Origin of the sequence: Novosphingobium sp. PP1Y, from assembly GCF_000253255.1 — a bacterium.
Lineage (GTDB): Bacteria > Pseudomonadota > Alphaproteobacteria > Sphingomonadales > Sphingomonadaceae > Novosphingobium.
This window is the reverse complement of sequence record NC_015580.1, coordinates 155,001-211,020: the sequence shown is the minus strand read 5'-3', so window position 1 is coordinate 211,020 and position 56,020 is coordinate 155,001. Positions and strand designations below refer to the sequence as shown.

Sequence of the window (56,020 nt, the reverse complement as noted above, 5' to 3'; positions counted from 1 at the left end):
GGTGTGATCGTTGATCAGCCCTTCGCCCAGCCACAGCACGCGGTCGTAGCCGAGGTCGCGCTGGAGCCGGGTTTCGAGGTCGTTGCGGGTCAGCGATGGATTGCGGTTGGGATTGAGCAGGCACTGCTCGGTCGTGGCGACGAGGCCGGTGCCGTCCCCGTCGAGCGCGCCGCCCTCGAGAATCCAGTCCGCCGTCTCGACGGGCAGGCCAGCATCGCGCGCCAGTTCCGCGCCGATTTCCTGATCGCCGTCCATCAGGTACTTGCCGCCCCAGCCGTTGAAGCCGAAGCGCATGGCCTTGCGCTCGCCCGCCTCGTCCATGACTACCAGCGGACCGGTGTCACGCAGCCAGACGTCGCCGTAGCGCCGCATCTCCAGCTTGACGCTTGCAGAGCACAGCGCCGCCGCGCGGGCTGCATTGGCCTCGTCCCGCACGATCAGGCGTACTTCCTGCCCGGAATCGGCCACGGCACTCGCGAAGCGGGCCATCTGCTCCTGCGCGGCGCCCAGGAAGCCCGGCCACTCGACCGGGTCATGGGGAAAGCCGATCCAGATCCAGTCCTGGGGATGCCACTCCGGCGGCAATTGGAACGTCAAGTCAGCAGCCTCCTTCGGGGGCACAGGATTTGTCACGGATGGCGCGGAACTCGTCGCCCTCGCGCCAAGTGGCGCCACCAGTCGCCATCGGCGAGGTCGCGGCCAAGCGCGTAGTAGAGGTCGATGTCCTGGACAATCCCGTTACAGTTTCAGCTGTCCAAATATTCGCCGCTGGATGCGCGGCCTTCGAATTCGTCGGAGGCAAGGGTCTTCACCATTGCCTTCATCGTATCTACCGAAATCTCCGGACTGGCTGCCGGGGCCGTCTCTTCGGGGGGCGGCAGCGCGGTGCCCTTGGGCATGTCCGGCCCCGCATAGGGCGTGCTGCAGGCGCTTAGCGCCAGCGCGGCGAGCATAAAGACTCTCTGCTTCAAGATTGCGACCTCTGGGTGCTTTGGGGGGATGGCGAACAAGTGCCAGAACGGCATGGCTTTCACAAGCAGGCGCCTGAGCCATAAACCGATCGGCCATGTCGCGCCCGGCACACTTGCCCTCGGCGCGGGCAGCAGGCAGGGATGGGACATGACAGTCGACTGGACCGGAGCGATCGATCGCGCCCGCGCGCATGCCCCCTACTTGGCCGGGGCCCTCGACCGCTTGCCGGAACTGACCGAAATCTTTGCCTCCGGAGACGGCGCGGGGGCTCTGGCCTGGGCCAAGGCGGCCGGCGATGGTATCGCCGATGTCGGTGTCGCGCTGCGCCGCGAGAAGCAGGCCCTCGCCCTCGCCCTCGCCATCGGCGATCTTGCCGGAGCATTTCCACTGCTGCAGGTGACGGGCGAATTGTCCGCCTTTGCCGACCGGGCGCTGGATGCAGCCATCGCCGAGGGCATCCGCCGCCGCGCGCCCGACGCGCAGCCGGCCGGGTTCCTCGCGCTGGCGCTGGGCAAGCACGGTGCGGGCGAGCTCAATTACAGCTCGGACATCGACCCGATCCTCCTGTTCGATCCCGAACTGCTGCCCCGGCGCGAGCGCGACGAACCGGGCGAGGCGGCCCAGCGCGTCGCCCGCGCAGTGGTCGAGACGCTCGCGAAGGTGACTCAGGACGGTTATGTCTTCCGCGTCGACCTGCGCCTGCGTCCGGCCTCGGAAGTCAGCCCGCTGGCCATCTCCATCGATGCAGCGCTGACCCATTACGAATCCTCGGCGCTGGCATGGGAGCGCGCCGCCTTCATCCGCGCCCGCGCCTGTGCCGGCGACATCGCTGCCGGGGAGGCCTTCCTTGCCGCGATCCGGCCGTTCGTGTGGCGCAAGAGCCTCGACTTCGGGGCCATCGCCGAGATCGGGCGCCTTACGACGCAGATTCGCGCCAATGCCCGCGGCGGGCCAGTGGTCGGGCCCGGTTTCGACCTCAAGAAGGGCCGGGGCGGCATTCGCGAGGTGGAGTTCTACGCCCAGACCCACCAGATGATCCACGGGGGCCGCAATCCGCAACTGCGCCTGCGAGGCACCCGCGAAACGCTGGTCGCGCTGGCCAATGCCGGACTGATTCCGGCCGAAGAAGCGCGAATCCTCGGCGAATGCTACGACCGGCTGCGCACCGTCGAACACCGCCTGCAGATGGTGCTCGACCAGCAAACCCACAGCCTGCCGGTCAAGCCGGAAGCCCTAGACGAAGTGGCCCGGCTCGACGGAATACCGGACGGGCAGGCGCTCATCGCGGAACTGACGCAGATCACCGAGACGGTGGGCGAACGCTATGACGCGCTGATAATGGACAATACGCCCGAAGGCCCTTCGACCAGCGTCTCAGTACCCGAGCAGCGCAGCCTGGTCGAAAGGCTGGAAGAGATGGGCTTCGCCGACCCGGCAGCGCTCGTCGAGCGGATTGCCGGATGGCAGTCGGGCCGGATGCGCGCCTTGCGCAGCGATGCCGCGCGCAATGCCTTCGAGGCGATCCAGGAAGACCTGCTCGCCGCGCTGGCCGCCGCTCCCGAACCCGAACGCGCCCTGCTGCGCTGGGAACAGCTGCTCAACAACCTGCCGACCGCGATCAACCTGTTCCGCCTGCTGGAAGCCCGGCCCGCGCTGCTGCAGCGCCTTGCCCGCATCCTCTCGCTGGCCCCGCCGCTGGCCAATGCCCTGACGCGCCGGGCCGACCTGCTCGATCCACTGATCGATTCCAGCGCCTTCGAACTGCCGGGCGATGTCGAGACGCTGATCGCGCAGTTTTCCCGGTTCGAGCCGGACGACGACTATGAACGGATCCTCGACACCGTGCGACGCAAGGTGGGCGAGAAGCGATTTGCGCTGGGGGTCCAGCTGATCGAAGGGGTAAACGACCCGATCGCGATCGGCCACGGCCTTGCCCGGATCGCGGAAGCGGCCATCCATGTCCTCACCCGCGCCGCGATAGAGGAATTCGAGCAGACTCACGGCAAGGTTGCCGGCAGCGAACTGCTCGTCCTCGGCCTGGGCCGCATGGGCGGCGGCGTCCTGACCTACGCCTCCGACCTCGACCTCGTATTCCTGTTCAGTGGCGATTTTTCGCTGGAATCGGACGGGGAGCGGCCGCTTGGCGCGACACGGTACTACAATCGCCTGTGCCAGCGGGTGATCGCCGCGCTTTCCGTGCCCACCGCCGAAGGCGCGCTTTACGAGGTCGACACGCGGCTGCGCCCCTCCGGCGCGCAAGGCCCGCCGGCAGCCAGCCTCGACAGCTTTGCACGCTATCAGGAAGAGCAGGCCTGGACCTGGGAGCACATGGCCCTGTGCCGCGCGCGGGCATTGTTCGGTTCCGCCGCAGGGCGCAGCGAAATCGACGCACTTGTCCATGACGTGCTGACACGCCCGCGCGACCCCGAAAAGCTGCGCAGCGACGTGCTGGAAATGCGCGAAACGATGGCCCAGCACAAACCCGGCAAGGGCCCGCTTGACGTCAAGCTGTCACGGGGGGGGCTCGTCGACCTCGAATTCCTCGTCCATTTCACCCAGCTGCGCGAAGGCAAGGGGCTGGTTTCCGACTTGCGCGAGGCCATCGTGCAACTGGCGGACGCAGGCCTGCTGCCGACGGACCTGATCGCGGCGCACGATGTGCTCACCCGCTTCCTGGTCGCCGCCCGCCTGCTGGCACCGGATTCGCAGATGCCGGTAGAGGCGGCATGCATGGCGCTCGTGCGCGCTTGCGGCTATGGGGCGTGGGACGAACTCGAAACGGCGCTGGGCCAGGCGCGGACGCAAGTCGCACAGGCCTGGCAGGCCGCTTTTGGCGAAACACTGGAGACTGACAGATGAGCACCCGCCCCGGCGTCGGCGACGCCTTTCCCGACATCGCCATGGAAACCCCGGATGGCGGCAGCGTGAAAGCCTCGGATTTCGCCGGCCAGAAGCTCGTCGTGTTCTTCTATCCCAAGGACAACACCCCCGGCTGCACGACCGAGAACATCGAGTTCTCGGCGGCCAAGCCCGAATTCGACAAGGCAGGCGTCGCGCTGCTGGGCGTGAGCAAGGACTCGGCCAAGAAGCACCAGAACTTCATCGCCAAGCACGACCTCACCGCCCCCCTGGCAACCGATGCCGAAGAAAACGGCCTGTCCGACGCGCTCGGCATCTGGACCGAGAAGCAGAACTACGGCCGCACCTACATGGGCATGGTCCGCACGACCTACCTCGTCGGCCCGGACGGCAAGATCGCCAGGGTCTGGGACAAGGTGAAGGTCAAGGGCCACGTCGAGGCCGTACTGGAGGCCGCGAAGGCGCTTTAGGCATGTCTGAATCGATTGCACGCACGATCCGTTCAGCGCTGCTCGAACGCGATCCGCGCACCAAGGTCATGGCCGCGCGCAAGGTCGCGCGCGACTGGCGCCTTGGCCGCCTCGCCATTGCCTTCGACGTGTCCATGCCCGATGTGCCGGGACGCCCGGATGCGCCCGAACTGCTGCCGCCCAACCGCATGCCCAAGCGCGGCAAGGGCGGATCGCAGCGCGGGCGAATCGCCTTGTGGCACTCGCTCGCCCACATCGAATTCGTCGCCATCGACCTTGCGCTCGACATCGTCGGGCGCTTCGGCGGCGAGATGGGCGAACCGTTCGTCAGCGACTTCCTGTCCGTCGCCGCCGACGAGGCGATGCACTTTGCGCTCATCGAACGGCACCTGCACACGCTGGGCAGCCACTATGGCGACCTGCCCGCTCACAACGGCCTGTGGGACGCCGCCTACGAGACGCGTCATGACGTCGCCGCAAGGCTGGCGGTCGTGCCGATGGTGCTCGAAGCGCGCGGTCTGGACGTCACGCCGGCAACGCTGGAGCGCGTTCGCAATGCCGGTGACGAGACCGGCGCAAAGATCCTGAGTCGCATACTTGACGACGAGATTCGCCATGTCGGTTTCGGCGCAAAACACTTCGTCGAACGCGCTGAAACGTTAAACGAACCGGTTAACGGATTGTGGAAATCCTTGGTTTCCCGCCACTTTCGAGGGCTGCCAAAGCCTCCGTTCAACGACTCGGCGCGTCTCGCAGCCGGTTTATCGCGCGATCTTTATGCAGGGGTTGCCTGAGCGCGAACGGTAAGCATAACTGCAACTCGCGAGACGGCGGGGGGTTCCGACCATCTCCATTTTAACTTTGACCGGGCCGATTTCGTGGCCTGCGTCAGACAAGAAAAGCGTCGCGTCCAAATATGGATGCCGGCGGACAAAAAGGTATTGCGAGTGGTCGTAACGAAGTCTTTCGCCAAGTTCCGCGCAGTGACCGGTGTCCTGGTTGCAGGCGGTTTTCTCGTCGCGGCGCATCCCGCGATGGCAAACAGCAGTGCAGCTGCAGCCGACATCTCCGCCCCGCTCCGCGCGTCGCAGTCGGCAAGCCAGTCGGTCAGCGGCGGCGAGGACGAACAGTTCCGCCAGCTTTTCAGCTCCTGGCAAAATTACGAGGAAACCGGCCTCGCCGTTTCCAAGGCCAAGCCGTCGGTTGCCAGCGGTGCCAGCATCGCCGCCGTGTCGATCCCTTCGCGCGATCCGCTCGAGCATGACACCATGACCAGCAGCTTCGGCATGCGCGAGCACCCGATCCTCGGTGGCCGCCGCGCTCACAAGGGCGTCGACCTTGCTGCTCCGACCGGCACGCCGATCCACGCCACGGCCGACGGCGTCGTCAGCCGCGCCTCGACTTTCGGCGGTTACGGCCTGTTCGTCTCGATCGAACACGGCGGTGAACTGCAGACCCGCTATGGCCACATGTCGCGCCTGAACGTTGCCGACGGCCAGGTCGTCCACAAGGGCGACGTGATCGGTTACGTCGGTACCACCGGCAATTCGACCGGCCCCCACCTGCACTACGAAGTCCGCGTCGACGGCGTTGCCGTCAACCCGATCCCGTACATGCAGGGCGACCGCATGGCTGCTGCCGCAGCCGAGAGCGACGCCAAGGGCGGTTGATCGGCAAAGGCTTCGCGCTGACCCGCCGCAGCGAAGCAGGCAGGAAGCGCTTACGGGTTTGGAGAGGAGGAGAAGGCGGCCGTCAGGCCGCCTTTTCTGATTCTGGAGTGCCGTTCAGGGCCAGGGGCAAGTCAGGCGAGACGTGCGAAGACCGCCGCGCCGCCGCTTCGCCGAATCGCTCCCTCCCGGGCACGTGCAGCAACCGACAAGGCCTCGTCGCTGCCGACCAGCGCCGACAGACTGTCGCGCGCCTGCGCCATCGCGCCCTGCTCCAAGCCATAGAACACCAGCTTGGCCTCGCGCCGCGAAGTCACCAGCCCGGCTTGCCTGAGAACGGACAACTGCTGCGAGAGAGTCGGCTGCCCGATCCCGGTCATCGCCTCGATCTCGCCGACATTGCGCTCGCCTTCCGCTACTGCAGCAAGGATGGCGTAGCGCAAGGGATGGGCAATTGCCTTGAGCAGATCGATGGGCGGCTCGCCGGCCATCACTTCCGCTCCTGCAGGAACCAGCCCATCGGATCGTCGGCCGCAAGGACCGAATCGAGCGTGGGCTCAGGCTGCGCAAGGAGTGGCTGGCCCGGCATCCACCCCTCGGGCGGAAGCGCCTGTTCGCGATCCGCGGCCTGGAGAGCGGCGACGATGCGCAGGATCTCCTCCACCGATCGGCCGATTTCCACCGGATAGCAGATCATGGCGCGCACCACTTGCGCCGGATCGATGACGAAGACCGTGCGCACGGCGCCGGCATCGTGCGCGTCCTGCGCCACCATGCCATAGGCCCGGCCGATCACCAAAGTCGGATCCTCGACGATCGGGAAGCGCACTTCCACGCCGTGACGATCGCGAATTGCCCGCACCCAGGCGAAGTGGGCATAAAGACTGTCGACCGACAGCGCCATGAGCGCGCAGTCCATCGCTGCAAAACGATCCGCCGCCCGCGCAAAAGCCACGAATTCCGATGTGCATACCGGGGTGAAATCCGCCGGATGGGAGAAGAACACCAGCCATCGCCCTGCGAAGTCCTTCATCGCAACGGGCCCCGCGGTGGTCCGCGCGGTGAAGTTGGGTACCGTGTCGCCGATACGCAGCGGACAACAGTGCGGACGGGTCTCTTCTTCCATGGGCTGCTCACTATCGTGATTGTCTGCTTGACGCAACTGAATTACATACTTACATAAATTGAAAATCGGAGAATCGCAATGCCTGAAGCCATCCTGTCCAAAGCCACTGCGCAGATCGAAGCCGCGGGAGCCGACCCGGTCCTGCGCCCCGCCATTACCGCCTTCTTCGACGAAGCCACGTTTACGGTGAGCTACGTGGTCGCCGACCCCGCCACTCGGGAAGCTGCGATCATCGACTCCGTGCTGGACTACGAGGCGGCTGCCGGTCGCACCTCGACCGCTTCTGCGGACCGCATCATCGCCCATGTCACTTCTGAAAATCTTAAAGTGACATGGCTTATCGAGACCCACGCCCACGCCGACCACCTTTCCGCCGCGCCCTACCTGCAGGAGAAGCTGGGCGGGAAGCTGGCGATCGGTCGCGAAATCCAGCGGGTGCAGGACGTCTTCGGAAAGCTGTTCAACGCCGGCACCGAATTCGCCCGCGACGGCTCGCAGTTCGATCATCTCTTCGCCGACGGCGAAACCTTCATGATCGGCTCGATCCCCGCGATCGCGCTGCACGTCCCGGGCCACACCCCTGCGGACATGGCCTATGTCGTAGGCGATGCCGCGTTCGTGGGCGATACCCTGTTCATGCCCGACTACGGCACCGCCCGTGCCGACTTTCCCGGCGGCGATGCGCGCCAGCTCTACCGCTCGATCCGCCGCCTGCTCAGTCTCCCGCGCGAAACGCGGCTGTTCATGTGCCACGACTACAAGGCGCCGGGCCGCGACACCTTCGCCTGGGAAACCACCGTCGAAGAACAGCGCGGCAGCAACGTCCACGTGCACGACGGCGTTAGCGAGGACGAATTCGTCAAGATGCGCACCAGCCGCGACAGCACCCTGGCGGTGCCGAATCTGATCCTGCCCTCGGTGCAGGTGAACATCCGCGGCGGCCACTTCCCGCAGCCGGAAAGCAATGGGGTCAGCTACATCAAGATCCCCATCAACGCGATCTGAGGGCCCGGGACATGCTTTCCGAACTCTTCCCACACGCCCAGCCGCTCCACGGCTTCATCGGCGGCATCCTGATCGGACTGGCCGGAGCGGTCATGCTGCTCGTTGCCGGGCGCATCGCCGGTGTCAGCGGCCTTGCCGCGCGCACGCTCGGCCTCGCTTCGGGGGCGCCGCGCATGCTGGCAGCCCTGTTCATCGCCGGCCTGCCGATCGGCGCGCTGATCGTGGCCACCGCTCTGGGCGGCATCGAGGCACGCTTCCCGCCATCCTACGCGGCTCTGGCCGTGGCGGGCCTGATCACCGGATTCGGCACGCGGCTTGGCAGCGGCTGCACCAGCGGTCACGGCGTGTGCGGCCTGTCGCGCCTGTCGCCGCGCTCGATCGTGGCGACCGCAAGCTTCATTGCATCGGGCATGGTGACTGTCGCCTTGGTCAATGCCCTCGGTGGAGGCTGGTAACATGCGTCACCTCATCGGGCTTCTCTCCGGCATGCTCTTCGGCGCCGGCCTTGCCATCTCCGGCATGATGGACCCATCGCGGGTGCGCGGCTTCCTCGACGTGGCCGGAAACTGGGACCCCACTCTCGCCTTCGTCATGGGCGGCGCGGTACTGGTCATGGCCTTGGCGTGGCTGGTCCAGCGGCGCATGCCCGCGCCTGTTGCCTGCGAGGAATTCTCGCTGCCCGGCACGCGCCTGATCGACGCCAGGCTGATCGGCGGCGCTGCCCTGTTCGGCGTGGGCTGGGGCCTGGGCGGCCTGTGCCCGGGGCCTGCTGTCGCGTCGCTTGTCACCAACCCCGTCCCCGCCGCCGTCTTCGTGCTGGCGATGGTGGCAGGAATGGTCGGCTTCCGCCTAACCGAAGGCGGATCGAAATAGCCCGCCCCCCGGACCTTACGGAGTAATAGCCATGGAAATTCGGCAAATCGCCCCCGGCCTTTCGGTCTGCGGCCAGATCGCACCCGGCGATCTCGAGGCGCTCGCCGCGCTGGGCTTTCGCGCCATCGTGTGCAATCGCCCCGACGGCGAGGAAGCCGACCAGCCGAGTTTCGCCACGCTGGCCGATGCGGCGGGCGCATACGGCATCGCCATGCGCTACCTGCCCGTCGGCGGCGGCGTGACGGCCGAAGACCAAGCCGCCGATTTTGCTGCCGCCCTTCGCGAGCTTCCTGCCCCCGTGCTTGCATACTGCCGCACAGGCAACCGCTCCGAACAGGTCGCCAGGGCCGCCTTTGCACGGGCCCCGGCAGCAAAGGCACCGCACTACAAGGTGCTGATCGTCGGTGGGGGCTCTGCAGGGATCGCCACCGCAGCCTCGATTCTCAAGCGCCGCCGCGGGCTCTCCCTTGCGATCGTCGAACCGCGCGAGGATCACTTCTACCAGCCGGGCTGGACCATGGTGGGCGGCGGGGTCTTCCAGCAGCGCGATACCGTGCGCAAGACCGCCGCCGTACTGCCGCGCGGGGCGGACTGGATCCGCGATGCCGTATCCGGTTTCGATCCCGATGCCAACGCGGTCCAGCTCGCAGGTGGCATGCGCGTCACGTACGACATCCTCATCGTCGCCATGGGCAATCGCCTCGCCTGGGAAAAGATCGCCGGGCTCGAAGAGACGCTCGGCCGGAACGGTGTGACCTCGAACTACCGCTTCGACCTTGCTCCCTATACCTGGCAGCTCGTCCAGCGGATGCAGCGCGGGCGCGCGCTGTTCACCCAGCCGCCGATGCCGATCAAGTGCGCGGGCGCCCCCCAGAAGGCCATGTACCTGTCGTGCAGCGAATGGGAGAAGCAGGGCCTGCTCGGGAACATCGAGGTCGAATTCCACAATGCCGGCGGCGTTCTGTTCGGCGTGCCCGAATACGTGCCCGCGCTGATGGAGACGGTCCAGCGCTACGGCATCGGCCTGAACTTCGAATCGAACCTCGTCGCCGTCGACGGGCCGAACCGCACCGCGACCTTCCGCACCCCTGACGGCGAAGTCACCCGCGGTTTCGACATGCTCCACGTCGTTCCGCCGCAAGAGGGCAACAGTGTGGTCGCGGCCAGTCCGCTGGCCGACGCGAACGGCTATGCCGAAGTCGATGCAGCGACCTTGCGCCATGTCCGCTTCGCCAATGTCTTCGCGCTGGGTGACGGCTGCAATACCGGCAATGCCAAGACCGCAGCCGCGGCGCGCAAACAGGCCCCGGTGGTTGCGGTAAACGCCCTTGCCGCGCTCGGCGGCCGCGATCCGGTCGCAGCCTACGACGGCTACGGCTCCTGCCCACTCACGGTCGATCGCGGCCACATCGTCCTGGCCGAGTTCACTTACGGCGGGAAAGTCTCACCGACCCTGCCGACCTGGCTGATAGACGGCACGCGGCCCTCGCGCCTCGCCTGGCATCTCAAGGCCGACGCACTGCCGCCGATCTACTGGCACGGCATGCTCAAGGGCCGCGAGTGGCTCGTCCCGCCGGTGCCGCTGCAGTAGCCGAAAGGATCGCAGGCCATGGTCGACCCCGTCCAGATCGATACGCTCCACCTCGCGCTCGGCGCTCTTTCGGGCGTTCTCGTCGGCTTCACGCTCGGCCTCGTCGGCGGTGGCGGATCGATCCTCGCGGTGCCGCTGATGGTCTATCTCGTCGGTGTGCAAAGCCCGCATGTGGCAATCGGCACCAGCGCCTTCGCCGTTGCCGTCAACGCCGCCACCGGCCTTGTCCAGCACGCCCGCGCGCACAACGTGAAGTGGCGCTGCGGTGCGGTCTATGCCGCCTCGGGTATCCTCGGCGCCTTCCTCGGCTCGACGCTGGGCAAGGCGATCGACGGGCAGAAACTGCTGTTCCTCTTCGCGCTCGTCATGATCGCGGTCGGCGTGCTGATGATCCGCGGCCGCCGCAACCAGGGGGAACCCGGGGCGCAGTGCAATCGCGAGAATGCCCCCAAGGTCGTCACGTTCGGTCTGGGCACCGGCGTCTTTTCCGGATTCTTCGGGATCGGCGGAGGCTTCCTTATCGTCCCCGGCCTCGTTGCGTCGACTTCGATGCCGATGATCAATGCGGTAGGCACCAGCCTCGTCGCCGTGACGGCCTTCGGCCTCACCACCGCGCTCAACTACGCCGCATCGGGCCTCGTCGACTGGCTGCTGGCAGCCGTGTTCATCGCCGGCGGCATAATCGGCGGCGTCGGGGGGACCATGGCGGCCAGGCGCCTGTCCGGCGCGGGCGCGCTAACCATGGTGTTTGCCGGGCTGATCTTCGTCGTTGCCGCCTACATGCTCTGGAAAAGCGGAACTTCGCTATGAGACGCATTGCCGACAAGGAGCAGAAATGCCTTCAAATCGAGGCTCTTGTAGGTCAAGGTCGCGGCGTCGTCGAAAGTTGTCGCGAGGTGGGCATGTCGGAAAAGACCTTCCAGCGCTGGCGCAAGGCGCGCTTGCAGCGCCCCATCCAGACCGGCCGCACAGGCCGCACTACCTGATCGCATCATCCTGCCGGGCGTAATTCCACGCGCGCCCCGCGACCGTCACGACACTGCAGCCGGACAGCACGGACCGGCACCGAAAGGACAGGAGGGAAAGATCCATGTGGGATCACGCCGACGCCTTGCTGCTGGCACGCATCCAGTTCGCCTTCACGGTGAGCTTCCATTTCATATTCCCGGCCTTCTCCATCGGCCTTGCCAGCTACCTTGCGGTGCTGGAGGGCCTGTGGCTGAAAACGGGCAAGGCGCTGTACCTCGACCTCTTCCGCTACTGGCTCAAGATCTTCGCGGTCGCCTTTGCGATGGGCGTCGTCTCCGGCATCGTCATGTCCTACCAGTTCGGCACCAACTGGGCGGTGTTCTCGGACAAGGCCGGGCCGGTGATCGGGCCGCTGATGGCCTATGAAGTGCTGACCGCCTTCTTCCTCGAAGCCGGGTTCCTCGGCGTCATGCTGTTCGGAATGGAGCGGGTGGGGCGCAAGCTGCACTTCTTCGCCACCTGCATGGTGGCCGGCGGCACTTTCGTATCGGCCTTCTGGATCCTGTCGGTGAACTCGTGGATGCAGACCCCGACCGGTTTCGAGATCGGTGCGAACGGCCAGTTCCTGCCGGGGCCGAGCTGGATCGACGTGATATTCAACCCCAGCTTCCCCTATCGCCTGCTGCACACCGTGACCGCCGCCTACCTCACCACCGCCTTCGCGGTTGGCGGCGTGGGCGCATGGCACCTGCTGCGCGAGCGGACCAATGCCCACGCGCGCAAGATGTTCTCGATGGCGATGTGGATGGCCGCGCTCGTCGCGCCGGTGCAGATCTTTCTCGGCGACGCCCATGGCCTCAACACGCTGGAGCACCAGCCGGCCAAGGTCATGGCGATGGAAGGCCACTACCAGAGCCATCCCGAGGGTGCGCCGCTGATCCTCTTCGGCATTCCCGACAGCAAGGAAAAACGCGTCGATTACGCGATCGAGGTACCCAAGCTTTCCTCGCTGATCCTCAAGCACGATCCCAACGCACCGCTTGCCGGCCTGGACACCGTTCCCGAAGCCGACCAGCCGCCCGTCGGCCCGGTATTCTGGGCCTTCCGGGTCATGGTCGGGCTGGGCTTCGCGATGCTCGGCATCGGCCTGTGGAGCCTGCTGGGGCGTGCGCGCGGCAAGCTCTACGACTGGCGCTGGCTGCACCGCGCGGCAATCGCGATGGGCCCCTCGGGTTTCATTGCGGTGATCGCCGGATGGATGACCACCGAAGTGGGCCGCCAGCCCTGGACGATCTACGGCCTGCTGCGCACCGCCGATTCCGCCTCGCCGCTTGACGCGCCCGCGGTAGGAGCCTCGCTGCTGGCTTTCGTCGTGGTCTATTTCTCCGTCTTCTCGATCGGCACCTGGTACATTCTCAAGCTGATGGACAAGGCGCCGCACCCGCAGGAAAGCGGCCTTGAGGACGGCCCCGTCCGCACCGCCGGGATCACGCCCGGGCCGCACCAGCATCCCGCCGGAAAGGGGGAGTAAGCACGATGGACGTCAACTTCGACCTCACCGTCATCTGGGCCTTCATCATCGCCTTCGGCGTCTTCGCCTATGTCGTGATGGACGGCTTCGACCTTGGCATCGGCATCCTCTTCCCCAGCTTCAAGGTGGGCGAGGGACGCAATCGCGCGATGAATTCCATCGCGCCGGTGTGGGACGGCAACGAGACCTGGCTGGTGCTGGGCGGCGGCGGCCTGTTCGCCGCCTTCCCGCTGGCCTATGCCATCATCCTGCCCGCGACCTACCCCCTGATCATCGCCATGCTGCTGGGACTTGTGTTTCGCGGCGTCGCTTTCGAATTTCGCTGGCGCGATCCGGCGCACCGGCCGTTCTGGGACCTTGCCTTCTCGGGCGGATCGCTCGTCGCGGCGATGTCGCAGGGCATGACGCTTGGCGCGATCCTGCAGGGTATCGAGGTATCGAACCGCGCCTATGCCGGGTCGTGGTGGGACTGGCTGACGCCCTACACGCTTCTGACCGGCCTCGGCGTGGTGGCAGGCTACGCCTTGCTCGGCGCGACCTGGCTGGTCTGGAAACTGGACGGCGCGCCGCAGGCCCATGCCTACAAGGTGGCAAGGCGCGCCGCGGTGGCAACGCTCGTGCTGCTGGTCTGCGTCAGCCTCTACACGCCGCTGCTGGACGCAGACTACTGGACCCGCTGGTTCGAGATGCCGAACGTCCTGTTCGCAGCGCAAGTCCCGCTGCTCACCGCCATCCTCGCCTTCCTGCTGTTCCGTGCCCTGGCCAGGCGGCGCGAGGCAGCGCCTTTCTGGTTCGCGCTCGGCATCTTCCTGCTCGGCATGGCGGGCCTTGGCGTCAGCATGTGGCCCTATGTCGTTCCCGGCGAAGTGACGATCTGGGACGCTGCCGCCCCCGAACGCAGCCAGATCTTCATGCTGGTCGGCGTCGCGCTGACCTTGCCGCTGATCCTCGTCTACACCGGCTGGGCCTACTGGGTATTTCGCGGCAAGGTCGGCCACGAAGGCTATCACTGATGAAGCGTACCCGGCTGGACGCCGACGAAGCTCCGCTTTGGAAGCGGCTGGGCTGGATGGCGCTGATCTGGGCCGGAAGCGTAACCGGGCTGGGGTTCGTTTCGCTCGCAATCCGGTTCTGGCTGAAATAACGGACGCCCGCGCTTACCGGATCGCCTACGGATAGGCAGTATCGACCCCTTTGGCCGCGGCCCGGGCACGCAATGCGCCCACAGTGACTTCGGACCGGGAGAAGCGTTCGAACAGCGCCGCGTGCCGCAGCCAGCGGATCGCATTGCCATGGGTGACCTTGTCGATCACCGCCTCCGGCATGTCGCCGAGCTGCTCGAGGCACTGCGCCGCGGTGTCCGCCCATGGCCCGAACGTGCGCGGATAGCCTGCCGCGAAGGCGATGTTGTCCTCACCCACTTCGGCCCAGTTCGCAAGCCCCGAAGGGTCCCACCGGAAGGTGTGGCAGAAGTGCCGGGCAAGCAGATACGAAGGTTGTACCGCACGCCGCCCCGAACGCTCCCATGCCGGGCTGCGCCAGTCCATCAGGTCGGCCCTGGCGGCCAGGAACGGCACCCAGCCGATCGAGCCTTCGGGCATCACGATGCGCAAGTCGGGACAGGAATGCAGCGCGTCGAGTTGCAGCCAGTCGGCAAGCACTTGCGCCGCCGCCAGCGGCATCCCCGCAACCCAGGCGCCGGGGAGGCTTCCGGTGCCGAGCGCGCCATTCCCAGTTCCGGGACGGCAGGCCACGGTCATGTCATTGTCGGCAAGCGCGCGGAAGATCGGCCGCCAATGGTCATCGCGGATCGGCGGCAGGCCCTGCAGGACCGGGTTCGCGCCAAGGTCGATGACCCGCAGCCCCTTGCGCGCGAGCCGGTCGATTTCCTCGAGGCTTGCCTGCACATCCCAGTTCGGCAGGATGCCCTGGGGGATGAGGCGACCGGGGTACGCCATGCACCACTCGTCGAAATGCCAATCGTTCACGGCGCGCAGGTGACGCAGCGCCAGCGCCTTGTCCGGGGCCGCATGGAAGATGGCGCTATCGGCTCCCAAGGCATCGCCGAAGCACAGCGAAGCTGCCACCCCATTCGCGTCCATCTCGTCGATCCTTGCGTGAACGTCCCGGCAGCCCGGTCGCAGGTGGACCCGAGCCGCATCTCCGGCGAGCGCGCCACCGGCGAGGAACGAGGCGCAGTGAGCTACCGGCCATGCGCGGTCCTGATAGATCCATACCGGGTTGCCCTGCGCATCCTGCCCCGACCTCGGCGCGGCTGCCAGCAGCCTGCCGCAAAGCTGGTTGTCGAACAGGTTGGACGGTTCGCAAAGGTAATCTTCGGTGCTGATGATGACCAGGTCATCGCGCTGCATCACTTCAACTCCCAGCTTGCCCGCCACGCTCCTGCGCAATGCCTCAGGGCTTTCGGCAGTCTGGCCATCGCTGCGCCGCGCGCATTGACGCGCGTCAACCGGATTCCCGCCAGGCTCCTGGGCAAAAAGAAAGGGCGACCCGTCACGAGGCTGGGTCGCCCGAAGTTGGGGAGAAGCGGTTCGCACCTTTCCCGAGGGAAGCGGTACAAGACCGGCACCCCCTTACTGTCGCAGGTCGCGCCACCCGACATTGACCAGGGTCAATATTGGAATCGAAGTTCAGAAAAGCGCATCCGGGGCGCCCAACTCGGCCTGCGCACCGCATCTCCAGGGTACCATCCCTTAACCATCCCCGGCTTATGAGGCGAAGCATGGACACCAGCCGCTTCAAGCCGACACCGATTCTGCGTGAACGCCGCCGCAACCAGTGCACGCGATTCACGCTGTACGATGCCAGTGGCCAGACGATCGACGTGATCGTGCGCGACATTTCCTCGCGCGGTCTCAGCGCTGCCGCCGCGGGCGATCCGCCGGCACCCAATTCAATCGTGCGCGCCCAGCTTGAGGACGGCCGCGAACTCTGGGGCCTCGTACGCTGGACGGAGGGCAACCTGTTCGGCGTGGAATTCGACACCCGCGCCTGACGCGCAGCGTCGCCGTCCGCTAAACCGCCGAACTGAACCGCCGCAGCGAATCCTTGCGATAAGGATCGAAGCGTGCCGCGATGGAGCGCGCATAGGGCAGGCCGCCCGGACGGATCACCAGGTTGTCGCCATCGGCCTCGCACAGCCCGGCCTGAAGATAGGACTCCAGCATCGGAAACGCCTCGCGCGCCAGGTCGGGATCGACATGGGCGCGGCCCCGGCACAGCAGCCCCTCGATTACGGCGCCGCGACGGCGATCTTCGGCACTGCGCACGATCCCGCGATTGGCGGTCAGCCGATCCTGCGAGAGCATCATGCGATAGCGGCCGGTATTCTTTTCGTTCTGGACCAGTAGCTCCGGGAAACTGCTGATCGAGGAAGCGCCAAGCCCGATCAGGACCGGCGCCTGATCCTCGGTGAAGCCCTGGAAATTGCGCCGCAGCCTGCCAGTTAGCGCCGCGCGGGCGAGCGAATCGCCGGGCAACGCAAAGTGGTCGAACCCGACCGGAACATAGCCTTCGCTGACAAGATATTCGTAGCCGAACGCGGCCATGCGAAAGCGCGTTTCGGCATCGGGCAGCGCGCTGTCGTCGATCTTGCGCTGGCGCGCGATCAGGTGCGGGACATGGGCGTATCCGAAGAGCGCTATCCGATCCGCTCCGAGCGTGACGCTCCGCCTCAGCGAATCCTCCAGGTCGGCCATCGTCTGGCCGGGCAGACCGTACATGAGATCGTAATTGAGCGAAGCCACCCCCGCCGCGCGCAGCATTTCGGTGGTTTCCTCGATCATCTGCGCCGGCTGCACCCGGCCGATGGCCTCCTGCAGCGCGGGCGCAAAGGTCTGGACGCCAAGGCTGGCGCGCTCGATCCGCACCGCCCCGACCACCGCAGCCCATTCGGGGCCCATCGTGCGCGGGTCGAGCTCGATCGAGATGACCGGGCGCGAAGCGGCGAACTGCAACGTCAATGCATCGACCAGCCGCACGAAGTCGATCGGCGGAATGCCGTTGGGACTGCCCCCGCCAAAGGCGATGCGCGTTACCTTCGCGGCATTGGGCAGGTGTTCTGAAACAAGCGTGATCTCGCGGTGCAGGGCGTCGAGGTAGCTCGACACCCGGTCGCGCCGGTTGGCCACGCTTGTATTGCAACCGCAGTACCAGCAGATCTTCTCGCAGAAAGGAATGTGCACGTAGAGCGAGACTTCGCCGGTCTCTCCCTCCAGCACCCGCAGGAGATCGGCCGCGCCGACGCGGTCGTCGAATTCGGCCGCCGTCGGGAAGCTGGTGTAGCGCGGTACGGGAATCGCGAGCAGGTCTGGCAGATATGTCCACATGCCGGGGACATTCGCCGCAGCGGCGCCGCTCGTCATTGCGTTCGATCAAGCCGCTTGCGCGAAGACCCGGTGTGGCACCCTTTCGCGCAGCACGGCCCCTGCGCCGGTCCCGGGGGACCATCGGGCGCGACCGGAATCGAGACCGCGCCGCCGCCGCACAGCGGGGCGACAAGTGCACGCGCCTCGGCCTCGAGCGGGCCGATCATGGCGGGCAACAAGGCCAGAGCGGCGAACAGGGCAAGCTGGCGATTCACGAATTGCTGTCCCCATCGAGATCGTCGTCTTCATCGATCAGGATGCGGTTGGCCGCACCGTCGAGATCCTCGAACTGCCCGCTTTTCATCGCCCAGAAGAAGGCGCCGAGCCCGACGAGGCCCATAAGCAGTGCCAGCGGGATGAGGAAGCCAAGAATGGTCATGCGCCCTGCCTGCCGGCCGCGCGCGCAAGCCGCAGCGAATTCCCGACCACGATCAAGGAACTGGCCGACATTGCGATGGCGGCAAGAAGCGGCGTCACGAAGCCGAAAATCGCCAGCGGCACTGCAAAGAGATTGTAGATGGCGGCCAGTGCGAAGTTCTGCCGCACCACCCGCATGGTGGCGCGCGCCACCCGGATCGCCATGGAAACCGGCATGAGCCTGTCGCCCACGAAAACGGCATCGGCAGCCTGCTGGCTGACGTCGCTCGCCCCGCCGGGAGCGATGGAGACATGGGCACCGGCAAGCGCAGGGCCATCGTTCAGGCCGTCGCCGATCATCAGGACCTTGCAGCCCTGCCCCGCCTTGCGCTCCAGCAGCGCCAGCTTGTCGGCCGGACGCATGGCAGCGGTAGCGAAGAGCCCCAGCTCGCGCGCGACCTGCGCCACTGCCGCCTGCCGGTCGCCCGAGGCGATGGCCGAGACGATGCCCTGTGCGCGAAGCTGCTCCAGCGTCTCGCGCACGTCCGGGCGGAGCGGATCGGCAAAGCCGATGCGCGTGCGCGCCCCTCCGACGAGCAGGTCGACGGCGAGTCCGCCCGCTTCCACTTCCGGACGCAGCAGCGCGACCTCTTCTCCCGCGCAGAGCCCGCCCATTCCGTGCCCTGCCGTCTCGTTGACGGCATCGAGCGTGGCCGGCTCGACGCCTTCGCCGCGCAGGGCGCTCGCCAGACCGCGGCTGAGCGGATGGCGGCTCGCCTGCGCCAGCGCGAGCGCAATGCTGCGCTGCCGGGGGTCGAGCATGGTGAGGTCGACGGGGCGCGGCTCGCCAAGGGTGAGCGTACCGGTCTTGTCGAACAGCACTTCATCCACTTCGGCGAGACGTTCGAGCGCGGAGCCGTCCTTGATCAGCAGGCCGCGCTTCATCAGTGCGCCTGCAGCAACGACCTGCGCCGCCGGTACCGCAAGGCCCAGCGCGCAAGGGCACGTGATGATCAGTACCGCCACTGCGATCAGCAGCGACTTGTAGAGACCCGCCCCCGCCAGCATCCAGCCGCAGAAGCTCAGGAAGGCAAGACTGTGCACTGCCGGTGCATAGTAGCGCGCCGCCCTGTCGGCGATGCGGACGTAGCGCGAACGCGACTGACCGGCCTCGTCCATGAGGCGGGCGATATCGGCAAGCGCGGTATCCTGCGCCGCCGCGGTCACCCGGACCCGGACCGGATTGCCCAGGTTGATCATCCCGGCATGGATCGTCTCGCCCGTGCCTGCCGGGCGCGGATCGCTCTCACCGGTGAGCATCGAGGAATCGACCGCGGTGCGCCCCTCGACGATCTCGCCGTCGGCGGCCAGCGCTTCTCCGGCGGCCACCAGCATGATCATGCCCGGGGCCAGGCGGTCCGCCTCGACATAGCGGGTGGAACCGTCCGCTTCGAGCACATGCGCGCCGCGCCCCATGCGGCCCAGCAGCGCGGCGATCCCCGACCGGGCGCGGCTGCGCATCATCGCGTCGAGCACGCGGCCCGCCAGCAGGAAAAACAGCAGCATCACCGCGCCGTCGAAATAGGCATGGGGACCGCCGGTCAGCGTCTCGTACAGGCTCATCCCCGTCGCCAGCAGGACGCCTATCGAGATCGGCACGTCCATGTTGGTACGGCGGTAGCGCAAGGCCATCAGCGCCGAGCCGAAGAATGGCCTGCCGGCATAGGCGATGACGGGAATGGCGATGAGCGCCGAGAGCAGATGGAACAGCTCGCGCGTCTCGCCCCCGGCTCCGGCCCATACGCTGACCGAGAGCAGCATGATGTTCATCATGCCGAAGCCGGCCACCGCCAGTGCGCGCAGCAGGCGCCGGGTTTCGGCGTCATCGCGGCCCAGCGGGTTCTCGGCAGCGCGCTCGGCCTCGAAACCCAGCTTGCGCAGTTCCTCGATGATGGCATCGCCGGTCAGTGCGGGATCGTGGCTCACCGCGACGCGCCTGGCAGAGAAATTGACGCGCGCCGCAGCGACCCCGGGCACGGCGGCAAGTCCGCGCTCGACCTTGCCGATGCAGCCCGCGCAGCGCATGCCGGGCACCGTGAAGCGGCTGTCGATACAGGCCTGTGCGGCAGCGGCTTGTGCGGTGAAGGCGGAAACCGGCGCGTTCATCGGATCGCCTGCTCGGTGCGCCAGGTGCGCCCGCCTGCCTCGACCGCGAAGCGCAGGGTCCAGCGATCGTCGGGCAGCACTTCGCGGCTGACCCAGTCGCTACCGGCATCGCGCTCGAAATGCAGCGTCATGTCCGGCTTGTGGCCCAGAGGGTGGCGGGCCACGGCAGAGACCGTGGGAAAGGTGGGCACCTCGCCCAGAATGGCAACAACGCGGCCATCGGCACGGCGATCGGCATGGAGCGTCCAGCCCAGCGCCTTTTCCGACTTCGCTTCATCGAGCCAGCGGTTGAAATGCTGGCTGGCGACGTAGGAATTCTCGACGACGATGCCTCCGAAGGTCGAGCTGGCGAGCCCGGCCATCGTGAAATTGACGGCCACGACAACGCCAAAGCCTGCGACGAGGATCGCGGTCATGTGCTTGCCGGTAAAGGGGCGGACAGTGCGGCTCATCATTGCTCTCCCGGGGCATCGAACTGGGCCTCGGCGCTGTCCTGTTCGCGCGCTTCGCCAAGGGCCTGCAGGTGGAAGGTGAACTCCTGCGCGGGGGTGCCGGCAGGTACCACCAGGTAGGCGCGCAGGCTCTGGGTCTCGTCGGCGGGCACGATGCGGGTCAGCGCGGTCCCGGCCTCGGCCATGCCGACGTCGTCGCTCCAGATCTTCGCTCCGGGCAGTCCCTCGATGGAAATCTCCATCTTGCGCGGGCGGCCCTGCATGTTGCGCAGGCGCAGGGTATAGGCATTGCGGACCGAACCGTCGCTCAGCAGGATGTAGGGCGGGTTGCGATCCTTGGCGACGGTCAGGTCGGTGTGCACGCGCGTGCCCAGCAGGAACAGCAGCGAGAGGCCGATCCCGGCCCAGACCGCGAAATAGAGGATCGTGCGCGGACGCCAGATCAGCTTGAGGTGGCGGGTCGGCGGCTGCCCCGCTTTCTCGCGTTCGGCATCCTCCAGCGTGGCGTAGTCGATCAGGCCGCGCGGGCGGCCCGTTTCACCCATCACCCGGTCGCAGGCATCGATGCACAAGGCGCAGGTGATGCAGCCGATCTGCGGCCCTTCGCGGATGTCGATGCCGGTCGGGCAGACTGCGACGCACTGGTTGCAGTCGATGCAGTCGCCGAACCTGTCGGGGTTCTTCCCGGCCTTCTTGACGCTGCCGCGCGGTTCGCCGCGCCAGTCCTTGTAGGTGACGATCAGTGACTTCTCGTCGAGCATCGCGGTCTGGATGCGCGGCCAGGGGCACATGTAGACACAGACCTGCTCGCGCATGAAGCCGCCGAGCACGAACGTGGTCGCCGTCAGCACCGCCACCGTGGCGTAGGCAACCGGGTCGGCGGTGCCGGTCCAGAATGCGTGCTGCAGCGTGGGGGCATCGGCGAAATAGAAGATCCAGGCGCCGCCGGTGGCGAAACTGATCGCGAGATAGACCGTCCACTTGGCCAGGCGACGGGCGATCTTGGCCGGACCCCAGGGCGCCTTGTAGAGCCGGAAGCGGGCATTGCGGTCGCCGTCGAAGAAGCGGTCGACATGCTGGAACAGGTCGGTCCAGACCGTCTGCGGGCAGGCATAGCCACACCAGGCGCGGCCCACGGCACTGGTGACGAGGAACAGGCCGATGCCGGCCATGATCAGCAGCCCTGCCACGAAATAGAATTCGTGCGGCCAGATCTCGATGCCGAACATGTAGAAGCGGCGATGGGCCAGATCGACCAGCACCGCCTGATCGGGCGCATAAGGTCCGCGGTCCCAGCGCAGCCACGGCGTGCCCCAGTAGATCGCGAGGCAGATCACCATGATCGCCCACTTGAGGCGACGGAACTTGCCGTCGATGCGCCGGTTGAAGACCGGCTCCCGCTTTGCATAGAGCGAAGCGGGGCGGTCCTGCGTCTTGATCTGGTCGGGCTTGTTCATCGTTCCAGTCCGCTTGGGGGCAGAGCGGCAGGCGGCTTATTCAGCCTCTGTCGGTTGCGTATCGGGTGGGGCCGGGGTCTCGGCGAAGTCTTCGCCGCCGCCCAGCGAGTGGACGTAGGCCGCCAGCATCTTGATCGTCACCGGATCGAGGCGATTGCCCCAGGCCGGCATCACGCCGTGGTGCGGACGCGTGAGCTGCGCGACGATGTCCTCGCGCCGACCGCCGTCGAGCCAGATCGCATCCGACAGGTTCGGCGCACCGAACTGGCGGCTGCCCTTGCCCGCGGCGCCGTGGCACACCGCGCAGTTGTCGGCGAAGACCTGCGCGCCCTGCTGCGAGGATGCACTGGCCCTGGCCTTGCCCGAAAGCGTCAGCACGTAGTCCGCGACCTGGCCGATCTGTTCCGCCGTCAGCAGGCCATCGGCGCCGAAGTTGGGCATCATCGACTGCCGGGTCTGATCGTCGCCCGGCTGGCGAATGCCGTGAATCAGCGTGGTCTCGATGGTCTTGAGATCGCCGCCCCACAGCCAGTCGTCGTCGTTGAGGTTGGGATAACCCTTGGAACCGGCCGCGCCTGCGCCGTGGCACTGGACGCAATTGACCTTGAAGGCCGCCGATCCGCCGGCAATCGCCGCGCGCATCAGTGCGGGATGGTCCGGCAACTGCTCGATCGGCATGTCCGCCAGCGCGGCCACCGTCCTGGCCCGCGCCGCCTGCTGCGCATCCAGTTCGTTCTGGAGCTGACCGCGGCTCGACCAGCCCAGCACGCCCTCGGTCGCGCCCGAGATCATCGGCCAGGCCGGATAGGCCACGCAATAGCCGATCGCGAAGACGATGGTCGCGTAGAAGGTCCAGAGCCACCAGCGCGGCAACGGGGTGTTGAGTTCCTCAATCCCGTCCCACTCGTGGCCGACGGTTTCGGTGTTGGTCGCTTCGTCGATGCGCCTGCTGGCGGCTGCCGGCGAATTGTGAGCGTCAGCCATCGTTCTCGTCCTTGAAGATCATGTTGGCGGCATGGTCGTTCTTCACGCGCTGGCCGGGCCGGAAAGGCCAGGCGACCAGCACCACGAAGACCAGCAGCATCGCCAGCAGGCCCCAGCTGTCGGCCATGTGCCGCAGCATGTCGTAAGTGGAATGCGTGCTCATCGGCCGTGCTCCGAAGCGAGTTCTTCCTGCGCCGCGGCGCCGTCGACATCGACCAGCGTGCCGAGCATCTGGAGATAGGCGACCAACGCGTCCATTTCGGTCAGGCGCGAAGGATTGCCGTCGAAGTCGCGGATCTGCGCCTTGGGGTAACGCTCCTCAAGATCGCCTGCGTCCGCCTCGGGATCGGCCTGGGCCTCGAGGTCGGCCAGCGCCATCTTCACGTCCTTGTCGGTATAGGGCACGCCCACCCGGCGCAGCGCCGTGAGGTTCGCCGCGATGTCGGGCACGTTAAGGTCGTTTTCCGCGAGGAAGCCGTATTGCGGCATTACCGATTCCGGCACCACCGACTGCGGGTTCTTGAGGTGCTGGACATGCCAGTCGTCCGAGTATCGCTTGCCGACGCGGGCAAGGTCCGGCCCGGTGCGCTTGGAGCCCCACTGGAACGGGTGGTCGTACATCGATTCCGCAGCAAGGCTGTAGTGCCCGTAGCGCTCCACCTCGTCGCGGAAGGGACGGATCATCTGGCTGTGGCAGACGTAGCAGCCCTCGCGCACGTAGATGTCGCGTCCGGCCTGCTCGAGCGGGGTGTAGGGGCGCATGCCCTCCACTTTCTCGATCGTGTTGTCGATCCAGAAGAGCGGTGCAATCTCGACCACGCCGCCGATCACGACGGCGCCCAGCGCGGCAATGCCCAGAAGCGTGACGTTCTTTTCGAGCGTCTTGTGGCGTTCGGTCATGGAAGTCATTGTCGTTGTTCCCTGTTCGTCACGCTTATTCGGCAGGAGCCAGGATCGGACGGTCGGCGACCGGGTCGTATGCGGCATCGCGCATCGGCGCTTCCCGGCGCAGCTTGCCCAGGATGGTCGCCCAGACGTTGACCACCATGACCACGGCGCCGGCAAGGTAGAGCAGGCCGCCGAAGGCGCGCATGATGAACATCGGATGCAGGGCGGCGACGGTGTCGGCGAACGAGTTCACGAGGTAGCCGTCGGGCCCGTATTCACGCCACATCAGGCCCTGGGTGATCCCCGCCACCCACATGCTGGCGGCGTAGAAGACGATGCCGATGGTCGCGAGCCAGAAGTGCCAGTTCACCATGCGCAGGCTGTAGAGCCGCTCGCGTCCCCACAGGCGCGGCACCAGATAGTAGACGCAGGCGAAGGTGATCATGCCGTTCCAGCCCAGTGCGCCCGAGTGAACGTGGCCGATGGTCCAGTCGGTGTAGTGCGAGAGCGAATTGACGCTCTTCACGCTCATCATCGGGCCTTCGAACGTGCTCATGCCATAGAAGGCGAGCGCCATGACCATCATGCGGATGATCGGGTCGGTGCGCACCTTGTCCCAGGCGCCGTTGAGCGTCATCAGGCCGTTGATCATGCCGCCCCAGCTCGGCATCCACAGCATGACCGAGAAGACCATGCCCAGCGTCTGCGCCCAGTCGGGCAGCGCGGTATAGTGCAGGTGGTGCGGCCCCGCCCAGATGTAGAGAAAGATCAGCGACCAGAAGTGGATGATCGAGAGCCGGTACGAATAGACCGGGCGCTCGGCCTGCTTGGGCACGAAGTAGTACATCATCGCCAGGAAGCCGGCGGTCAGGAAGAAGCCGACCGCATTGTGGCCGTACCACCACTGCACCAGCGCGCCCTGCACCCCGGCGAAGAGCGGGTAGCTCTTCGAGCCGAGCAGGCTGACCGGCATGTCGAGGTTGTTGACGACATGCAGCATGGCCACGGTGATGATGAAGGCAAGGTAGAACCAGTTGGCAACGTAGATGTGCGGTTCGCTGCGCTTGATGATCGTGCCGACGAAGACCGCGAGGTAGGCAACCCAGACGATCGTAAGCCACCAGTCGACGTACCATTCCGGCTCGGCGTATTCCTTGCTCTCGGTGATCCCGAGCAGGTACCCGGTCGCGGCCAGCACGATGAACAGCTGGTAGCCCCAGAACACGAAGCGGGCGAGGCCGGGAAAGGCAAGCCGCGCCCGGCAGGTGCGCTGCACGACGTAGAAGCTCGTCGCGATCAGGGCATTGCCGCCGAACGCGAAGATCACCGCCGAGGTATGCAGCGGCCGCAGGCGTCCGAAATTGAGGAAAGGCTCGAAGTTGAGGACCGGCCAGGTGAGCTGCAGGGCGATGAACAGCCCCGCGGTAAAGCCCGCCATGCCCCAGAACACCGTGGCGATTACACCCCAGCGGATCGGGTCGTCGTCGTACCGGCCCTCGTCCGCCGGCATCCTGAGGATACCGCGCGAGACGGCGGCATAATCCGTGTTGCGCAAGCTGAACCAGAGGCAGACGAAGGCCGCGAGCGCGACGATCGCCATGTGAATTGCAAACCCTGCGTCGGCTGCCATCGCAGCAGCCATGACGGCAAGGAATAGCACGACAAGCCAAACGCCTGCCCGCGCAAGGACCGTTACCATATACCTTCTCTTTCGAGATTGTTGCTGAACCTGTCTGCCCCCTTGGAGGCTGGGAATCGATCCGGCATTGACCGGAATCAAAATCGGGACAACATGGCAAAAATAACGGAAATCCAAGGAAATTTGCGCGGAATCAAATCAAGCTGGCGCAGGATCGAGGAAAGGCTGTCCCTGCAGCCGCTGGCAACAGGGGGACCGCAAGGGGCGGTCCCGGCGGCGACGAAAGACAGGCAATATGCGCAAACTGACGATGATGGCCGCACTGGCCGCAGCCACTGTTTTTGCGGCTCCGGCCATGGCAGGCAGCCCTGAAGGTCACTTTCAGGTCAAAGTGCTCGGCACCGCCGTCCTGCCGGATGGCAAGATCGACAGCGTCAAGTCCGTCGACACCACCACGACGCTGGGCGGCGCCGTCGCCGCGCTCGCAAATCCGCAGACGAAGGCGAACGACAACGTCGTGCCCACGCTCGCGCTCGAGTACTTCTTCAACAGGACGTTCTCGGTCGAGACGATCTGCTGCTTTACCCAGCACCACGTCAACGGCGCCGGCGACCTGGCCGGCACGGAACTGGTCGACCATGTGCTGATCCTTCCCGCGACGCTGACCGCAAAGGCGCACCTCGACACCGGCGGCCCGATCAAGCCTTACGTGGGCGCGGGCCCGGCCCTGTTCCTCGTGTTCGACGAGAAGCCGGGCGCGACCGCCGCGGCGCTGGGGATCGACAAGGTCAAGATGTCGAACAAGCTCGGCGTTGCCGCGCAGGCCGGCGTCGACATCGCGCTGGGCGACCAGGGTTTCGGACTCTCGCTCGACGCCAAGAAGTACTGGATGCGCCCGACCGCCTCTTTCTACGAAGGCGACACGCTGGCGCTCAAGACCCGGCACAAGCTCGATCTCTGGGTGCTGAGTGCGGGCGTATCCTACCGCTTCTGACCCGGTCTTATTCCACGACGACACGAAGGGGAGCCGTTCGCGGCTCCCCTTTTTCGTCAGAGCTGCCGGAAGTTGATCGTTGCGTTGAGAATGAAGACGATCGTCCCGGCGCAAAGCGAAGCGATGACCCGGGCGATCAGGTACGGCACGCCCAGTCCATCCGCGAGAAGCGCGAACAGGGCCAGGATGATGGCCAGCCCGAACAGCGAATTGCCGAGGAAATAGACGTAGCCGCTGGCAATGCCGCGCAGGCTGCCGCGAAAGATCCACGCCCGTGCCAGCAGGTAATGCAGCGCGTTGGCGAGGACGAAGCCGACTGCCACGGCCACCAGCTTGTTCCAGCCCCATCGTTCGATCATCAATGAGATGAGAAGGAGATCGAATAGGAACGAGGCCGTCGAAGCCACAGCATTCTTTATGTAGAGAAGAGAGCTGCGACGATTGATCAGGCGTTCGCGCAAGCCGGGATGACCGGTTTCATCGTTCAACCGACCGGACTTTCGGCCTGATCCGTGGAGAAAGGAACGCATGTCCTTTGAACACCACGCCGTGGACCTTGTTGCAAGCCGCTTGCCGGTCAGAAAGATTTTCGCCCGATTGAACAATTCTTCCCGACATGCGCTTATTGCGATCATGACCGGAGAATTCTCGTTACCGACCCGCTCACCGCTTGTGGGCGTAGCCAACCGCATACTGACCGGCCTCGATGCCTGCTCCATCATGCCGCAAGTGCAGCTCGACGTACAGGAACTCTGTTCGGTCGCCCGCGAGCAGACCGGGCTCGACGATTTCGGCGATCCCTGGTTCCTTGAGCCGCTGGAAGTCCTCGTCGAAGCGCTGAAGGCGGAAGCCGCGCTCAACCCGATCGGCCATTTCGCGGCGACGGGGCAGTTCCTCAAGGTCATGCGCGAGCGCCTATGGGCGCAGCAATGGTTCAAGCGGGAACGCGAAATCCTCGCTGAACCGCTGGTCCCTCCAGTGATCGTCGTCGGTCCGATGCGATCGGGCACGACGCGCCTCCACCGCCTGCTCGCGGCCGATGACCGCTTCGAACACTTGCGCTTCTTCGAGACGGTTTGCCCGAGGCGCGGCTGATCTTCATCCATCGCGATCCCGAGCGCGTCGTGGGAAGCAGTTGCTCGCTGGTGTGGAACCAGATGACCATTCACAGCGACGAAGCCGATCCGCAATGGATCGGCCGGCATTGGCTCGAGAAGACCGGTCTGCAGATCGACCGGATGCAGGCTGCGCGCAATCGCATCCATCCGAGCCAGCGCATCGACGTGCATTACCGCGAAATGGACACCGACTGGGAAGGCGTCATGGAACGGGTATACCGCTTCCTGGGCATGGAAATCGCCCCGGCCCTGCCACGCATGCGCCGCTATGTCCGCAAGGCGCGCAGCCAGCATCGCTGGCAGCACCATCGCTATGACCTGTCAGCTTTCGGGCTTGAGCGCAGCGCGGTTCGCGCCCGCTTCGAACACTATGTCGATGCCTTCGATCTCGCCCCCCCGCTAGAGCGAAGGCATTACGCAAGCGTGCAGGAGAGGCTGCGCGAAGCCATCGCCTGAACCGGGAGCGACGTCAGCCGGCTTCGGCGACGAGCGCGTCGAAATCGAGAATCGTCACATCGCGGCGTGAAGGCAGGTCGATCACGCCTTCATTCTTGAGCCGGGTGAACTGGCGGCTGACCGTCTCGATCGTGAGGCCCAGGACATCGGCGATCTGCTGGCGCGAGAACGGCAGCGTGAGATGGCGTTCGTTGGGCTTGTCGAAATCGATGCGACATCCGGATCCCTGGAGGCGCTCCACCATCTCGATCAGGAAGCTGGCCATCTTCTCCGAGGCCGACTTGCGGCCAAGCAGCAGCATCCAGCGCCGCGTACGGTCCAGCTCACCCAGCGTACGCTCGAGCAGCTTGTGCTCAAGCTGCGGGTGTTCGCGCGCAAAGGCATCGAAATCCCGGCGCGAGAAGACGCAGACCTTCGCATCGGTCAGGGCTGTGACACCGTGCCCGGAAGTGCCGCCGAAGGGCCGGCCGATGAAGTCGGAGGGATAGACGACGCCCACGATCTGCTCGCGCCCATCCTCGGTATTGGTCGAAAGCTTGAGCACACCTTCGATGACATTGGCAACGAGGACCGAATCCTCGCCTTCCCAGATCAGCGATTCACCGGGCGTGATCGTGCGGGTACGGCCGATCGCATTGAGAGCTTCAAGCTCCTTCGCGTCGAGCGATGCGCAAATCGCCCGGTTGCGAACCACGCAAAGATCACAATTGGCCATAAGATTTATTACCAGCGCCGTGCCATTGTCTCAAGTCGCCGCATTTACCGTAATTCTTTGCATACTCAAAGCCTCAAGCCCCTTACTCGACCAATGTCGCAGGTCGAACCGGCCACGACTGGCTGAATTGCACACTCAGTCACGGCAAAGATCGAGAACCCTTCGGCCAGTGTCTTCGCGAAGAGGCTCCCTCGCCAGTGCCTGTTCGCATTTACGGGCAAACCAGATGACATGCTGGTGCCCTTTCCCATCGGGTTCGGACGTGACCGTAACGACCGAGACCTCGAAGCCGACTTCCTCGAGCAGCGCCGTGAAAGCCGGATCGGGCCATGCCGACCAGATGGCGGCGATCCCCCCGGGGGTCAGGGCCTGCATGGTCCTTTCCAGGCCCGACTTCGAATAGAGCAGGTCGTTCTGGCGGCGGGTAAGCCCCTCGGGCCCGTTGTCGACATCGAGCAGGATCGCATCGTAGCCCTCGCGCGCCGCGTCGATCAGCATGGCGAGGTCTTCCTTGACCAACATCACCCGGGGATCGTTGAGACAGCCCGCGGTGACATGCCGCATCGGGCCGAGCGCCCATTCTATGATCTCGGGCACGATTTCCGCCACGACAACGCTTGCGTCCTCGCCAAGGGCGCTCAAGGCAGCCCGCAGCGTATAGCCCATGCCATAACCGCCCACGAGCATGTGCACCGCATTGCGATCGCCAAGCCGGGCGCAGGTCATCGTCGCCAGGGCCTCTTCCGAATGGCTGGCCTCGGTGCTCATCAGTTCATTGTCTTCAAGCAGGATGGTGAAGCCGTCGCCGTGTTGCACGAGCCTCAGTTCGACACCTTCGGGCACATGGGCCGTGCCGACCAGCACATCGTCTTCTGTCATGAACGCTCCTCGGGGAGGTTGCTTCGCACACGGCTCCGGGCCGGTCGATCGCATGTCTGGGGGGAAATCGTGGGAGCGCCGAGGCTCAAAGCGCAAGTCCGGTGCCGGCGACCACCGGCAATCGTCTGATGCCGGTGACCACCGGCAGTGCAGATTGAATTTTCGAAAAATCTGGTGAGAACCGCATGAGGCGCGCTCCTGCTGTAAGCGGGAGCGCGCGAGGTCTCTCAGCCGGGACGTGCCTACGAAGTAAAGGCCCCGATGGCGTTTCGATGAGCGCCTTTGCCTCGCCGCGCAAGAGGCTTGTGCCCGGCAGGTCGAATGATTGTGGATGGCCGGCCTTTCGCGCAGCGACACATATGTTGATCTTGAACCAGTTCCGCGGGTGAGATTCCGGCGTGAGCCGGAGCGGCTGCCTCAGAACAGCACGTTAAACTCAAAGCCCAGGTTCGTCAGGTCGCGCTGGCCAAGTTCCTTGTATCCGTCGCTGGACAGGAGACGGGCAGCCACGGCCCGCATCGATATCTCGCGGGTCAGCTGGTACTGCACCGACACGGTCGGCAAGGTGCCGATGAACCGTTCGCGCGTCTTTGTGTTGTTCACGAAGGTCTGGTAGCCGATCGCGTGGCCATCGTGGATGGAATAGCGCCAGAAATTCCTGACACCCGCCTGCAGCACAAGGTCCTTGGACGGTTTCACCCTGAGAGCGCCGCCGAAGCTGTAGAGGTTGGTCAGCCCCAACAGGTTGCCGAAATTGTTATGCCGCTGACGACCGTACATATGGTTGTACGTATGGATGACGGCCCCGTTTCGATCGCCGCCCGAAAGCACATCGGCCTGGAGAATCAGCGCTGGCTTCAGGCTCCCGGTCGACAGGTTGATACGCGTTGCCGAAATCAGCGACCATGCGCGGATCGGCTTGTCGGCGATTTGCCCGGTCTGCCGGTTCAGGGTGAAGTCCAGCTGTGCCGGTCCGACGATGCCCCAGAGCCTGGTGCCGAAGTTGTTGCGTTCTTCCACCGACCGCTGGCCCAGCAGCGGACTGTCTTCATCACGGTAGCGGAAGTAGAAGGCATCGAGGTTGAGTGCCACCCGCTTGCCCCTGGGCAACGCATAGGCTGCGTAACCACCCCAGATGCTCTCCGTATCGCTCGTGCTGTCGTTGAAGGCGCCGTGCGTGAAAGTCGACGGCCTGACGGCGATGGCATCGAAGCGGAACTTGTCCCGTTCGTAGTAGGCGCGCACACCATCGTAGCTCCGCTGGATGTTCTGCGCGATCTGCAACGATATGACCGAGCCTGACCCCAGCTGCATCTTCTGGCGCCCCAGCACCGCGCCAACGCGCCCGCCCGCCATCTTGTCCTGCATTTCCACGAAGGCTTGCGATATTTCCGGACCGTTGTCCTGCCGGTCGATGGCCGGTGTGACGTAGTTCTTGCCGGTCACCTGGCCGTAGACCAGTTCGCCGACGAAACGGACGCTGTCGTTGATGTGCAGTTCGGCACCCCATTGGTGACGGAACTGGATGTTGAGTTGTCGCGGCTGACGACTTGTACCGAGAGAGGAGCGATCCTGCCGGATCATTCGCATCCGTTCTTCGCCATGAATGGACAAGTAGGCGCCGCCATCGCCGAGAGGGATGTGGCTGAGCGGGCCGAGCGGAAAATCGGACTCGGCGCTTTGCTTGATCGCTTTGAGGGGGCGGTTCTGCCAGATGCGCAAATGCTCGCCCTGCCGCGGCCCCTTGTGAAGGTTGGCAGGAAGATTGGGCGTGATCCGCGGCTGGCCCCGCGCCGCGCCGTCACGTGTGTCCGCTTCCGGTGCCGCATCCTGCAAGCGCGGCGGATCATCGGGAACCGGTGTGATCGCCGCTTCGCGACCGTGTGCGGGATCGAAGGACAGGCCGTACAAAGTGAGACCGGCAAGGCTGGCCCGGCTGCGCAAGATGGAACGATTCTTGCGCTTCGGAAACGAAGACATCTTGAAGATATGATCCTGGGGGGAGTGGGGGGAGAGAAGTTCGACGGCGGCGGATGCACATCCGCCGCCGTCAACCACCTTCACGCGGGAGGAGAGATCGCGTGAACGTGGCCCATTTCAACTGGGCTAGGCCCTGATGGTCACTCGGCGTCGCTTTGCAACGAAGGCACCGACACGCGAAACGCTTCCAGTTCGTTGCAGGCCGCTTCCACAGCCAGAAGCCGCGGGAAGTCCATTCTGGCGCCGAACCTGCGGGCATTGCCCAACTGCGGTATCAGGCAGATGTCGGCCAGCGTGACCGTATCACCGAAGCAATAGGTGCCTTCGTTCCGGGCGATCAGCTTCGAAAATGCCTCAAGCCCGCCTTCGATGACGTCTCGGGCCCAGCCCGTCACGACATCTTCACTGTGGCCAAGGTCGCGCAGCTTCTGCAGGACCTTGAGGTTCTGCAGAGGATGAACGTCGCAGGCGATCGCCTGTGCGGCAGCACGGATCTTGGCGCGCTGCATCGCGTCGCCCGGCAGCAAGGCCGGTTCGGGATGCACTTCGTCGAGATACTCGCACATCGCCAGGCTTTGCGTCAGCGTTGCGCCATCGATTTCCAGGGCGGGAACCAGCCCTTGCGGGTTCAGCGCAAGGAAATCCGATCCGCGCTGCCTGCCTTCGCGAAGATGGTAGGTCCGCCCTTCCCACGCGACGCCCTTGAGCGCCAGCGCGATGCGGACCCGCCACGCCGAAGACGAGCGCCAGAAGCCGTGAAGTACCGTATTCTCAGGCATCGAGGGGCGGTCCGACCTTGATGACGGTGTCGCTGAGGCCCTCGATCGAGATCACGATTTCGTCACCCGGAAGCACGGCTCCCACGCCTGCAGGCGTACCGGTGTAGATCAGGTCGCCCGGTTCCAGACGATAGGCCTTGGAAATATAGGCGATCAGCGCCGGTACCGAATGGATGAGGTCGGCCAGATCGGCGTCTTGCTTGACTTCACCGTTGACGGTCAGGCTGATCCTGCCCTTGGTCAGTTCACCCGTTTCGGAGATCGGATGCAGCAGGCCCAGCGGTGACGACTGCTCCACGTTCTTGCCGGCATCCCAGGGGCGGCCCTTGCTCCGTGCTTCCAGCTGGAGATCGCGGCGCGTCATGTCGAGGCCGGTAGCATAGCCATAGATGTGATCGAGGGCCTGCGCTTCGTCGATATTGCGGCCACCCTTGCCGATCGCGACGACGAGTTCGGCTTCATAATGGAAGTTCTGTGTCATCGGCGGGTATGCCATCGTCGAACCGGTCGGGATCACCGTCTCGGCCCACTTGGTGAAATAGAACGGAGCCTCGCGGTCCACCTCGACGCCCATTTCCTTGGCATGGTCGGCGTAGTTGCGACCGATGCAGAAGACGCGGCGGACGGGGAAGTCATTGCCATCGCTGGTTTTGGCAAGGACGGGCGCGAGCGTTTCGAAAAGCTGGGTCAATGGTTTACCTCACGATAGAGTTCGAGCTTCATCTGCGAAGCCTTGTCGGAATAGCCGAACAGGATCAGTTCCGATGACGCCCGGAACTGATGACGGATCCAGGATGGGACTACGACCACATCGCGCGGCTGCAGCGCGATCACGTCGTCGCCCAAAAGCAGCTCGCCCTCGCCTTCGCACACAACGAAAACGGTGCCGTCGGTCGCCTGCCGCGCACGGGTTTCAAAGCCGGCGGGGAGCAGCCGGACGTGGGCCGAGATGGTCGACAGGACCGGGCCGCCGTCGGCTGGGTTCAGGAATTCCAGCGCATGGCCCAGATGGGGATCGATGTCCGCGCTTGCCGCCATGGCGCCCAGCGCTTCGCGCCATTCGGCATAGCGGTAATGGAACAGGGGCCGACCGCCCGGCCTGCGATCCGCCGAACTGCCACGCATCGGCCGCATGTTGTGACCATAGCGGGCCGACGTGTCGCCGGGACGAACCGTCTCGGGATGTGCCGCGCTGCCCAGGCGTTCGGCGTAGCTTGCATCGAACAGGCGCACGGTCGGAATATCGAGGCCATCCAGCCAGATCATCGGCGTATCGGTCTGGTTTCCATGATCGTGCCACTGCCCCGCCGGCGTCAGTACGAGGTCGAACTGTTCCATGATCGCCTTCTCGCCGTCCACCGCGGTGAAAGCGCCGCTGCCTTCCATCACGAAGCGCAGCGCGTTCTGCGCGTGGCGGTGGCATGGTGCCACTTCGCCCGGCAGAATCAGCTGCAAGCCGGCATACAGGCTGGGCGTAATGGCCGCCTGCCCCGCGATCCCCGGGTTCTCCATGATGAGCACGCGGCGTTCGGCCTGTTCGGCGCTGATGATGTCGCCCGCGCGCATCAGATAGTTGCGCGTATCGTCATAGCTCCAGCGCCATGGCCTTGCCGGGGACTTCGGCTCCGGCAACACCAGTGCGTGCAGGCTTTCCCAAAGCGGCTGCAGTCCTTGCGGCGCCATCGCGGCGTAAAGAGCTTCCAGCTGCGAACGCTGGTCGTTCGCGCCTTCGGCCTGCCGGCTGGCGGCTTTTTCCTCGCCATTTACCATTGCAATTGCTCCGTACCACAAAAGGCATCGACCGGGCTTACCCCGATGAACGGCTCTTCGCCCGTCAAGCGCTTGGCTGTCTCGCGTTGCACCGCCTCGATCGAGCTGTAGGCGTTGACACATGTCCGAATGTGCGGGGCGTCGTAGAGATAGTAGGGATGACCAAAGGACAGAAGCGCGGTGGGCACTTCCCGCGAGAACTGGGTCATTGCCTTGCGATTGCCGCCGTGCAGCTTCACGAAATCCAGATAGATGTGCGCCACACTCGGTGTCGCTTCCTGCCCGGCCAGATACAGGATGAGATCGGTATCCTCTCGAGTCGGCATGGCATCGGCATCGTAGGAGCGCACCTCGAACCCGCGGGCTGTCAGTTCTTCCACAAGAGGCGCATAGCCGCGATCGAGCGCCCCGTCCCAGAAGCTGAAGCCTTCCTCGGCGATGATCACCACGCGGCGATGGGTGACAGGGTCGAGCGGCAGGAGGTTCTGCACGTCCTTCACCAAGGTCACGCCCTGCCCCGCAGCGGCGCGCGCCACTTCGCGGCTTGCCGGGGTCTGCAGCTGTTCGCGCATGGCATCGAGCGGAAGCATCCGCTCATCCGGAGCGCGCAGGTGCAGGCCCAGCCGCGCCTTCAGCGTCAGGATCCGCGTCACCGCCTCGTGCAGGCGCGCTTCGGAAAGCAGACCCTTGCGCAGACCATCCAGCATGAAGCCGAAGTCACGCTGGGGCGCCCGGCTGAACAGGAACATGTCGCAGCCGTTTTCGATCACGGTCGGAACGGTTTCCGACCGCTCCATCCAGCTCGTGAGGCCGCCCATGCCCGTCGCGTCGGAAATGATCAGGCCGCGAAAGCCCAGTTCGCCGCGCAGCAGGTCCTGATTGAGTATCCGCGACACTGTCGCGGGCTGGAAGGCCTCATGTCCGGCATCGGGCATCCGGCTGCGGATGTAGGCTGGGAACGCAATATGCGCGGACATGACCGTCATCGCGCCTTCGCGGATCAGCGCACCATAGATGCGCCCGTAAAGCGCATGCCACTCCTCCACCGACAGCGGATTGACGCTGGTGACCAAATGCTGGTCGCGATCATCGAAGCCGTCGCCTGGCCAGTGCTTCAGGCACGCGGCGATGCCTTCTTCCTGCAGTACGCGTGCATAGACGCTGGCCTGCTGCAGCACCTTGAGCGGATCGGAGCCGAACGAGCGCGTGCCCACGATGGCACTGCGGAACACGGCGTTGATGTCGACCACCGGGCCGAACGACCAGTCGTAGCCCAGGGCGCGGCTTTCCCGGGCAACGACGCGCGCGACGGCTTCCGTCGTGCCAAGATCGTTGCAGGCGGCCAGCCCCATGATATTGGGCACGGTCGTGGCGAAGGGATAGCTGATCGTGCCTCCTTCGATGTCGCCGGTGAAGATCGGCGGCACCGATGCAGCTTCGATCGTGCGCACGCTGGCGTCGCGAAAGGCGGCAAGATCGCGGGTGGGGAAACGGTTTATCCCGCCCGGCTTCAACGCCAGCAGCGGGTCAAGCTCCTCGCGACTGTCCTGCGACGTGGAGAAGACGAACAGCTGGCCTACCAGCTCCTCGGCGCTCATCGAATCGCGCGTCCGCTCGACCCAGCAGCGGGCGGCGGCATCGATCGCCAACGGATCGGCTGCTTCCACGGTCATTTCAGCCATGCGCGGCGTCCCGCGAATTTTCGGCAGGTCCGCCCGTGAACGGCGCGAATCGCGTCTTGGCGTCGCCGAGGCGGCCGCGCATGTCGACCAAACTGTTCAACTTCATGCATCCATCTTGTTAACATCTTGAGAAGTCGACGCTTTTACGCCACCCCTTGAATCGGCCGGATTCCAACCGCTGTTTATATTTACCGCTAAAATCAGAAACGGAGGACGTCGTCAAACCTTTTCGGCGGCGCGAAGCCATATTCCGCCGACGGCTGAGAATACGTATCATTGCAAAGCGACAAACAATGCCTTGACCTGCCGCTCACTTTTGGCACAAGGGCTTTTAGCGCTACAATATGCGAACCCTATGGGAGGACGAATGCCGGAAGTTGAAAAGGATCGCAGCTGGCCCTCGCCGCGGCGAGCCTGGTTTGCCGCAGGCATGCTTGCGGCTGCCAACACGCTGGCGTTCGTCGACCGGCAGGCTCTTGCTCTGCTGGTTGAGCCGATCAAGCAGGATCTGCAGGTCAGCGACACGGCCATGAGCCTGCTTTATGGCCTCAGCTTCACGATGTTCTACGTCCTGGTCGGACTGCCTGTCGCGCGACTGGCGGACAAGGCGAATCGCCGCAACATCGTGGCTGCAGCCGTCCTCATCTGGAGCGTCGCGACCGCTCTATGCGGCGTCGCCCGTTCCTTCGTCACGCTTTTCATCGCCCGAATCGGTGTGGGCGCCGGAGAAGGCGGCCTCAGCCCGGCCGCCTATTCCCTTCTGGCCGATTACTTCCCCAAAGAGCGCCTGCCCGCCGCCATGGCCGTCTACCAGATGGGCATCTATATCGGCGGCGCAATGGCGTTGCTGCTGGGTGGTCTGCTGGCCTCGGTCGTGCCGCCGAGCAGCGTCTTGGTCCTGCCCCTGCTCGGCGCGGTAAAGGGCTGGCACCTGATCTTCCTGGCGTTGGGCGCACCAGGAATCGTCCTGGCCCTGTGCATGTTCCTGGTGCGCGAGCCCGTGCGCATGAGTGCCCCCGGTACGGGCGCCGCGGACGAGAACACCAACACCAGCCCCTCCCTCTCAGAACTGATGGCGCACATGCGCCGTCACTGGCAGGCGTATTTCGGCATCAGCGCAGGTTTTGCCCTCATGATCCTCGTGGGCAACGCAACGGGTGCCTGGATCCCCGCCTTTCTGGAGCGCAAGTTCGGCCTGACAACCGCCCAGATCGGCGCGCAGTATGGCCTGATCACCGCGCTGTGCGGCGTAGGTGGCACTCTTGCGGGCGGCTTCATCGCCGCCGCCTTGCGCCGCCGGGGCTATGAACGCGCCAACTTGTTCACGGCGATGTTCGGCTTCACGGCTCTGATTCCTGTCACCATCAGCTTCCCGCAGGCTTCCACGGCCACGCTGTCGCTGGCCCTGATCGGGGTGATGAACTTCCTGGCGGGCTTCAACTTCGGCGGTGGCCTTGCGGCCTTGCAGGAAATCACGCCCAACCGCATGCGCGCTTCGGTTTCGGCGGGCTACATGCTGATGGTCAACCTGATCGGCGCCGCGGGCGGTCCTCTCGCGATCGCCGCCGTTACCGACTTCTGGTACAACGATCCGGCCCAGCTTCCCAACGCCATCACGATCGTCTGCGCCATCGCGTCGCCTCTATCGGTTCTCGCCTTGCTGCTGGGGCTGCGCGGATACACCGGTATCCTGAAAAGCACCGGCTGAGCCGAAAGGCCATCACGATTGCAATTACAAGAAGCACAAGGGACAGGTCGATGAAAGCACAGCAAGGGTCGCGACTGAAAGGGATGCTCCGACTGGCCACCGGCCTGTCTGCATGCCTGGCAATCGGCGCGATTGCCGTGCCTTCGACTGCCCGGGATGCTCCGCCTTTGCGCGCACGCGCCAGCGCGCCCAACATCGTCCTTATCGTGCTGGACGACGTGGGCTTTTCTGACCTCGGCGCTTTCGGCTCGGAGATCCGCACGCCCAACATCGATGCGCTGGCGCGCGCGGGACTGCGGTACAATCATTTCGATTCCAAGGCGGTGTGCACGGCCACGCGCGCGGCATTGCTGACAGGGCGCAACCCGCAAACGGTCAGGCTGCCGGACCTTCCCGCCCGCGTCGTCGATCCGGCGGACATGACGCGCGACCGGGGAGAACTGGCGCCTAACGCCAGCACCATCGCGCAAGTCCTGCACGATGCCGGCTACGGCACGCACGTCTACGGCAAGTGGCATCTGGCTCCCGAAAGCGAGGACGGATCGCCCGGCCACAACGCCTCCTGGCCCTTGCAGCGCGGCTTCGACGACTTCTATGGCTTCATATCGGGCTGGACGGACCAGTATCATCCCGATCTGGTCGAAGATAACCATGCGTTGGCGAAGCCGGATCGGCCGGGCTACCACTTGTCCGTCGATATCACCGATCACGCGATCAAGGCTCTTGCGGGCGGAGCAACCAAGCCGCAGTTCGTCTATCTGGCCTATGGTGCCGGACATGCCCCGATCCAGGTGCCCAAGCGCTACATCGATGCCTATGCCGGAATCTATGAAAAGGGCTGGGACGCATTGCGGCCTGCCCGCCTCGCCCGGCAGAAGCGTTCCGGCATCATGCCCGCGAATGCACAGCTCACCGAGCGGGCGACCGGAGATCGCGCCTGGGCCGACCTGACGCCTACCGAAAAGACCGTCTTCGCCCGCTTCATGGCGACCTATGCGGGGTTCATCACGCATACCGACGAACAGATCGGTCGTCTCGTCCAGCACCTCAAGGACACAGGCCAGTTCGACAATACGCTGATCGTCCTGGTGTCCGACAACGGTGCGGCTTCGGAGGCTGGCCAGAAGGGCTCGTTCGAGCGGATGTACCGCCCCAACACGCTGACGCCCGAGCAGATGCTTGCGCGCCTCGACGAACTTGGAACCGACAAGACGCAAAGCGAGTACCAGCGCCCCTGGGCATTCCTGGGCGACACGCCGTTCAAGCGCTACAAGATCTGGCCGCAGCTGGGCGGAGTGCGCACGCCGATGATCGTGAGCTGGCCAAAGCGCGTGAAGGCCAGCGGCAAGGTTCGCACGCAGTATGTCGACGCGATCGACATTGCCCCCACGCTGGCGGCGGCGGCAGGTGCCAGCTTCCCCGAGGAGGTCGATGGCAAGTCCGAGATCCCGGTTGCCGGCGCGTCGTTCCTGCCCAGCGTGACGAACCCGGCTGCGCCGTCCGCGCGCACCGTGCAATACTTCGAACTGCGCGGTAACCGCGCGATCACGCAGGGCAAGTGGCGCGCCCTTGCCATCCACCCGCGCGACGCCGATTTCGCCAAAGACGTGTGGCAGCTCTACGATACCGCGGCCGATCCTTCGGAAAATCACGATCTGGCCGCGGAAATGCCCGCCAAACTGGAAGAATTGAAGGCTCTGTGGTGGCAGGAAGCGCGCAAGTATTCCGATCCGCCGCTGGCAGAAGCCCCCAAGCTCTATCGATACCGCGAACTATACGACGGCAGCGGCGACCGCACGGTCCACGCTCCGGCGCAGGAGAAGTAATCTTGCAACGTTTCACCAAGTTTTGCGCCGCCATCGCGGCCACCAGCGTTCTGGCCGGCCTTCCCCAAGGCGCATTGGCAGCGCGGCCGAAGGCCGAGGCCGCGCAGGCGCCCCGCCCCGTGAACGCCGGCGTTCCTGCGCGCACGTCCGGGCCCCCGAACGTCATCCTGATCCTCGCGGACGACCTGGGCGTGGAAGGCATCAATGCCTACGGCGGAGAATATTACACGCCCAACGTGGATCGCCTGGCAGCACAGGGCACGCTGTTCCAGAACGCCCATGCCACGCCGTTGTGCTCGCCATCGCGCACCCGGCTCATGACGGGTCAGGAAAACTGGCGCAACTACGAAGCGTTCGGGTATCTCGCACCCGGCCAGCGCACCTTCGGCAACGTCATGAAGGATGCCGGCTACGTCACCGGCATGTTCGGCAAGTGGCAGCTTATGGGCAACGGTTTCGACGGTCGCGTCGGCATCACGCCCGAAGCTGCGGGCTTTGACGAAAGCTACCTGTGGCAGCTTCAGGCCCTGACCGCCAAGGGATCGCGCTACTGGGGGCCGACCCGCGCGTACAATGGCAACCCCAAGATCAACGAGGAAGGCTTCGGACCCGATCTCGACAGCGACATGGCGCTCGATTTCATCTCGCGTCACAAGGACAAGCCCTTCTTCCTCTATTATTCGATGGTGCTGGTCCACAATCCCTTCGTCCAGACGCCCGATTCCATGACGGCCAAGGGCAACAAGGATCGTTTCAGCGGCATGGTCACCTACATGGACCGCAAGGTGGGCGACCTGATGCAGCGGCTGAAGGACGAAGGGCTCGACAAGAACACCGTCGTGATTTTCACCGGCGACAACGGCACGAACCGCCAGATCACTTCGACGCGTGACGGATATGCGATCCAGGGCGGAAAGGGCCGGCCCACCATCAACGGCACCCATGTCCCCTTCATTGCCTGGGGCCCCGGCGTCGGGCAGCACAAGGTGTCTGACGCTCTGGTGGACTTTGCCGACATGCTGCCCACCTTTGCCGATATCGCCGGCAAGCCGCAGCTTGCGGGCAAGGTCGACGGGGTCAGCCAGTGGCCGGTGATGGAAGGCAAGGCATCGTCGGTCCGTCAGAACATCTTCATGCACTATGCCCCCCAGTGGGTGCACAAGCCTGTCCGCTTTGCCTTCGATGCCACCTGGAAGCTCTACGGCGATGGCCGCTTCGTTTCCATGAACCCTGTTTCCGGCGTGGAAACGGAAGTGCCCTCAGCGCAGCGCAAGGGTGAAGCCGCCAGGCATTATGCAGCCCTTCGCAAGGTGCTGGACGAAACCAAGGACGGGCCACTCAACCCGGAACGCTTCCCGTGGTGCGAGGGATACCCTTCCGTCGATCCGGCCCAACCCTCGACCGTGGCCGGATGCGGCCGCACTCCATCGGGAGACGAATGATGACATTTCGCAACGCAATCGCCGCCAGCCTGCTCGCGGGCGCCTGCGCGATCGGCATGACCGGCGTTGTGCCGGTGCAAGCGGCTGCGCGCCGCGTGCCCGCAAGCGTCCCCGCCAAAGTCGATCTCACGCGGCCCAATGTGGTCGTGGTGCTGGTCGACGATCTCGATTGGGCGGATGTCTCCACATATGGCCGGACCGACGTGCCCACTCCCAACATCGATCGCATCGCGAAAACCGGCGTCGCCTTCTCGAGCGGCTATGTCGCCGCGTCGGTCTGTGCGGTCAGCCGCGCCGGCCTGATGACCGGGCGCATGCCGCAGCGGTTCGGGTTCACCTACAACATCAACGACAAGGGCGATGTCGGCGCCGGTTTGCCGGTGGGCCAGAAGACCATCGCCGATCGCCTGCAGCCGCTGGGCTATCGCACCGCCGCTTTCGGCAAATGGCACCTCGGCGCCGACCGGCAGTTCTATCCCACCAACCGCGGCTTTGACGAATTCTTCGGATTCCTTGCCGGCGAAACCAACTACGTCGACCCCAAGACGCCGGGTATCGTCACCACGCCGACCAAGGTCGACAAGTACGAGATCGGCCCGGGCGAAGGCAATCACGCCATGGTCGAAGGCCCCGATGCACGCCCGGCGGACGACTTCTCGAAGTACCTGACGAACCAGATCACCGATCGTGCAGTCGATTTCATCAATCGCTCGGCCGATGCCAAGCAGCCCTTCTTCTCCTACGTCGCCTACAACGCGCCGCACTGGCCGCTGCAGGTGCCCCAGGCCTATTACGATCGCTTCGCGAACGTGAAGGACCCGGTCCGACGCACATACATCGCCATGATCGCGGCGATGGACGATGGCGTTGGCCAGATCCTCGACACGCTGGAAGAGCGCGGCTTGCGCGAGAACACGATCGTCGTCTTCCTGTCCGACAACGGCTGCCCCGAACGCTTCGGCTTCTGCAATACCAACCATCCCTGGGGTTCAGGCAAGTTCACCTATCTGGAAGGCGGGACGCGCGTGCCGTTCATGATGTCCTGGCCCGCTGCTCTCAAGCCGCATGCCACCGTCGATGCACCGGTTTCGTCGCTGGATATTGCGGCCACGGTGATGAAGGCGGTCAACCCCAGGAAACCGCTTCCGGCAGAACTGGAAGGCCGGGATCTCTTGACGACGGTGCGCAAGCCTGATGCCGACCGCCTCCTCGTGTGGGGTCAGGAACCTGTCTATGCGGCGCGCCAGGGTTCGAAGAAGCTGTGGGTGTCGCGCGATTGGCAGCAGTCGCACCTGTACGACCTGGAGAGCGATCCGGCCGAATCGCAGGATCTGACGGCCAAGGACACCGCCAACGCCAAGCGCCTGTCGGGCGAAATCGACCGGTTCCGCACCAGCCTGCCCGATCCGCTGTGGGAGCTGCACCTCACTCGCAAGGTAAAGATCAACGGTCGCGAGACCGAGATGGTTTATTGAGAAGGCTGTCATCGATGAAGAACAAGCTCGCTATTACCGCACGTGCGCTTCTGGGCGCCGCCTGCTTCGCAGCCGTTGCGCTGCCAGCCCTGCCCGCCGCCGCCAAGACTCCCGAAGCCGCCCCCGCTCCAGCGGCGCAGCACCCGCGCAACATTATCTTCGTGCTGGTGGACGACTTGCGTTATGATGGCATGGGCTTCCTCCAGCCCGGCTTGCTCAAGACGCCCAACATCGATCGCATGGCGAAGGAAGGCACGTACTTTCCCAATGCCGTCGTCACGTCGTCGCTGTGCAGCCCCAGCCGCGCCACGATCCTGACCGGGCAAACCGCCCGCAACCATGGCGTGGTCGACAACAACGACAGTTCCGAAGAAGGCCTGACGTTTTTTCCCAAGTACCTGCAGCAGGTAGGCTACGACACGGCTTTCTTCGGCAAGTGGCACATGGGCGCCAGCACCGATGCGCCGCGTCCCGGCTTCGACAAGTGGGTCAGCTTCATGGGCCAGGGCAATTACTGGCCTGCAAAGCAAGCGGGCCCGCATTCCTCGCCCAATCTCAACGTGGATGGCAAGGAAGTCCCGCAAAAGGGCTACATCACCGATGAGCTCACCGATTATGCGATGAACTGGCTGACGAAGGAGCGTGATCCGAAAAAGCCCTTCTTCCTCTATCTCAGCCACAAGGGCGTCCATTCGGACCCGCTGCCGCCGCCGCGCTATGCCCACCAGTACGACGACGCGAAGTTCACCCTGCCCGCCAGCGCGGCCGACACGCCGGAAAACAACGCCGGCAAGCCGGTGTGGGTGCAGAACCAGCGCAACACCTGGCACGGCATCGATTTCTTCTACAACGCCGACGTGCCGATGACTGAGTACCTCAAGTACTATTACGGCACGCTATCCGCGATCGATGACAGCCTGGGCCGCATCATGACGTACCTGCGCAAGAACCACCTGGAAAAGGATACGCTGGTCGTCTTTACGTCGGACAACGGCTTCATGACCGGCGAGCATGGCCTGATCGACAAGCGCAACGCTTACGAAGCCTCCATCCGCGTGCCGCTCGTCGTCTGGGAACCGGGCACGGTGCCCGCCAACGCAGTCAACACCGGCCGCATCCGCAATCTCGATTTCGCGCCAACCTTCCTCGATGTCGCAGGCGCCCAGCGTCCGCCGCAGTTCGAGGGCAGCAGCGCGTGGCCCTTGTGGAAAGGCAAGATCGAGGCGGCCGACTGGAAGCCGGGCGATTTCACGTACGAATACTATTGGGAATACAACTTCCCGATGACCCCCGGCACCTTCGCTATCGAGCGCGACCGGATAAAGTACATCCAGTATTACGGCGTCTATGACATCGACGAGCTCTACGACCTGAGGAACGATCCAGAGGAGATGCACAATCTTGCCGAAGATCCCAGATGGGCGGCGAAGAAGCAGGAACTGCGCATCGCGCTTTACGAGCAGCTCGCCAACAGCGAAGGGAAGCACTCGATCCCCTACAGCGCGCGCCTTTCCACCGGCGCGGTGCGGCGCAGCGTGAATGGCCCGCACGCGGCTGATTTCCCCAAGGAATGGTACATCAAGCCGAATCCGACGGACCGGCTCGATCCGATCCTCCCCGACACGCCCTACAAGCTGCAACAGCATGCCGCCGGCAAGCCGGTAATCTACACGCCTCCGCTTGCCCAAGAGCTGAAGCGCCAGGTCGACGGAGACGCGAAGTGATGGGACACGATCTGACACGCCGCAATCTCCTCGGAAGTGCCGCGGGCGCTGCCGCACTGGCGGCAGCGGGGCCAGTGCGCGCCGCAGCCACCGGACAGGCACGGCCCAACATTCTCTGGCTCGTGAGCGAGGACAACAACCCCTTCATCGGCGCCTACGGCGACAAGCTGGCGCACACTCCCACGATCGATGAGCTGGCCAGGAAGGGGCTCCTGTTCCGCAACACCTATTCCAACGCGCCGGTCTGTGCACCCTCGCGCTTCGGCATCCTCACCGGCGTCTATCCGGAAAGCTGCGCGCCAGCCAACCACATGCGCGCCCAGGCGCAGCTGCCGCAGGAACTGCGCACGTATCCCGAACTGATGCGCGAAGCCGGCTACTTTTGCACCAACAGCGCCAAAACCGACTACAACTGCGATGTCGACCCGGAGAAGATCTGGGACGGTCAGGGCGACGAAGCGCACTGGCGTTCGCGCGAGGACAAGAGCCAGCCGTTCATGGCCGTCTTCAACTACCAGACGACGCATGAATCGCGCATTTTCAAGCCGACGACGGGCCGGGTCACGCCAGAAATGGTGTCGATCCCGCCATTCCTGCCCGATACGCCGGGCACGCGGCAGGACTTCGCCAGCTATTACAACCTGATGGAAAAGATGGACGGACAACTGGCCGAACGTCTTGCCGAACTGGAGGCCGATGGCCTGGCGGACGACACGATCGTCTTCTACTATTCGGATAACGGCGGCGTGCTGGGCCGATCCAAGCGCTATTGCTACGATGAGGGCCTGCGCTGTGCCATGGTCGTCTATGCCCCGCCCAAGTGGCAGCACCTGCTGCCCGGACGCCCCGGATCCGAGATCACCTCGCCCGTCAGCTTCATCGACCTGGCCCCCACCGTGCTGGCGCTGGCAGGGGCCAGGCAGCCCGCCTATATGCGCGGCAAACCGTTCCTGAGCGCCAGGGCGCAGCCGCAACGCTATGCCTTTGGCATGCGCAACCGCATGGACGAGCGGATCGACTTCCAGCGCACCGTCACCGATGGTCGCTGGCGCTATATCCGCAACTACATGCCGCATCGTCCCTGGGGCCAGCAGCAGGCGTTCGAATGGCTGGCCAAGGGCTATCAGGAATGGGAGCAGGCGCACATCGACGGCACGCTGAACCCGGTTCAGGACCGTTTTTTCCAGCCCAAGCCATTCGAAGAGCTCTATGATCTTGCGGCCGATCCCCATGAGATCAACGACCTTGCCGCCTCACCCGAGCATCGCGCCACGCTGGCGGAACTGAGCGGGGCGCTCGATGCGCAGATGTTGGCGATCAACGACAACGGCTTCCTGCCCGAGACGATGCCCGGCGAAGGCTGGAGCGAAAGCCGCGACACCGCGCTCTATCCGCTCAAGGAAGTGATGGCGCTTGCCGCCACGGCCGCTCGCGGCAAAGCCAGCGGCCTGGGCGCCCTGCGCCGCGCGGCTCGGCACAGCGCCCCCGTCATGCGTTATTGGGCGGCGACGGGCCTTCTCATCCTCGGGGAAAAAGCCGCATCGGCCAAAGCCGACCTGCAGCGTCTCCTAGCCGACAATGAACCGCAGGTGCGCATAGTCGCGGCAGAAGCGCTGACCAAACTCGGCCATGCCGACGAGGGAGTGGAAGTGCTGGTCGCTCTCGCGGCCTCGGGCCCATGGCAAGTGCGCCTCTATGCCCTGAACGCCCTTACCTATATCGGACGCGCAGCGATGCCCGCGCTCGAAATAGCCAGGGCTACGCAAAATGACAGCAGCGAATATATCAAGAGTGCCGGAAAGTACTTAAAGCTGCGGCTGACCGACGCCTATACCCCGCAAACCACCATCTTCGATTACGAAGGCCTGATGCGGAAAATTCGCGCCGGAAACGGCCCCGGTTGAAGGCCGCTTTTCAAATGCGCGTTGGCGATTAAGGATGCGTGCAACGCCGGTACTTCGACATAAAGGCAAGGACTCCGTCGATATGGCGTATCGGTGGATGGTCCCTTTCCCATAGGCCCTGACCGCTTCTACCCAGAGGGGGCCCGGCTCGAAAAGTGCAGGTTGCCCCCTTCCGGATCGACGAAAATAGCCGCTGGATTCCCGACGCCTGCGATTCGTGGAGCGAGGCCGTTTCATCGGCCACTCTCCGCGCGCTGACGGCACGGAGATATCCACGGGCAGCCCAGAAGCGAAGACCTCTCCGGATCGGCGACAGGCTACGATTGGGCGGGCGGGCTGTAGCGCACGAGGCAAAGATCAGCGCGGTGCCGACCACCTGGTGGCTTTGCCAATCTGCCCTGCCGGTCGGCCTTTCGACCGTGTCAACGATCTCGAGGCCTATCGAACCTTCGGGCGCACCCAGTCCAACGAGTATGCTGGCAATCTTCCCCCCTCCGGCGCACCATGTCTTAGCGCTCTGTCAGGATTTCGCCATCTGATCTGGCCCCTGTTTTGACCGGACACCCTCAGGCCTAAGATGGAGGCTTGGGGCTATGTCCTGAGCATATGCGGATGTCTGTGTATGAGATTATCAGCAATGGCGGTCGTCGGCGCCATTGGTCGGGGCTGCGGATTGCCTGTGAGGCCGAGTCGGCGCCGCAGTTTCATCGCGAGAATTTCGAGAGTACCAAGCACGATCTCGTTACATTCCGACGAGAGTTCCGCCAGCGCCGATGCTCGCCCGTCATTGCGAACGCCGCTGCATTCAACGGCCCGTCTCTGACAATGCCCTCGAACAGCAACCTGTCCCAGACTGCGGATTGCCCCAGTCGATAGGCGCATAGCCTCGCCAGAAGTGCTCCCAATGAGACGTAAGCGGTGTTTTCAGCCCACGGCTGTCCAGGGCATGAGTTCGCTGACGGCATTGGCGGGATGACCCGCGGCCAATTTCGTGAGCGTATCACTCAGCCAGACGTGCCGGTTGATTCCAGAGATCTTGGAACTGCGCCTGACGGTCCAGCGGCAGGTGATCGGCCTACTTGGCCGCCAGAACCTGCGCGACCAGCGCTTCGGTGTTGATGCCACCTTCGACGATCCGTGCCGGTGCCGGGGCCTGCACGACCGCACTCTCGCACGAGCGGCAACCGTAGCGCGGACGGCGCGTGACAAGAACACGGAAGGTGGTGGGCATGAAATCGAGCCGTTCAGCCACGTCTTCGCCGATCTGATGGTGGGCGCCGCCACAACTGCGGCAAGCCTTGCTCTCGACGTCGACGACCTGTTCAATCCGCTCCAGGTGAGCTGGCAGCGATCCCCGGTTGGTCTTGCGCGATCGCCCGCCGCCGACAGCGTCACATACCGCTCGTCCAGATCGAAAAAGCCACGCTGTAGAGACACTTTCCGCCTCTATCGCTCAACGCCATGGAATCACAATCACCGCCTCCTCGCCAACGGTAAATCAGGGTGTGCGATTGGCTCGAGGAACACGATCCGCGCTCTGATCGAGGCAGTGGTGGTCCATGGCGGTGACAGCCGCGGTGGCAAGCATGGCCGCGGGCTGCAAACGACAAAGCCCCCGGCGGCTGGGCGCTGGGGGCTTAAGTCGTACACCATTGGTTGCGGGGGTAGGATTTGAACCTACGACCTTCAGGTTATGAGCCTGAGAACAGGCCTATTCCGAACCCCTTGAATTAATTGCCATATCCGGCATAAATTACTGAATTGCAGCGCTTTTCAACGGACAATCGTGCGCGCTCGGAGACAGCCAATGCCAACCATATCGCAATCAAACGCGGACACAGAACGGACACAAGCGCGTCGAGACAAGCTTTCAGACCAATTGGTGCGGGATGCTGAGCCGCCCGCCTCTGGCAATCGGATCATCTATGACGCAAAACTACCGGGCTTCGGATTGCGCGTCACGGCCAAGGGCGTTCGCTCTTTTGTGCTCAACTATCGCGTCAAGGGGCGGGAACGCCGAATCACTATCGGGCAATATCCCACTTGGAAGCTTCTCGCCGCCCGCAAGCAAGCCGAGCACTTAAAGCGGCAAATCGATCTTGGCATCGATCCTCTGGATGAGCGGATCTCAGACCGCAAAGCGCCCACTGTCCGCGACCTGTTCGAACGCTACGCCATAGAGCACTTGCCAACGAAGGCCCCGCGATCTGCTGCAGACGATCGCTCAATGTGGATCAAGGACATTCTGCCTGCCCTCGGCGCACGAAAAGTCTCTGACCTGACCTCTGCTGATTGCGACGAGCTACATCGAGCTATCAGCACCAAACGTCCAACCCGCGCGAACCGGGTAATCGAGGTTCTGCGCAAGGCCCTCAATCTTGCGATCCGGTGGGAGTGGCTCGAACGCAATCCGGCGTCCGGGGCACGCAGAAATCCTGAACCGAAGCGGACGCGATATCTTGGGCGTGACGAGGTCGGAAAATTGGTTCGCGCCTTGGAAGAGCATCCCGAGAAGGCGTCTGCCGATGCTCTGCTTTTCATGCTGCTTACCGGCTGCCGTAGGGGCGAAGCATTGAACGCGAAATGGAGCCAGTTCGATTTGCAGCATCGCATCTGGATCAAGCCTAGCGCCGAGACCAAACAACGCCGGGAACATCGCGTTCCATTCTCGACCACTGTTGCGGAAATTCTCGAACGGCGGCGCGCCGTGGCTGTAGGGACGTTCGTGTTTCCCGGAAGTCACGGCGCGCCGCTCGTTGAAGTCCGCAAGACATGGCGCAAAGCTTGCACGGTTGCCGGTTTGGATCAGGTCCGCATCCACGATCTACGCCACACATTCGCCAGCCTGCTGGCATCGTCAGGCCAATCCCTGCTCGTCGTCGGTGAATTGCTCGGGCATTCCAGCCCCCAAACGACCAAACGTTATGCCAACCTCTATGACGATTCGCTCCGGCTGGCCGCCGAAAGCGTCCCTCTATCAGTTGGGATTGGTCTGGAACGATGACAAACGACGCCTCTGGATGCCATCCCCTGCCAAGCCAAAAAAGAGCTTGCATGCTTTTGAACGCTATGCCTTCTTAAAGCGGCAGGGCTGGCCCCAAGACATTCAGCTATCGAGTATCAACGCCATCTGATCAGTAACCGACGCGACAAACGCACATTGATTGAAGGCAGCACGCAGCGAAATGCCACTGAGGCAAACGTGACCTGGCCTAGATAGACAAGAAGCGCGTCAGACAGAAGATACCGGCGAACACTTCAAAGCACCACAAACGACCGCCAACCGGCCCTGCTCCCTTCTACTCGGCGCAAGCGACGGTGTGCATCCAACACAGCCGCAGGCGCCTCAGTTTCTGGAGACATGCGGTGCGTTCATCTGCCTTACCTAGCGAATACCTTACCCCAGACGAAGCAGCTCCCGTCCTTCGTCGTAGCCCACGAACGCTTGCAAGAATGCGCCATGAAGGGCGCGGGCCGAAATACCATCGTGAGGGCGGACTAGTTCTCTATTTGAAGGCCGATCTGCTGGACTGGCTGATCCGTTTCACGATCACGCCCCCAAGGTACTGACAGGATGCAAAACGCAGCGCGAACCGCAGCGAGAGCGAGGAACGCACTGCGTGCAGCGTCATGCTCCACATTTCAGGACAACGTTATTTGGAAGGGGGGTCTTTGTAGCACCCCCCTCCAGAAATACATTCGCGGACAAAAACCATGACGGAATTGCTTTATCGCGGGTTCGATGGACTGGACGTCAGCTTTCAGGGCCAGATCAGCACCAAGTTCGCCGAAGCTCTGGACAACGCAAAAACCCAAGCCGGTAAGTCGCACCAAAGAGAGCCGCTCGAATGGAATGGCATTCTGCTCGCCGTGTTCGAGACCGGCGCCAAAGGCGGATATGCGTTCAGCGCCACTACTGGCGAGTTCGGCGCAACGTGGTTCTTTAAGCGCCCCAGCATTCATGACCCTTGGGGCGTTCGGGTATCATGCAGTTCATTCCTATTGGCGACGAAGGGCCTCGGCGGCGCTAGAGCCTATATCTACGCCGTAATGGGGGCCTTGGACATTGCCTTGCAGCCCAATGCAGAGAGCATTGGCAGGGTGGACTACGCGCTTGATTACCTGCTCCCGGGTTTCACGCTGACGCCTGAGCATTTCGTCATGCACTCCAACGCTCGCCGTGCCGATCATCACGAAATCCATGAGATCGGCGTCAATGGCCGCTCTGGGCGCGTTACATCGGTCACGGTGGGCAAGATGCCGGGGCGGCAGTTAATCGTCTACGACAAGCGCGCAGAGATCGTTGCGAAGCGCAAAACGGCGTGGTGGGACATTTGGGATGCCACACGCTCAAAAGAGGGGCGCCCTACCCTCGTCCGTGACTGCCCCGCTGATAGCCCGGTCTGGCGGGTGGAAATCCGCGCAGGTAAGCAGCACCTCAAGACACGATGGAGAATTTCGTCCTGGCGCGATCTGGACAATCGGTTCGGCGATACCGTCACTGGCAGCCTGAACGCTATCCGCTATGCCACCCCGACCGATGACAGCAATCGTTCCCGGTGGCCGGAAGCCTCATTATGGCAAGCCGTGCGGCAGGAAATCAGCGACGACCTCTTCGAGATGCGGAATTTTGCCGATCCAGATTTAACGAAATCCGTCCAGCGCGACGAGCACGATAAAATGTTAAAGCAACAAATGGCAGGCTTGCTGACGACGCGCGCAGCACTTCACGGACTAGATACTGATAAATTGAGAGAATTTGCAGAATTTTGTGGCAAAGAGATGGCGCTAGAGATTGATAAAGCGCCACCCCATTTCGCGAAAAAGCTAGCAAAAGCAGTTAGTAGATTCCGCACCATCTATTAACTTCTCAATTATAACTTATATCAATGTTGCCATTTTTTCCCTAAACATCGAAGAGAACGTTTCGGAGCGGATTGTATCTCGAATGCGCTCCTGTGTCGAAACTCCAGCACCTTCTAGTCTGGCTTCCACCACCTCAACAATCGTCGCGATGGTAGCCTTCAGATCGTCCTCCGATTTAGCAATCGCGACGATTTTCTGGGCGATAGCTGCAATTTTTGCGCGCTTTTGTTGGAAAACGTCGCACCCCTCCGTCGTGATTAGCCCAATTCCGGCAAGAATGTAATACCTGAATGTTTTATAGCTATTCTCGATCTTCTGGTTACGCCACAAGAACTCCAATCGGTAGTACAAGTAAGCTATGGCGTGATATATTCTAACATCATGCGCATCTTGGAAAATTTTGCTTTCATACTCCGCCAATATACCGCGATAATCACGCGCAGCCCTCTGCGGCTGGAATAGCAATCCAGCGGCAACCGCTTTCATAAGAACTGAAGGTTGCATAACGCGTGTACGCTCGACATCTTGATACCGATACTGATTGTCGCGCCGCTCGAAGAAAATTATTTCCTCCGCGTCTAGATTTCTGCAGTACTCTTCCAAGCTTTTCATGAACGGGCGCAATGCCCAAAACTGTTCGTCGCGAACAGGGTTCTGGCGATTTGTCCCTACGATAATGGAAGAGACAAAGTCATCATCCTTCGATCCAATAAGTCGAAGCGGAACCTGAATAGAATCCAGGAGCCCTTCACCAAACTCAGAATCTTCGCCTGAATGAACCATATCAAATATCACGTTGCTAGTTTGGCAACCATTTACGATCTGATAGTCCTCCAATTTGAACTTATCACCCGTCCTATCTATATTCTTCGAAACTACCGTAATTCCGTTGTTGCGGAATACGAATTCGGAACCACCGCCAGACTTAACCGATTCTTTGATCGCAACGTTCACTCGTGACGTTGGATCATAGTCACGGATGTTATCGTAAAACACGGAACGATTGATTCCAACGACAGCGCCGTCAGCATCTAATTGAGTGAATAATTTCACCAGGTCGCGCGCACCGATATATCCGACGTAGGCTTCTTCCACGTGTGCATTCGACGGCATAACCACATTCCGAGGAAAATCGATCTCCACTTCAACAGCGCTGGTTGCCGCTCTATACCAAGCCTGTAGATCACGAGCCCCAACGAATTGAACAGTTATCGTTTCGTTGTCGAAGATATTTGTTTCCTCAAGATCAGACTTAAATTTCGATTTAAGTTTTTCAGTGCGAGTGGGCTGCTCGTAAGTTCCAGTTGCAATATAATAGCAGCTTATCTTTGGATTTCGCTTACCCGTTCCAGCTTCATAGATCGCATCCTTAGCGGCGATACAATCGTCGATGTCAGGACTTTCGCCGACGAGATTTCCGTCAAAAAAGCCGGTAACAGCGTCGAAAAATTTGGAGATATCGCCGTAATCATAGGAAGTTCCAGTTTTCGACTGGAAGAAAATAAACTCGACAACGGGGTTTTTTATCGCTGCCAGCTTTTCCTCTGCCTCGGCGCGATTACGGACAATCTCACCTTGAATTATGATTGCAATGCCATCGACACCGAATTCACTGCCAGCCAAATGCACCTCGTATGGGTCAATGCCTTCACCCAGCAGGCCATTCAAAACTGCGAATATGCTATAGATTTCGAACTGAGTATCTTGGCCAGTGCCGCCGAGAGCGTGGTTTTTAGCAAACTCGCGAAGTTGAGCACCGATCACAGGATTCATTAGAGCAACACCCTCATCAAATTAGAGGCTTGCTCATAACATAGAGATTGTCGCCAGCCACCTTCGGGACCAGCGTTTCATTTTTTTAATCGGGAAAAGCGGACCTGGCGCGGACACGGTGTTCCGTGGAGCTTGGCTCTTAGCGACTAAGTCATTGTTATCATTGGTTGCGGGGGTAGGATTTGAACCTACGACCTTCAGGTTATGAGCCTGACGAGCTACCGGGCTGCTCCACCCCGCGTCAATGATGTTGCCTCAATTACCGGCACCGGCATCCGCCGGTTTGGCTATCCTTGCATAAGCTCGGACGGCCGTTCGGCCTTGCGAAGCCCTTGGCTTCGGTTCGGCGTAATTTCCACGTGTCTCAGGTTAGAGACACAAAGAGGGCCTTGGGAGTTATCCCTTGGCCCTCGTTGTTCTTGAGATTGTGATGGGTTTTTTGCACGCCGGCTTCAATGCCTGGCGACGTCCTACTCTTCCAACGCTTGAGCGCAAGTACCATCGGCGCTGTCAGGTTTCACGGCCGAGTTCGAGATGGGATCGGGTGGGTCACTGACGCTATGGTCACCAAGCAATGGAGCTGGCGTGCTTTTTAATCGATGAATGTATCCGTGCATTATCTGGCTGGATGATCGTCCGGTCATCACTGACGCTGCTGCACGGTGTGCAGAGCTGTCATTGATGGTGGGATTCATCAAGCATGATCAGAGTTATTAGGACCGGTTAGCTCCACGCGTTACCACGCTTCCACACCCGGCCTATCAACGTGATGGTCTATCACGACTCGAAGATACCTAATCTTGAGGGAGGCTTCCCGCTTAGATGCTTTCAGCGGTTATCCCGTCCATGCATAGCTACCCTGCTGCGCGGCTGGCGCCACGACAGGTACACCAGAGGCATGTTCAACCCGGTCCTCTCGTACTAGGGTCAACTCCTCTCAAGTATCGACGCCCACGGCAGATAGGGACCAAACTGTCTCGCGACGTTCTGAACCCAGCTCACGTACCACTTTAATTGGCGAACAGCCAAACCCTTGGGACCTGCTCCAGCCCCAGGATGTGATGAGCCGACATCGAGGTGCCAAACGATTCCGTCGATATGAGCTCTTGGGAATCATCAGCCTGTTATCCCCGGCGTACCTTTTATCCGTTGAGCGATGGCCCTTCCACGAGGGACCACCGGATCACTATGACCGACTTTCGTCTCTGCTCGATTCGTCAATCTCGCAGTCAGGCAGGCTTATGCCATTGCACTCTTGCAGCCGGTTTCCAACCGGCCTGAGCCTACCATCGCGCGCCTCCGTTACTCTTTAGGAGGCGACCGCCCCAGTCAAACTACCCGCCACAGAGGGTCCCTGTACCGGCTAACGGTACGAGGTTAGACATTAAAAAATCACAGGGTGGTATTTCACCTATGGCTCCACACCAGCTGGCGCCGGTGCTTCAAAGCCTCCCACCTATGCTACACAATAATTTTCCAATGCCACTCTGAAGCTGCAGTAAAGGTGCACGGGGTCTTTCCGTCTAACCGCGGGTACTCCGCATCTTCACGGAGAATTCAATTTCGCTGAGCATATCCTGGAGACAGTGGGGAAGTCGTTACGCCATTCGTGCAGGTCGGAACTTACCCGACAAGGAATTTCGCTACCTTAGGACCGTTATAGTTACGGCCGCCGTTTACCGGGGCTTCAATTCGGAGCTTGCACTCCTCCTCTTAACCTTCCGGCACCGGGCAGGCGTCAGACCCTATACGTCGTCTTGAAGCCGACTTAGCAGAGTCCTGTGTTTTTGCTAAACAGTCGCTACCCCCTGGCCTGTGCCCCCCACATCTGCTTGCGCAAACATGGGGCCTCCTTCTTCCGAAGGTACGGAGGCAATTTGCCGAGTTCCTTCAGGATACTTCTCTCAAGCGCCTTGGTATACTCTACCTGACCACCTGTGTCGGTTTCGGGTACGGTCTATACGGAGAGGCTATTTCCTGGAACCGCTTCGAAGCACAACCAATCCGATAAGGTTGTACAACACACGCGATCCGTCACACATCTCCAGGCCCACGAATATTAACGTGGTTCCCATCGACTACCCCCTTCGGGCTCGTCTTAGGGGCCGGCTCACCCTGCTCAGATTAGCTTTAAGCAGGAACCCTTGGTCTTTCGGCGAGAGGGCATCTCACCCTCTTTATCGCTACTCATGTCAGCATTCGCACTTCCGATACGTCCACGGTCGGTTACCCTCCCGCTTCACTCGCCTACGGAACGCTCCGCTACCGCGTGATCCGAAGATCACACCCTAAGCTTCGGTGCATCACTTGAGCCCCGTTACATTTTCGCCGCAGAACCTCTTATTTAGACCAGTGAGCTGTTACGCTTTCTTTAAAGGATGGCTGCTTCTAAGCCAACCTCCTGGTTGTTTTGGAAGTTCCACATGCTTTCCCACTTAGTGATGACTTGGGGACCTTAGCTGTAGGTTAGGGCTGTTTCCCTTTTGACGACGGACCTTAGCACCCGCCGTCTGTCTGCCGAACTAGACTCGTTGGTATTCGGAGTTTGGTTAGAATTGGTAGATCTCGCGACCCCCGCATCCATCCAGTGCTCTACCCCCAACGGCAATCATTCGACGCTCTACCTCAATAGATTTCGCGGAGAACCAGCTATTTCCCGGCTTGATTGGCCTTTCACCCCTAAACACAACTCATCCGAGAATTTTTCAACATTCACCGGTTCGGTCCTCCAGTGCGTGTTACCGCACCTTCAACCTGGTCATGCCTAGATCGCCGGGTTTCGGGTCTAATACACCATACTCAATTCGCCCTGTTCAGACTCGCTTTCGCTGCGCCTACACCTAACGGCTTAAGCTCGCATGGTACATTAAGTCACTGACCCATTATGCAAGAGGTACGCTGTCACCCCCTAAAGAGGCTCCAACTGCTTGTAAGCATTCGGTTTCAGGTACTGTTTCACTCCCCTCATCGGGGTGCTTTTCACCTTTCCCTCACGGTACTGTGTTCGCTATCGGTCATGTACGAGTATTTAGGCTTGGAGGGTGGTCCCCCCATGTTCAGACAGGATTTCACGTGTCCCGCCCTACTCGAGTCTTCTTGTCTCGCTTTCGCATACGGGACTGTCACCCGCTATGGTCACTCTTTCCAAAGTGTTCTGCTAGTTGAACAAGAAGCACTGGCCTGGTCCGCGTTCGCTCGCCACTACTAACGGAATCTCGGTTGATGTCTTTTCCTCCGGGTACTTAGATGTTTCAGTTCCCCGGGTTCGCTTCACCAAGGCTATATATTCGCCAAGGTGATACCTTATCCACCTCACTCAACCCGTGATCGCTCACGAACCGAGAGAAATGGTGAAGGTGGGTTTCCCCATTCGGAAATCGCCGGATCAAAGTTTGCTCACAACTCCCCGACGCTTATCGCAGCGTGCCACGTCCTTCATCGCCTGTACATGCCAAGGCATCCACCAAATGCTCTTACCTCACGCTTGAGAATCCACACCATCAACGACAGCCCTGCATAAAGACCGCGCTGTTTA

The 56,020-nt window shown here is 63.1% G+C and carries 51 protein-coding genes, 2 tRNA genes, 2 rRNA genes and 1 pseudogene (1 of these 56 running past the window's edge); 26 read left to right on the top strand and 30 right to left on the bottom strand.

Going from position 1 to position 56,020, the window contains the following annotated elements; translation table 11 throughout:
* Both PP1Y_RS07130 and PP1Y_RS07125 read right to left on the bottom strand, forming a co-directional pair.
* Positions 1–597: the 5' portion of an agmatine deiminase family protein gene (locus PP1Y_RS07130; protein ID WP_041558656.1), read on the bottom strand. It extends 387 nt beyond the left edge of the window; the window shows 597 of its 984 coding nt (coding positions 1–597); its start codon is at positions 595–597; the stop codon falls past the left edge of the window.
* 149 nt (positions 598–746) lie between these two features.
* Positions 747–971 (bottom strand): hypothetical protein, encoded by a 225-nt coding sequence (locus tag PP1Y_RS07125; RefSeq protein WP_148274914.1) that lies wholly within the window; start codon positions 969–971, stop codon positions 747–749.
* Between the two features lie 148 nt (positions 972–1,119).
* Between PP1Y_RS07125 and PP1Y_RS07120 the strand changes: the two genes are divergently transcribed.
* The 4 genes from PP1Y_RS07120 (at position 1,120) to PP1Y_RS07105 (ending at position 5,971) form a co-directional block, all read left to right on the top strand.
* Positions 1,120–3,831, top strand: coding sequence for a bifunctional [glutamine synthetase] adenylyltransferase/[glutamine synthetase]-adenylyl-L-tyrosine phosphorylase (locus PP1Y_RS07120; RefSeq protein ID WP_013831628.1), 2,712 nt, complete (start codon positions 1,120–1,122; stop codon positions 3,829–3,831).
* Positions 3,828–4,301, top strand: a complete 474-nt coding sequence (locus PP1Y_RS07115; RefSeq protein WP_007012781.1) for a peroxiredoxin — start codon at positions 3,828–3,830, stop codon at positions 4,299–4,301. Before PP1Y_RS07120 ends, PP1Y_RS07115 begins: the two co-directional genes overlap by 4 nt.
* A gap of 2 nt (positions 4,302–4,303) precedes the next feature.
* The gene (locus tag PP1Y_RS07110) at positions 4,304–5,095 is read left to right on the top strand and encodes a ferritin-like domain-containing protein (protein WP_013831627.1); all 792 of its coding nucleotides are present in this window, start codon (positions 4,304–4,306) and stop codon (positions 5,093–5,095) included.
* Between the two features lie 126 nt (positions 5,096–5,221).
* Positions 5,222–5,971, top strand: coding sequence for a M23 family metallopeptidase (locus PP1Y_RS07105; RefSeq protein WP_051009991.1), 750 nt, complete (start codon positions 5,222–5,224; stop codon positions 5,969–5,971).
* Positions 5,972–6,102: 131 nt separating this feature from the next.
* On the opposite strand, the gene PP1Y_RS07100 is transcribed toward PP1Y_RS07105, so the two are convergent.
* Together PP1Y_RS07100 and PP1Y_RS07095 are read right to left on the bottom strand one after the other, a co-directional pair.
* Positions 6,103–6,459, bottom strand: a complete 357-nt coding sequence (locus PP1Y_RS07100; protein WP_013831625.1) for a helix-turn-helix transcriptional regulator — start codon at positions 6,457–6,459, stop codon at positions 6,103–6,105.
* Complete coding sequence (locus PP1Y_RS07095) at positions 6,459–7,094, bottom strand: peroxiredoxin (protein ID WP_013831624.1); 636 nt, start codon at positions 7,092–7,094, stop codon at positions 6,459–6,461. The genes PP1Y_RS07100 and PP1Y_RS07095 overlap by 1 nt, the downstream gene beginning before the upstream one ends.
* Positions 7,095–7,172: 78 nt before the next feature.
* Here PP1Y_RS07095 and PP1Y_RS07090 point away from each other — a divergent pair, with 78 nt between their 5' ends.
* The 9 genes from PP1Y_RS07090 to PP1Y_RS25290 all read left to right on the top strand — a co-directional run bounded on the left by PP1Y_RS07090 (position 7,173) and on the right by PP1Y_RS25290 (position 14,207).
* Positions 7,173–8,099: an MBL fold metallo-hydrolase gene (locus PP1Y_RS07090; protein WP_013831623.1), complete on the top strand. Its 927-nt coding sequence runs from the start codon at positions 7,173–7,175 to the stop codon at positions 8,097–8,099.
* Between the two features lie 11 nt (positions 8,100–8,110).
* Positions 8,111–8,554 carry a YeeE/YedE family protein gene (locus PP1Y_RS07085; RefSeq protein ID WP_041558654.1) on the top strand — a complete coding sequence of 148 codons (444 nt, stop codon included), beginning with the start codon at positions 8,111–8,113 and terminating at the stop codon, positions 8,552–8,554.
* 1 nt (position 8,555) lies between these two features.
* Positions 8,556–8,972, top strand: a complete 417-nt coding sequence (locus PP1Y_RS07080; RefSeq protein ID WP_013831621.1) for a DUF6691 family protein — start codon at positions 8,556–8,558, stop codon at positions 8,970–8,972.
* Positions 8,973–9,003: 31 nt separating this feature from the next.
* On the top strand, positions 9,004–10,563 hold the full coding sequence (locus PP1Y_RS07075; RefSeq protein ID WP_013831620.1) for a bifunctional protein tyrosine phosphatase family protein/NAD(P)/FAD-dependent oxidoreductase: 1,560 nt from the start codon (positions 9,004–9,006) through the stop codon (positions 10,561–10,563).
* 18 nt (positions 10,564–10,581) lie between these two features.
* On the top strand, positions 10,582–11,373 hold the full coding sequence (locus tag PP1Y_RS07070) for a sulfite exporter TauE/SafE family protein (protein ID WP_013831619.1): 792 nt from the start codon (positions 10,582–10,584) through the stop codon (positions 11,371–11,373).
* Positions 11,370–11,549 carry a hypothetical protein gene (locus PP1Y_RS07065; protein WP_041558653.1) on the top strand — a complete coding sequence of 60 codons (180 nt, stop codon included), beginning with the start codon at positions 11,370–11,372 and terminating at the stop codon, positions 11,547–11,549. Before PP1Y_RS07070 ends, PP1Y_RS07065 begins: the two co-directional genes overlap by 4 nt.
* A gap of 104 nt (positions 11,550–11,653) precedes the next feature.
* The gene (locus PP1Y_RS07060) at positions 11,654–13,063 is read left to right on the top strand and encodes a cytochrome ubiquinol oxidase subunit I (RefSeq protein ID WP_013831618.1); all 1,410 of its coding nucleotides are present in this window, start codon (positions 11,654–11,656) and stop codon (positions 13,061–13,063) included.
* A 5-nt stretch (positions 13,064–13,068) separates the two neighbouring features.
* Entirely contained in the window at positions 13,069–14,076 is a 1,008-nt protein-coding gene (gene cydB / locus PP1Y_RS07055) for a cytochrome d ubiquinol oxidase subunit II (RefSeq protein WP_013831617.1), read from the top strand.
* Entirely contained in the window at positions 14,076–14,207 is a 132-nt protein-coding gene (locus tag PP1Y_RS25290) for a DUF2474 domain-containing protein (RefSeq protein ID WP_083835182.1), read from the top strand. The genes cydB and PP1Y_RS25290 overlap by 1 nt, the downstream gene beginning before the upstream one ends.
* Before the next feature lie 25 nt (positions 14,208–14,232).
* Here PP1Y_RS25290 and PP1Y_RS07050 read toward each other — a convergent pair whose 3' ends face one another.
* The gene (locus PP1Y_RS07050; RefSeq protein ID WP_013831616.1) at positions 14,233–15,435 is read right to left on the bottom strand and encodes an amidohydrolase family protein; all 1,203 of its coding nucleotides are present in this window, start codon (positions 15,433–15,435) and stop codon (positions 14,233–14,235) included.
* 371 nt (positions 15,436–15,806) lie between these two features.
* On the opposite strand from PP1Y_RS07050, the gene PP1Y_RS07045 reads away from it, so the two are divergent.
* A complete protein-coding gene (locus PP1Y_RS07045) occupies positions 15,807–16,079 on the top strand; it encodes a PilZ domain-containing protein (RefSeq protein ID WP_041558652.1) in 273 nt (90 codons plus the stop codon).
* A 19-nt stretch (positions 16,080–16,098) separates the two neighbouring features.
* On the opposite strand, the gene hemN is transcribed toward PP1Y_RS07045, so the two are convergent.
* Genes hemN through ccoN form a run of 10 tightly spaced genes read right to left on the bottom strand, consistent with a single transcriptional unit; the run spans position 16,099 to position 25,454 of the window.
* The gene (hemN, locus tag PP1Y_RS07040) at positions 16,099–17,412 is read right to left on the bottom strand and encodes an oxygen-independent coproporphyrinogen III oxidase (protein WP_013831615.1); all 1,314 of its coding nucleotides are present in this window, start codon (positions 17,410–17,412) and stop codon (positions 16,099–16,101) included.
* 32 nt (positions 17,413–17,444) lie between these two features.
* Entirely contained in the window at positions 17,445–17,666 is a 222-nt protein-coding gene (locus PP1Y_RS07035) for a hypothetical protein (protein WP_041558651.1), read from the bottom strand.
* Positions 17,663–17,830, bottom strand: a complete 168-nt coding sequence (gene ccoS / locus PP1Y_RS07030) for a cbb3-type cytochrome oxidase assembly protein CcoS (RefSeq protein WP_013831614.1) — start codon at positions 17,828–17,830, stop codon at positions 17,663–17,665. Before ccoS ends, PP1Y_RS07035 begins: the two co-directional genes overlap by 4 nt.
* Complete coding sequence (locus tag PP1Y_RS07025; RefSeq protein WP_013831613.1) at positions 17,827–19,974, bottom strand: heavy metal translocating P-type ATPase; 2,148 nt, start codon at positions 19,972–19,974, stop codon at positions 17,827–17,829. Before PP1Y_RS07025 ends, ccoS begins: the two co-directional genes overlap by 4 nt.
* Positions 19,971–20,429 carry a FixH family protein gene (locus PP1Y_RS07020; RefSeq protein WP_041558650.1) on the bottom strand — a complete coding sequence of 153 codons (459 nt, stop codon included), beginning with the start codon at positions 20,427–20,429 and terminating at the stop codon, positions 19,971–19,973. The genes PP1Y_RS07025 and PP1Y_RS07020 overlap by 4 nt, the downstream gene beginning before the upstream one ends.
* Positions 20,426–21,883, bottom strand: coding sequence for a cytochrome c oxidase accessory protein CcoG (gene ccoG, locus PP1Y_RS07015; RefSeq protein ID WP_013831611.1), 1,458 nt, complete (start codon positions 21,881–21,883; stop codon positions 20,426–20,428). Before ccoG ends, PP1Y_RS07020 begins: the two co-directional genes overlap by 4 nt.
* Before the next feature lie 36 nt (positions 21,884–21,919).
* A complete protein-coding gene (gene ccoP, locus PP1Y_RS07010; RefSeq protein ID WP_013831610.1) occupies positions 21,920–22,867 on the bottom strand; it encodes a cytochrome-c oxidase, cbb3-type subunit III in 948 nt (315 codons plus the stop codon).
* Positions 22,860–23,030, bottom strand: a complete 171-nt coding sequence (locus PP1Y_RS07005; protein ID WP_013831609.1) for a cbb3-type cytochrome c oxidase subunit 3 — start codon at positions 23,028–23,030, stop codon at positions 22,860–22,862. The genes ccoP and PP1Y_RS07005 overlap by 8 nt, the downstream gene beginning before the upstream one ends.
* A complete protein-coding gene (gene ccoO, locus PP1Y_RS07000; protein ID WP_013831608.1) occupies positions 23,027–23,776 on the bottom strand; it encodes a cytochrome-c oxidase, cbb3-type subunit II in 750 nt (249 codons plus the stop codon). The genes PP1Y_RS07005 and ccoO overlap by 4 nt, the downstream gene beginning before the upstream one ends.
* Before the next feature lie 25 nt (positions 23,777–23,801).
* Positions 23,802–25,454, bottom strand: coding sequence for a cytochrome-c oxidase, cbb3-type subunit I (ccoN, locus tag PP1Y_RS06995; protein WP_013831607.1), 1,653 nt, complete (start codon positions 25,452–25,454; stop codon positions 23,802–23,804).
* 235 nt (positions 25,455–25,689) lie between these two features.
* On the opposite strand from ccoN, the gene PP1Y_RS06990 reads away from it, so the two are divergent.
* Positions 25,690–26,388 carry an OmpW family protein gene (locus tag PP1Y_RS06990; protein WP_041558649.1) on the top strand — a complete coding sequence of 233 codons (699 nt, stop codon included), beginning with the start codon at positions 25,690–25,692 and terminating at the stop codon, positions 26,386–26,388.
* Positions 26,389–26,444: 56 nt separating this feature from the next.
* On the opposite strand, the gene PP1Y_RS06985 is transcribed toward PP1Y_RS06990, so the two are convergent.
* Positions 26,445–26,876 carry a GtrA family protein gene (locus tag PP1Y_RS06985; RefSeq protein ID WP_041558648.1) on the bottom strand — a complete coding sequence of 144 codons (432 nt, stop codon included), beginning with the start codon at positions 26,874–26,876 and terminating at the stop codon, positions 26,445–26,447.
* A gap of 145 nt (positions 26,877–27,021) precedes the next feature.
* On the opposite strand from PP1Y_RS06985, the gene PP1Y_RS06980 reads away from it, so the two are divergent.
* On the top strand, positions 27,022–27,483 hold the full coding sequence (locus PP1Y_RS06980; RefSeq protein ID WP_013831604.1) for a hypothetical protein: 462 nt from the start codon (positions 27,022–27,024) through the stop codon (positions 27,481–27,483).
* Positions 27,465–27,962 (top strand): sulfotransferase, encoded by a 498-nt coding sequence (locus PP1Y_RS06975; protein WP_013831603.1) that lies wholly within the window; start codon positions 27,465–27,467, stop codon positions 27,960–27,962. Before PP1Y_RS06980 ends, PP1Y_RS06975 begins: the two co-directional genes overlap by 19 nt.
* 13 nt (positions 27,963–27,975) lie before the next feature.
* On the opposite strand, the gene PP1Y_RS06970 is transcribed toward PP1Y_RS06975, so the two are convergent.
* The 7 genes from PP1Y_RS06970 to PP1Y_RS06940 form a co-directional block, all read right to left on the bottom strand.
* Positions 27,976–28,677 (bottom strand): Crp/Fnr family transcriptional regulator, encoded by a 702-nt coding sequence (locus tag PP1Y_RS06970; protein WP_013831602.1) that lies wholly within the window; start codon positions 28,675–28,677, stop codon positions 27,976–27,978.
* A gap of 135 nt (positions 28,678–28,812) precedes the next feature.
* A complete protein-coding gene (locus PP1Y_RS06965; RefSeq protein WP_232512570.1) occupies positions 28,813–29,556 on the bottom strand; it encodes a spermidine synthase in 744 nt (247 codons plus the stop codon).
* A gap of 417 nt (positions 29,557–29,973) precedes the next feature.
* Positions 29,974–31,536 carry an alginate export family protein gene (locus tag PP1Y_RS06960; protein ID WP_013831600.1) on the bottom strand — a complete coding sequence of 521 codons (1,563 nt, stop codon included), beginning with the start codon at positions 31,534–31,536 and terminating at the stop codon, positions 29,974–29,976.
* Positions 31,537–31,676: 140 nt separating this feature from the next.
* Positions 31,677–32,315, bottom strand: a complete 639-nt coding sequence (gene maiA, locus PP1Y_RS06955; RefSeq protein ID WP_013831599.1) for a maleylacetoacetate isomerase — start codon at positions 32,313–32,315, stop codon at positions 31,677–31,679.
* Positions 32,308–33,006 (bottom strand): fumarylacetoacetate hydrolase family protein, encoded by a 699-nt coding sequence (locus PP1Y_RS06950; protein WP_013831598.1) that lies wholly within the window; start codon positions 33,004–33,006, stop codon positions 32,308–32,310. Before PP1Y_RS06950 ends, maiA begins: the two co-directional genes overlap by 8 nt.
* Positions 33,003–34,085: a gentisate 1,2-dioxygenase gene (gene gtdA / locus PP1Y_RS06945; protein WP_013831597.1), complete on the bottom strand. Its 1,083-nt coding sequence runs from the start codon at positions 34,083–34,085 to the stop codon at positions 33,003–33,005. Before gtdA ends, PP1Y_RS06950 begins: the two co-directional genes overlap by 4 nt.
* On the bottom strand, positions 34,079–35,767 hold the full coding sequence (locus PP1Y_RS06940; RefSeq protein WP_051009990.1) for a glycoside hydrolase family 3 protein: 1,689 nt from the start codon (positions 35,765–35,767) through the stop codon (positions 34,079–34,081). Before PP1Y_RS06940 ends, gtdA begins: the two co-directional genes overlap by 7 nt.
* Positions 35,768–36,134: 367 nt before the next feature.
* On the opposite strand from PP1Y_RS06940, the gene PP1Y_RS06935 reads away from it, so the two are divergent.
* From PP1Y_RS06935 to PP1Y_RS06910, 6 genes are read left to right on the top strand one after another with little or no spacing between them, the layout of a single operon-like run.
* A complete protein-coding gene (locus tag PP1Y_RS06935) occupies positions 36,135–37,475 on the top strand; it encodes an MFS transporter (protein WP_013831595.1) in 1,341 nt (446 codons plus the stop codon).
* Between the two features lie 50 nt (positions 37,476–37,525).
* Positions 37,526–39,301, top strand: coding sequence for an arylsulfatase (locus PP1Y_RS06930; protein ID WP_148274909.1), 1,776 nt, complete (start codon positions 37,526–37,528; stop codon positions 39,299–39,301).
* Positions 39,302–39,303: 2 nt separating this feature from the next.
* The gene (locus PP1Y_RS06925; protein ID WP_051009989.1) at positions 39,304–40,743 is read left to right on the top strand and encodes a sulfatase-like hydrolase/transferase; all 1,440 of its coding nucleotides are present in this window, start codon (positions 39,304–39,306) and stop codon (positions 40,741–40,743) included.
* Entirely contained in the window at positions 40,743–42,218 is a 1,476-nt protein-coding gene (locus tag PP1Y_RS06920) for a sulfatase (protein ID WP_232512569.1), read from the top strand. Before PP1Y_RS06925 ends, PP1Y_RS06920 begins: the two co-directional genes overlap by 1 nt.
* Positions 42,219–42,232: 14 nt before the next feature.
* The gene (locus PP1Y_RS06915) at positions 42,233–43,942 is read left to right on the top strand and encodes a sulfatase (protein WP_013831591.1); all 1,710 of its coding nucleotides are present in this window, start codon (positions 42,233–42,235) and stop codon (positions 43,940–43,942) included.
* Entirely contained in the window at positions 43,942–45,846 is a 1,905-nt protein-coding gene (locus PP1Y_RS06910) for a sulfatase-like hydrolase/transferase (protein ID WP_013831590.1), read from the top strand. Before PP1Y_RS06915 ends, PP1Y_RS06910 begins: the two co-directional genes overlap by 1 nt.
* Positions 45,847–46,770: 924 nt before the next feature.
* On the opposite strand, the gene PP1Y_RS26610 is transcribed toward PP1Y_RS06910, so the two are convergent.
* The 3 genes and pseudogenes from PP1Y_RS26610 to PP1Y_RS06905 form a co-directional block, all read right to left on the bottom strand.
* Positions 46,771–46,971 (bottom strand): transposase domain-containing protein, encoded by a 201-nt coding sequence (locus PP1Y_RS26610; RefSeq protein ID WP_158511838.1) that lies wholly within the window; start codon positions 46,969–46,971, stop codon positions 46,771–46,773.
* A pseudogene (locus PP1Y_RS25285) lies at positions 46,925–47,215 on the bottom strand (IS66 family transposase zinc-finger binding domain-containing protein); the annotation flags it as partial. The gene PP1Y_RS26610 and the pseudogene PP1Y_RS25285, both read right to left, overlap by 47 nt.
* A gap of 284 nt (positions 47,216–47,499) precedes the next feature.
* Positions 47,500–47,574: transfer RNA gene (locus tag PP1Y_RS06905), tRNA-OTHER, on the bottom strand.
* A gap of 79 nt (positions 47,575–47,653) precedes the next feature.
* Between PP1Y_RS06905 and PP1Y_RS06900 the strand changes: the two genes are divergently transcribed.
* The 3 genes from PP1Y_RS06900 to PP1Y_RS06895 all read left to right on the top strand — a co-directional run bounded on the left by PP1Y_RS06900 (position 47,654) and on the right by PP1Y_RS06895 (position 50,712).
* Entirely contained in the window at positions 47,654–48,850 is a 1,197-nt protein-coding gene (locus PP1Y_RS06900; RefSeq protein ID WP_013831587.1) for a site-specific integrase, read from the top strand.
* A 449-nt stretch (positions 48,851–49,299) separates the two neighbouring features.
* Positions 49,300–49,416 (top strand): hypothetical protein, encoded by a 117-nt coding sequence (locus PP1Y_RS26605; RefSeq protein WP_369799492.1) that lies wholly within the window; start codon positions 49,300–49,302, stop codon positions 49,414–49,416.
* A gap of 144 nt (positions 49,417–49,560) precedes the next feature.
* A complete protein-coding gene (locus PP1Y_RS06895) occupies positions 49,561–50,712 on the top strand; it encodes a hypothetical protein (protein WP_013831586.1) in 1,152 nt (383 codons plus the stop codon).
* A gap of 15 nt (positions 50,713–50,727) precedes the next feature.
* On the opposite strand, the gene PP1Y_RS06890 is transcribed toward PP1Y_RS06895, so the two are convergent.
* The 4 genes from PP1Y_RS06890 to PP1Y_RS06875 all read right to left on the bottom strand — a co-directional run bounded on the left by PP1Y_RS06890 (position 50,728) and on the right by PP1Y_RS06875 (position 55,972).
* On the bottom strand, positions 50,728–52,485 hold the full coding sequence (locus PP1Y_RS06890) for an AIPR family protein (RefSeq protein ID WP_013831585.1): 1,758 nt from the start codon (positions 52,483–52,485) through the stop codon (positions 50,728–50,730).
* 164 nt (positions 52,486–52,649) lie between these two features.
* Positions 52,650–52,726: transfer RNA gene (locus PP1Y_RS06885), tRNA-Met, on the bottom strand.
* Positions 52,727–52,942: 216 nt separating this feature from the next.
* Positions 52,943–53,057, bottom strand: a 5S ribosomal RNA gene (rrf, locus tag PP1Y_RS06880).
* 121 nt (positions 53,058–53,178) lie between these two features.
* Positions 53,179–55,972, bottom strand: a 23S ribosomal RNA gene (locus PP1Y_RS06875).
* Between the last annotated feature and the right edge of the window lie 48 nt (positions 55,973–56,020).

Bases quoted from the DNA above. Each gene is read 5' to 3' on its own strand.
- PP1Y_RS06895 (WP_013831586.1), top strand. From the start codon at position 49,561: ATGACGGAATTGCTTTATCGCGGGTTCGATGGACTGGACGTCAGCTTT.
- ccoS (WP_013831614.1), bottom strand. From the start codon at position 17,830: ATGACCATTCTTGGCTTCCTCATCCCGCTGGCACTGCTTATGGGCCTC.
- PP1Y_RS07005 (WP_013831609.1), bottom strand. From the start codon at position 23,030: ATGAGCACGCATTCCACTTACGACATGCTGCGGCACATGGCCGACAGC.
- PP1Y_RS26605 (WP_369799492.1), top strand. From the start codon at position 49,300: ATGCGCCATGAAGGGCGCGGGCCGAAATACCATCGTGAGGGCGGACTA.
- PP1Y_RS07100 (WP_013831625.1), bottom strand. From the start codon at position 6,459: ATGGCCGGCGAGCCGCCCATCGATCTGCTCAAGGCAATTGCCCATCCC.
- PP1Y_RS07075 (WP_013831620.1), top strand. From the start codon at position 9,004: ATGGAAATTCGGCAAATCGCCCCCGGCCTTTCGGTCTGCGGCCAGATC.
- PP1Y_RS07105 (WP_051009991.1), top strand. From the start codon at position 5,222: ATGCCGGCGGACAAAAAGGTATTGCGAGTGGTCGTAACGAAGTCTTTC.
- PP1Y_RS07115 (WP_007012781.1), top strand. From the start codon at position 3,828: ATGAGCACCCGCCCCGGCGTCGGCGACGCCTTTCCCGACATCGCCATG.
- ccoG (WP_013831611.1), bottom strand. From the start codon at position 21,883: ATGAACAAGCCCGACCAGATCAAGACGCAGGACCGCCCCGCTTCGCTC.
- PP1Y_RS07025 (WP_013831613.1), bottom strand. From the start codon at position 19,974: ATGAACGCGCCGGTTTCCGCCTTCACCGCACAAGCCGCTGCCGCACAG.
- PP1Y_RS07095 (WP_013831624.1), bottom strand. From the start codon at position 7,094: ATGGAAGAAGAGACCCGTCCGCACTGTTGTCCGCTGCGTATCGGCGAC.
- PP1Y_RS06965 (WP_232512570.1), bottom strand. From the start codon at position 29,556: ATGACAGAAGACGATGTGCTGGTCGGCACGGCCCATGTGCCCGAAGGT.
- PP1Y_RS07045 (WP_041558652.1), top strand. From the start codon at position 15,807: ATGGACACCAGCCGCTTCAAGCCGACACCGATTCTGCGTGAACGCCGC.
- PP1Y_RS07090 (WP_013831623.1), top strand. From the start codon at position 7,173: ATGCCTGAAGCCATCCTGTCCAAAGCCACTGCGCAGATCGAAGCCGCG.
- PP1Y_RS07020 (WP_041558650.1), bottom strand. From the start codon at position 20,429: ATGATGAGCCGCACTGTCCGCCCCTTTACCGGCAAGCACATGACCGCG.
- PP1Y_RS07060 (WP_013831618.1), top strand. From the start codon at position 11,654: ATGTGGGATCACGCCGACGCCTTGCTGCTGGCACGCATCCAGTTCGCC.
- PP1Y_RS06930 (WP_148274909.1), top strand. From the start codon at position 37,526: ATGAAAGCACAGCAAGGGTCGCGACTGAAAGGGATGCTCCGACTGGCC.
- PP1Y_RS06915 (WP_013831591.1), top strand. From the start codon at position 42,233: ATGAAGAACAAGCTCGCTATTACCGCACGTGCGCTTCTGGGCGCCGCC.
- PP1Y_RS07120 (WP_013831628.1), top strand. From the start codon at position 1,120: ATGACAGTCGACTGGACCGGAGCGATCGATCGCGCCCGCGCGCATGCC.
- PP1Y_RS06920 (WP_232512569.1), top strand. From the start codon at position 40,743: ATGACATTTCGCAACGCAATCGCCGCCAGCCTGCTCGCGGGCGCCTGC.
- hemN (WP_013831615.1), bottom strand. From the start codon at position 17,412: ATGTGGACATATCTGCCAGACCTGCTCGCGATTCCCGTACCGCGCTAC.
- PP1Y_RS06900 (WP_013831587.1), top strand. From the start codon at position 47,654: ATGCCAACCATATCGCAATCAAACGCGGACACAGAACGGACACAAGCG.
- PP1Y_RS06970 (WP_013831602.1), bottom strand. From the start codon at position 28,677: ATGGCCAATTGTGATCTTTGCGTGGTTCGCAACCGGGCGATTTGCGCA.
- PP1Y_RS06890 (WP_013831585.1), bottom strand. From the start codon at position 52,485: ATGAATCCTGTGATCGGTGCTCAACTTCGCGAGTTTGCTAAAAACCAC.
- PP1Y_RS06935 (WP_013831595.1), top strand. From the start codon at position 36,135: ATGCCGGAAGTTGAAAAGGATCGCAGCTGGCCCTCGCCGCGGCGAGCC.
- PP1Y_RS06980 (WP_013831604.1), top strand. From the start codon at position 27,022: ATGACCGGAGAATTCTCGTTACCGACCCGCTCACCGCTTGTGGGCGTA.
- PP1Y_RS07065 (WP_041558653.1), top strand. From the start codon at position 11,370: ATGAGACGCATTGCCGACAAGGAGCAGAAATGCCTTCAAATCGAGGCT.
- PP1Y_RS06960 (WP_013831600.1), bottom strand. From the start codon at position 31,536: ATGTCTTCGTTTCCGAAGCGCAAGAATCGTTCCATCTTGCGCAGCCGG.
- PP1Y_RS06990 (WP_041558649.1), top strand. From the start codon at position 25,690: ATGCGCAAACTGACGATGATGGCCGCACTGGCCGCAGCCACTGTTTTT.
- ccoO (WP_013831608.1), bottom strand. From the start codon at position 23,776: ATGACTTCCATGACCGAACGCCACAAGACGCTCGAAAAGAACGTCACG.
- PP1Y_RS07085 (WP_041558654.1), top strand. From the start codon at position 8,111: ATGCTTTCCGAACTCTTCCCACACGCCCAGCCGCTCCACGGCTTCATC.
- PP1Y_RS07110 (WP_013831627.1), top strand. From the start codon at position 4,304: ATGTCTGAATCGATTGCACGCACGATCCGTTCAGCGCTGCTCGAACGC.
- cydB (WP_013831617.1), top strand. From the start codon at position 13,069: ATGGACGTCAACTTCGACCTCACCGTCATCTGGGCCTTCATCATCGCC.
- ccoP (WP_013831610.1), bottom strand. From the start codon at position 22,867: ATGGCTGACGCTCACAATTCGCCGGCAGCCGCCAGCAGGCGCATCGAC.
- PP1Y_RS25290 (WP_083835182.1), top strand. From the start codon at position 14,076: ATGAAGCGTACCCGGCTGGACGCCGACGAAGCTCCGCTTTGGAAGCGG.
- PP1Y_RS06910 (WP_013831590.1), top strand. From the start codon at position 43,942: ATGGGACACGATCTGACACGCCGCAATCTCCTCGGAAGTGCCGCGGGC.
- ccoN (WP_013831607.1), bottom strand. From the start codon at position 25,454: ATGGTAACGGTCCTTGCGCGGGCAGGCGTTTGGCTTGTCGTGCTATTC.
- maiA (WP_013831599.1), bottom strand. From the start codon at position 32,315: ATGCCTGAGAATACGGTACTTCACGGCTTCTGGCGCTCGTCTTCGGCG.
- PP1Y_RS07050 (WP_013831616.1), bottom strand. From the start codon at position 15,435: ATGCAGCGCGATGACCTGGTCATCATCAGCACCGAAGATTACCTTTGC.
- gtdA (WP_013831597.1), bottom strand. From the start codon at position 34,085: ATGGTAAATGGCGAGGAAAAAGCCGCCAGCCGGCAGGCCGAAGGCGCG.
- PP1Y_RS06940 (WP_051009990.1), bottom strand. From the start codon at position 35,767: ATGGCTGAAATGACCGTGGAAGCAGCCGATCCGTTGGCGATCGATGCC.
- PP1Y_RS07080 (WP_013831621.1), top strand. From the start codon at position 8,556: ATGCGTCACCTCATCGGGCTTCTCTCCGGCATGCTCTTCGGCGCCGGC.
- PP1Y_RS07070 (WP_013831619.1), top strand. From the start codon at position 10,582: ATGGTCGACCCCGTCCAGATCGATACGCTCCACCTCGCGCTCGGCGCT.